The sequence below is a fragment of the Propioniciclava tarda genome (genome assembly GCF_900182665.1).
Taxonomy (GTDB): Bacteria; Actinomycetota; Actinomycetes; order Propionibacteriales; family Propionibacteriaceae; genus Propioniciclava; species Propioniciclava tarda.
Window position 1 is genome coordinate 56723 of record NZ_FXTL01000003.1, and the last position, 56694, is coordinate 113416.

General features: G+C 69.7%; 57 protein-coding genes (2 of these 57 only partly in view). 39 read left to right on the forward strand and 18 right to left on the reverse strand.

Features of this window, described 5'->3' with window-relative positions:
• Window positions 1-576, forward strand: partial view of an alpha-mannosidase gene (locus FN821_RS03965; protein ID WP_131171350.1) — the 3' end only. 2424 nt of this gene lie to the left of the window's left edge; only the last 576 of its 3000 coding nucleotides appear in the window; its start codon lies beyond the left edge, outside the window; it ends in the stop codon at window positions 574-576.
• A gap of 25 nt (window positions 577-601) precedes the next feature.
• Here the strand turns inward: FN821_RS03965 and FN821_RS03970 are convergent, their stop codons facing one another.
• Both FN821_RS03970 and FN821_RS03975 read right to left on the reverse strand, forming a co-directional pair.
• Window positions 602-1939, reverse strand: a complete 1338-nt coding sequence (locus FN821_RS03970; RefSeq protein WP_131171349.1) for an MFS transporter — start codon at window positions 1937-1939, stop codon at window positions 602-604.
• 13 nt (window positions 1940-1952) lie between these two features.
• On the reverse strand, window positions 1953-3689 hold the full coding sequence (locus FN821_RS03975) for an AMP-binding protein (protein WP_131171348.1): 1737 nt from the start codon (window positions 3687-3689) through the stop codon (window positions 1953-1955).
• 164 nt (window positions 3690-3853) lie between these two features.
• Between FN821_RS03975 and FN821_RS03980 the strand changes: the two genes are divergently transcribed.
• Window positions 3854-4057: a hypothetical protein gene (locus FN821_RS03980; RefSeq protein WP_131171347.1), complete on the forward strand. Its 204-nt coding sequence runs from the start codon at window positions 3854-3856 to the stop codon at window positions 4055-4057.
• 103 nt (window positions 4058-4160) lie between these two features.
• On the opposite strand, the gene FN821_RS03985 is transcribed toward FN821_RS03980, so the two are convergent.
• Together FN821_RS03985 and FN821_RS03990 are read right to left on the reverse strand one after the other, a co-directional pair.
• Window positions 4161-4430 (reverse strand): hypothetical protein, encoded by a 270-nt coding sequence (locus FN821_RS03985; protein WP_131171346.1) that lies wholly within the window; start codon window positions 4428-4430, stop codon window positions 4161-4163.
• 275 nt (window positions 4431-4705) lie between these two features.
• Window positions 4706-5695 (reverse strand): malate dehydrogenase, encoded by a 990-nt coding sequence (locus FN821_RS03990; protein ID WP_131171345.1) that lies wholly within the window; start codon window positions 5693-5695, stop codon window positions 4706-4708.
• Between the two features lie 114 nt (window positions 5696-5809).
• Here FN821_RS03990 and FN821_RS03995 point away from each other — a divergent pair, with 114 nt between their 5' ends.
• On the forward strand, window positions 5810-6436 hold the full coding sequence (locus FN821_RS03995; RefSeq protein WP_131171344.1) for a histidine phosphatase family protein: 627 nt from the start codon (window positions 5810-5812) through the stop codon (window positions 6434-6436).
• Window positions 6433-7146: a Type 1 glutamine amidotransferase-like domain-containing protein gene (locus tag FN821_RS04000; RefSeq protein WP_131171343.1), complete on the forward strand. Its 714-nt coding sequence runs from the start codon at window positions 6433-6435 to the stop codon at window positions 7144-7146. The genes FN821_RS03995 and FN821_RS04000 overlap by 4 nt, the downstream gene beginning before the upstream one ends.
• A gap of 94 nt (window positions 7147-7240) precedes the next feature.
• Here the strand turns inward: FN821_RS04000 and FN821_RS04005 are convergent, their stop codons facing one another.
• From FN821_RS04005 to FN821_RS04020, 4 genes are all read right to left on the reverse strand, one after another.
• Window positions 7241-8884: a solute symporter family protein gene (locus FN821_RS04005; RefSeq protein ID WP_241660091.1), complete on the reverse strand. Its 1644-nt coding sequence runs from the start codon at window positions 8882-8884 to the stop codon at window positions 7241-7243.
• Entirely contained in the window at window positions 8881-9345 is a 465-nt protein-coding gene (locus FN821_RS04010) for a DUF485 domain-containing protein (RefSeq protein WP_131171342.1), read from the reverse strand. Before FN821_RS04010 ends, FN821_RS04005 begins: the two co-directional genes overlap by 4 nt.
• 308 nt (window positions 9346-9653) lie before the next feature.
• Window positions 9654-10502, reverse strand: coding sequence for a formyltetrahydrofolate deformylase (gene purU / locus FN821_RS04015; protein WP_131171410.1), 849 nt, complete (start codon window positions 10500-10502; stop codon window positions 9654-9656).
• A 66-nt stretch (window positions 10503-10568) separates the two neighbouring features.
• On the reverse strand, window positions 10569-10904 hold the full coding sequence (locus FN821_RS04020) for a hypothetical protein (protein WP_131171341.1): 336 nt from the start codon (window positions 10902-10904) through the stop codon (window positions 10569-10571).
• Window positions 10905-10945: 41 nt separating this feature from the next.
• Between FN821_RS04020 and FN821_RS04025 the strand changes: the two genes are divergently transcribed.
• Together FN821_RS04025 and FN821_RS04030 are read left to right on the forward strand one after the other, a co-directional pair.
• The gene (locus FN821_RS04025) at window positions 10946-11983 is read left to right on the forward strand and encodes a glycosyltransferase family 2 protein (RefSeq protein WP_131171340.1); all 1038 of its coding nucleotides are present in this window, start codon (window positions 10946-10948) and stop codon (window positions 11981-11983) included.
• Between the two features lie 32 nt (window positions 11984-12015).
• Window positions 12016-13179, forward strand: coding sequence for an AAA family ATPase (locus FN821_RS04030; protein WP_131171339.1), 1164 nt, complete (start codon window positions 12016-12018; stop codon window positions 13177-13179).
• A 204-nt stretch (window positions 13180-13383) separates the two neighbouring features.
• Here the strand turns inward: FN821_RS04030 and FN821_RS04035 are convergent, their stop codons facing one another.
• Both FN821_RS04035 and FN821_RS04040 read right to left on the reverse strand, forming a co-directional pair.
• Window positions 13384-13884 carry a metallophosphoesterase family protein gene (locus tag FN821_RS04035; RefSeq protein ID WP_131171338.1) on the reverse strand — a complete coding sequence of 167 codons (501 nt, stop codon included), beginning with the start codon at window positions 13882-13884 and terminating at the stop codon, window positions 13384-13386.
• 10 nt (window positions 13885-13894) lie between these two features.
• Complete coding sequence (locus tag FN821_RS04040) at window positions 13895-14848, reverse strand: patatin-like phospholipase family protein (protein ID WP_131171337.1); 954 nt, start codon at window positions 14846-14848, stop codon at window positions 13895-13897.
• A 109-nt stretch (window positions 14849-14957) separates the two neighbouring features.
• On the opposite strand from FN821_RS04040, the gene FN821_RS04045 reads away from it, so the two are divergent.
• The 16 genes from FN821_RS04045 (at window position 14958) to FN821_RS04120 (ending at window position 32955) form a co-directional block, all read left to right on the forward strand.
• On the forward strand, window positions 14958-16286 hold the full coding sequence (locus FN821_RS04045; protein WP_131171336.1) for a hemolysin family protein: 1329 nt from the start codon (window positions 14958-14960) through the stop codon (window positions 16284-16286).
• 43 nt (window positions 16287-16329) lie between these two features.
• Window positions 16330-17550 (forward strand): phosphotransferase, encoded by a 1221-nt coding sequence (locus tag FN821_RS04050; RefSeq protein WP_131171335.1) that lies wholly within the window; start codon window positions 16330-16332, stop codon window positions 17548-17550.
• Between the two features lie 49 nt (window positions 17551-17599).
• A complete protein-coding gene (mutA, locus tag FN821_RS04055; protein ID WP_131171334.1) occupies window positions 17600-19447 on the forward strand; it encodes a methylmalonyl-CoA mutase small subunit in 1848 nt (615 codons plus the stop codon).
• Complete coding sequence (gene scpA / locus FN821_RS04060; RefSeq protein WP_131171333.1) at window positions 19444-21633, forward strand: methylmalonyl-CoA mutase; 2190 nt, start codon at window positions 19444-19446, stop codon at window positions 21631-21633. The genes mutA and scpA overlap by 4 nt, the downstream gene beginning before the upstream one ends.
• The gene (gene meaB, locus FN821_RS04065; RefSeq protein WP_131171332.1) at window positions 21630-22655 is read left to right on the forward strand and encodes a methylmalonyl Co-A mutase-associated GTPase MeaB; all 1026 of its coding nucleotides are present in this window, start codon (window positions 21630-21632) and stop codon (window positions 22653-22655) included. The genes scpA and meaB overlap by 4 nt, the downstream gene beginning before the upstream one ends.
• A gap of 59 nt (window positions 22656-22714) precedes the next feature.
• A complete protein-coding gene (locus FN821_RS04070; RefSeq protein ID WP_131171331.1) occupies window positions 22715-23128 on the forward strand; it encodes a ZIP family metal transporter in 414 nt (137 codons plus the stop codon).
• A gap of 86 nt (window positions 23129-23214) precedes the next feature.
• On the forward strand, window positions 23215-23994 hold the full coding sequence (locus FN821_RS04075) for an S-methyl-5'-thioinosine phosphorylase (protein ID WP_131171330.1): 780 nt from the start codon (window positions 23215-23217) through the stop codon (window positions 23992-23994).
• Window positions 23991-25325 (forward strand): amidohydrolase family protein, encoded by a 1335-nt coding sequence (locus FN821_RS04080; protein ID WP_131171329.1) that lies wholly within the window; start codon window positions 23991-23993, stop codon window positions 25323-25325. The genes FN821_RS04075 and FN821_RS04080 overlap by 4 nt, the downstream gene beginning before the upstream one ends.
• Window positions 25322-25774, forward strand: a complete 453-nt coding sequence (locus tag FN821_RS04085) for a cupin domain-containing protein (protein WP_165489236.1) — start codon at window positions 25322-25324, stop codon at window positions 25772-25774. Before FN821_RS04080 ends, FN821_RS04085 begins: the two co-directional genes overlap by 4 nt.
• Window positions 25771-26526 (forward strand): SDR family NAD(P)-dependent oxidoreductase, encoded by a 756-nt coding sequence (locus FN821_RS04090; protein ID WP_131171327.1) that lies wholly within the window; start codon window positions 25771-25773, stop codon window positions 26524-26526. Before FN821_RS04085 ends, FN821_RS04090 begins: the two co-directional genes overlap by 4 nt.
• Before the next feature lie 200 nt (window positions 26527-26726).
• Entirely contained in the window at window positions 26727-27776 is a 1050-nt protein-coding gene (locus tag FN821_RS04095; RefSeq protein WP_131171326.1) for a BMP family ABC transporter substrate-binding protein, read from the forward strand.
• A gap of 176 nt (window positions 27777-27952) precedes the next feature.
• A complete protein-coding gene (locus FN821_RS04100) occupies window positions 27953-28963 on the forward strand; it encodes an ABC transporter permease (RefSeq protein ID WP_165489235.1) in 1011 nt (336 codons plus the stop codon).
• Window positions 28960-29976, forward strand: a complete 1017-nt coding sequence (locus FN821_RS04105; RefSeq protein WP_131171324.1) for an ABC transporter permease — start codon at window positions 28960-28962, stop codon at window positions 29974-29976. The genes FN821_RS04100 and FN821_RS04105 overlap by 4 nt, the downstream gene beginning before the upstream one ends.
• Window positions 29976-31484, forward strand: a complete 1509-nt coding sequence (locus tag FN821_RS04110; protein ID WP_131171323.1) for an ABC transporter ATP-binding protein — start codon at window positions 29976-29978, stop codon at window positions 31482-31484. Before FN821_RS04105 ends, FN821_RS04110 begins: the two co-directional genes overlap by 1 nt.
• Window positions 31480-31878 (forward strand): cytidine deaminase, encoded by a 399-nt coding sequence (locus FN821_RS04115; RefSeq protein WP_131171322.1) that lies wholly within the window; start codon window positions 31480-31482, stop codon window positions 31876-31878. Before FN821_RS04110 ends, FN821_RS04115 begins: the two co-directional genes overlap by 5 nt.
• Entirely contained in the window at window positions 31879-32955 is a 1077-nt protein-coding gene (locus FN821_RS04120; protein WP_131171321.1) for an adenosine deaminase, read from the forward strand. It abuts the gene before it with no gap.
• Here FN821_RS04120 and FN821_RS04125 read toward each other — a convergent pair.
• Window positions 32942-33238 (reverse strand): hypothetical protein, encoded by a 297-nt coding sequence (locus FN821_RS04125; protein WP_131171320.1) that lies wholly within the window; start codon window positions 33236-33238, stop codon window positions 32942-32944. The genes FN821_RS04120 and FN821_RS04125 overlap by 14 nt on opposite strands.
• Window positions 33238-34449 carry an inorganic phosphate transporter gene (locus tag FN821_RS04130; RefSeq protein ID WP_131171319.1) on the reverse strand — a complete coding sequence of 404 codons (1212 nt, stop codon included), beginning with the start codon at window positions 34447-34449 and terminating at the stop codon, window positions 33238-33240. Before FN821_RS04130 ends, FN821_RS04125 begins: the two co-directional genes overlap by 1 nt.
• A 249-nt stretch (window positions 34450-34698) precedes the next feature.
• On the opposite strand from FN821_RS04130, the gene metG reads away from it, so the two are divergent.
• Window positions 34699-36492 (forward strand): methionine--tRNA ligase, encoded by a 1794-nt coding sequence (metG, locus tag FN821_RS04135; RefSeq protein ID WP_131171318.1) that lies wholly within the window; start codon window positions 34699-34701, stop codon window positions 36490-36492.
• Window position 36493: 1 nt separating this feature from the next.
• On the opposite strand, the gene FN821_RS14860 is transcribed toward metG, so the two are convergent.
• Both FN821_RS14860 and FN821_RS04145 read right to left on the reverse strand, forming a co-directional pair.
• Window positions 36494-36583, reverse strand: coding sequence for a type II toxin-antitoxin system VapC family toxin (locus FN821_RS14860; protein ID WP_142640438.1), 90 nt, complete (start codon window positions 36581-36583; stop codon window positions 36494-36496).
• Between the two features lie 160 nt (window positions 36584-36743).
• The gene (locus FN821_RS04145) at window positions 36744-37715 is read right to left on the reverse strand and encodes a bile acid:sodium symporter family protein (protein WP_131171317.1); all 972 of its coding nucleotides are present in this window, start codon (window positions 37713-37715) and stop codon (window positions 36744-36746) included.
• Window positions 37716-37734: 19 nt separating this feature from the next.
• Between FN821_RS04145 and FN821_RS04150 the strand changes: the two genes are divergently transcribed.
• Window positions 37735-38535, forward strand: coding sequence for a TrmH family RNA methyltransferase (locus tag FN821_RS04150; RefSeq protein ID WP_241660089.1), 801 nt, complete (start codon window positions 37735-37737; stop codon window positions 38533-38535).
• 61 nt (window positions 38536-38596) lie between these two features.
• Window positions 38597-39037 (forward strand): globin domain-containing protein, encoded by a 441-nt coding sequence (locus FN821_RS04155; protein ID WP_131171315.1) that lies wholly within the window; start codon window positions 38597-38599, stop codon window positions 39035-39037.
• A gap of 266 nt (window positions 39038-39303) precedes the next feature.
• Here the strand turns inward: FN821_RS04155 and def are convergent, their stop codons facing one another.
• A complete protein-coding gene (gene def / locus FN821_RS04160) occupies window positions 39304-39924 on the reverse strand; it encodes a peptide deformylase (protein ID WP_241660088.1) in 621 nt (206 codons plus the stop codon).
• 96 nt (window positions 39925-40020) lie between these two features.
• Here def and FN821_RS04165 point away from each other — a divergent pair, with 96 nt between their 5' ends.
• Entirely contained in the window at window positions 40021-40983 is a 963-nt protein-coding gene (locus FN821_RS04165; RefSeq protein WP_206661987.1) for a tyrosine recombinase XerC, read from the forward strand.
• Between the two features lie 48 nt (window positions 40984-41031).
• Here the strand turns inward: FN821_RS04165 and FN821_RS04170 are convergent, their stop codons facing one another.
• Window positions 41032-41523, reverse strand: coding sequence for a peptidoglycan DD-metalloendopeptidase family protein (locus tag FN821_RS04170; RefSeq protein ID WP_206661986.1), 492 nt, complete (start codon window positions 41521-41523; stop codon window positions 41032-41034).
• A gap of 360 nt (window positions 41524-41883) precedes the next feature.
• Between FN821_RS04170 and rpsB the strand changes: the two genes are divergently transcribed.
• The 6 genes from rpsB to rlmN all read left to right on the forward strand — a co-directional run bounded on the left by rpsB (window position 41884) and on the right by rlmN (window position 47218).
• Window positions 41884-42843, forward strand: a complete 960-nt coding sequence (gene rpsB / locus FN821_RS04175) for a 30S ribosomal protein S2 (RefSeq protein WP_131171312.1) — start codon at window positions 41884-41886, stop codon at window positions 42841-42843.
• A 37-nt stretch (window positions 42844-42880) separates the two neighbouring features.
• Entirely contained in the window at window positions 42881-43693 is an 813-nt protein-coding gene (gene tsf, locus FN821_RS04180) for a translation elongation factor Ts (RefSeq protein WP_131171311.1), read from the forward strand.
• Between the two features lie 157 nt (window positions 43694-43850).
• The gene (pyrH, locus tag FN821_RS04185) at window positions 43851-44564 is read left to right on the forward strand and encodes a UMP kinase (RefSeq protein ID WP_131171310.1); all 714 of its coding nucleotides are present in this window, start codon (window positions 43851-43853) and stop codon (window positions 44562-44564) included.
• A gap of 28 nt (window positions 44565-44592) precedes the next feature.
• Window positions 44593-45147 (forward strand): ribosome recycling factor, encoded by a 555-nt coding sequence (gene frr, locus FN821_RS04190; protein WP_180319735.1) that lies wholly within the window; start codon window positions 44593-44595, stop codon window positions 45145-45147.
• Window positions 45147-46022 (forward strand): phosphatidate cytidylyltransferase, encoded by an 876-nt coding sequence (locus FN821_RS04195; protein WP_131171308.1) that lies wholly within the window; start codon window positions 45147-45149, stop codon window positions 46020-46022. The genes frr and FN821_RS04195 overlap by 1 nt, the downstream gene beginning before the upstream one ends.
• Window positions 46023-46126: 104 nt before the next feature.
• Window positions 46127-47218: a dual-specificity RNA methyltransferase RlmN gene (rlmN, locus tag FN821_RS04200; RefSeq protein ID WP_241660096.1), complete on the forward strand. Its 1092-nt coding sequence runs from the start codon at window positions 46127-46129 to the stop codon at window positions 47216-47218.
• Here rlmN and FN821_RS04205 read toward each other — a convergent pair whose 3' ends face one another.
• Together FN821_RS04205 and FN821_RS04210 are read right to left on the reverse strand one after the other, a co-directional pair.
• Window positions 47219-48010, reverse strand: a complete 792-nt coding sequence (locus tag FN821_RS04205) for a YhfC family intramembrane metalloprotease (RefSeq protein ID WP_131171306.1) — start codon at window positions 48008-48010, stop codon at window positions 47219-47221.
• A 39-nt stretch (window positions 48011-48049) separates the two neighbouring features.
• Entirely contained in the window at window positions 48050-49126 is a 1077-nt protein-coding gene (locus FN821_RS04210; RefSeq protein ID WP_131171305.1) for an LOG family protein, read from the reverse strand.
• Window positions 49127-49143: 17 nt separating this feature from the next.
• On the opposite strand from FN821_RS04210, the gene dxr reads away from it, so the two are divergent.
• The 7 genes from dxr to FN821_RS04245 form a co-directional block, all read left to right on the forward strand.
• Window positions 49144-50346: a 1-deoxy-D-xylulose-5-phosphate reductoisomerase gene (gene dxr / locus FN821_RS04215; protein WP_131171304.1), complete on the forward strand. Its 1203-nt coding sequence runs from the start codon at window positions 49144-49146 to the stop codon at window positions 50344-50346.
• The gene (locus FN821_RS04220) at window positions 50343-51626 is read left to right on the forward strand and encodes a M50 family metallopeptidase (RefSeq protein WP_131171303.1); all 1284 of its coding nucleotides are present in this window, start codon (window positions 50343-50345) and stop codon (window positions 51624-51626) included. The genes dxr and FN821_RS04220 overlap by 4 nt, the downstream gene beginning before the upstream one ends.
• A 13-nt stretch (window positions 51627-51639) precedes the next feature.
• Entirely contained in the window at window positions 51640-52788 is a 1149-nt protein-coding gene (ispG, locus tag FN821_RS04225) for a flavodoxin-dependent (E)-4-hydroxy-3-methylbut-2-enyl-diphosphate synthase (RefSeq protein ID WP_131171302.1), read from the forward strand.
• Window positions 52785-53612, forward strand: a complete 828-nt coding sequence (locus FN821_RS04230) for a GNAT family N-acetyltransferase (protein ID WP_131171301.1) — start codon at window positions 52785-52787, stop codon at window positions 53610-53612. Before ispG ends, FN821_RS04230 begins: the two co-directional genes overlap by 4 nt.
• A gap of 37 nt (window positions 53613-53649) precedes the next feature.
• A complete protein-coding gene (locus FN821_RS04235; protein WP_131171300.1) occupies window positions 53650-54147 on the forward strand; it encodes an SRPBCC family protein in 498 nt (165 codons plus the stop codon).
• Window positions 54148-54190: 43 nt separating this feature from the next.
• Window positions 54191-55951, forward strand: a complete 1761-nt coding sequence (locus FN821_RS04240; RefSeq protein ID WP_131171299.1) for a proline--tRNA ligase — start codon at window positions 54191-54193, stop codon at window positions 55949-55951.
• A 132-nt stretch (window positions 55952-56083) separates the two neighbouring features.
• Window positions 56084-56694, forward strand: partial view of a sulfite exporter TauE/SafE family protein gene (locus FN821_RS04245; RefSeq protein WP_131171298.1) — the 5' portion only. 181 nt of this gene lie beyond the right edge of the window; the window shows 611 of its 792 coding nt (coding positions 1-611); it begins with the start codon at window positions 56084-56086; its stop codon lies off the right edge, out of view.

The following is a 56694-nucleotide window of genomic DNA, read 5'->3' on the forward strand; positions in this document are numbered from 1 at the left end:
CAGTTCGTCGACATGTCGGACGCCGACGGCGGGCTTGCGCTGCTGAACGACGGCAAGTACGGCCACCGGGTCAAGGAGGGCGTCATCAGCCTCGCCCTGCTGCGCTCGCCGATGTACCCCGACCGGACCGCCGACCGGGGCGTCCACGAGTTCACGTACGCGCTCTATCCGCACGCGGGAAGCATGGTCGACTCGGACGTCCAGGCGCTCGCCGCCGACCTGAACGCTCCCGTGCTGGTTGGTCGCGGGACGCCCCGACCGCCGGCGTTCGAGGTTCTCGGCCAGGGCGTGTGGTTGGACGTCGTGAAGGCCCCCGAGGACTCCGACGGGCTGGTGCTACGGCTGCACGAGGTCCGTGGCCAGGCGGCGACGGTGAGCGTCCGGACGCCCCTCGCCAAGTGCGGGGAGCGTGCGGGGTCCCTGGCTGCGAGGGTGCCTGAGCCTGAGGACCGGTTCCGGGTGATCGAGACTGATCTGTTGGAGCGCCCCGTCGAGGGCGGGGCGACGAGCCTGCAGGACCTGACGTTCGGTCCGTTCGAGATCAGGACCTTCGTGCTCACGCCGACTCGGGCCTGACGCCGTCGCCACGGCTGCGTCGCGTCTAGGACGCCGCTGAGCCGGCGCGCCGCTCGGCCAACATGCGTGGTAGGTCGGCTTCGGGGACGCGATAGACGGCCAGTGGCAGCAGGCTGACCAGGCAGGACGCCGCCGGCACCAGCGTGCACACCGCCCAAATGCCGTCGCGCATCGCGGGGGTGACGTCGACGCCCTTGTGGTAACCGACGGCCGCGACGACGGAGCCGAACAGGACGATCGCCAGGGCGGTGCCCAGCTTCGAGATGAAGGTCAGCCCCGCGAAGCAGACGCCGTCGTGCCGGACGCCGGTGAGCACCTCGCCGTAGTCGGCGACGTCACCCACCATGGCGGTCTGGGTGACCATGAAGACGCCGATCGCGAACCCGTTCGCGAGGAACAAGGCCACCACCAGCCCGAGGTTGCCGTAGCCGACCGCCCACAGCGCGATGAACAGCAGGCCGCTGGCCAGGGTGGAGATGATCGTCAGCCGCTTGCGCGTCGTGAACCGCAGCAGGACCGGCGTCAGCATGATCGCGACCACCATGCCGCCGATCAACGCGGCTCCGAGCGGGGTGAACAGCTTCTCGTCCCCGAAGATCACCAGCGCCATCAGCGCGCCGCCGACGGCCAGGATGTTGCGTCCGAAGGCGGCGGTGCCCGAGGCCAGCATGACGAACAGCATCTTGTCCGCGACGAAGAACCGCAGGCTCTCGCGCAGCGGCGTGGGCGGTGTGGGGTCGAGGCGCTCCTTCGTGCTGACGAAGGCCAGGGTGAACAGCCCCATGCCGGTGACCGCGGCGATGATCGCGAGCCGCTGCCAACCGGCCGCGTTGGTGTGCCCCTCGCCACCGAGGGCGGTGGCGAGGGGCGTCCCGACGATCGTCACGATCGCGAGCGCGACCGTCCCGGCCGTGCGCGCCCACGCGATGGTGAGCGTGCGGTCGCGATCGTCCGTGGCCGTCGCCGCGGTCAGCGCCCAGTAGGGCACGTCGGCCAGGGTGTAGAGGGTGACGTAGAGGGCGAAGACGACGCCGAAGTAGACCAGCCGGACGCCTTCGCTGGCGTCCGGGGCGGAGAAGAGGGCGATGCCCAGGACGCCGATCGGCAGCGCGAGCCCCAGGACGTAGGGGCGGAGGCGTCCCCAGCGGGTCCGCGTCCGGTCGACGAGGACGCCGGCGCCCAGGTTGGCCACCGCGTCCCAGACCTTGATCGCCGTGACGATCGCTGTCGCCACGCCGATGCCGGCCGCCGAGAGCCCCAGGCCTTGGACGAGGTAGACGAGCAGGTAGAGGTTGACCGTGTTGTGCAGCAGGTTCTGGCCGAAGCCCGCCATCGCGAAGCCGAGGCGCTGGCGTCCGTTCACGCCGGAACTTTAGTCAGCGGAAGTCGCGGTAGAAGAACTGGCCTTCGGCCACCCCGGACGCCGCACGCGCGGCTTCGGCGTTCCGTAGCTCCACGCGGCGGATCTTCGCCGACACGGTCTTCGGCAGCGCCTCGGAGAACTCGAGGATCCGGACGAGCTGGTAGCCGTTCAGGTTCTCGCGGGCGTGGGCGAAGATCGCGCGGGCGGCGTCCGGGCCGGGCACCTGGCCGGCGGCCAGCACCACGTACGCCTTCGGCACGTTGCCGCGCACCTCGTCCGGGGACGCCACGACCGCGCACTCGGCGACGGCGGGGTGCGTGATCAGAGCCGACTCGAGCTCGAACGGGCTGATCTTGTAGTCGGACGCCTTGAAGACGTCGTCCGCGCGGCCGACGTAGGTGATGTAGCCGTCGGCGTCCCGGGAGCCGATGTCGCCGGTGTGGTAGTAGCCGTGCCTGCAGGCCTCCGCCGTCATGGCCTCGTCGCCGTAGTAGCCCTTCATCAGCGCGATGTTGGTGACCGACAGGTCGAGGCAGATCTCACCCTCGCCGGGGCCGTCGAGGGGGGCGTCCGTGACGGTGTCGAGCAGCGCGACGGTGTAGCCGGGCGTGGGGCGTCCCATGGCGCCCACCCGGATGGGCTGGCCGGGGCCGTTGCCCACGCAGCAGGTCATCTCGGTCTGGCCGTAGCCGTCGCGGATGGTGTTGCCCCACGCCTCACGGACCTTGTTGATGACCTCCGGGTTGAGCGCCTCGCCGGCCCCGACGAGCTCGCGCGGCGGCCGATGCAGGCGCGTCAGGTCGGCCTGAATGAGCATCCGCCACACCGTCGGGGGAGCGCAGAAGGACGACACCTCGTGGGTGTCCATGATCTGCATGAGCGTGTCGGCGTGGAAGCGCCCGTAGTTGAAGATGAAGACCGTCGCCTGCGCCAGGAACGGGCTGTAGAAGTTGCTCCACGCGTGCTTGCCCCAGCCGGGCGAGCTGATGTTCAGGTGCACGTCGCCGGGGCGGACGCCCAGCCAGTACATGGTGCTCAGGTGCCCCACCGGGTAGCTCACGTGGGTGTGCTCGACGAGCTTCGGCCGGGACGTCGTGCCCGAGGTGAAGTAGAGCAGGCACGTCTCGTCGGCGCGCGTGGGGGCGTCCGGCGTGAAGACATCGGACGCCGTGGCGGCCTCGTCGTAGTGGACCCAGCCCTCCGGCAGCCCGTTGGTCGACCCGTGCGCCGAGATGCCGATGTTGACGACGTCGCCGGCGACGCGTCCGAACTTGGCGACCAGATCGTGCGGGGCGATGGTGAACCGGGCCTTCGCGGTGTCGATGCGCCAGGCGAGATCGGTGTCGCTCAGCAGCGTCGACGTCGGGATCGCGACGCCGCCCATCTTGGTGAGGCCGAGCAGGATCTCCCAGAGTTCGATGGTGTTGTGCAACATCACGATCATCGTGTCGCCGCGACGCATGCCGAGGCTGACCAGCCAGTTCGCGACCTGATCGGAGCGTCTGGCCAACTCGCCGTAGCTGACCTGCGTCTCGGTCAGGTCGTCCTCGACGATCTTCACGGCGACGCGATCGGGGTGCTCGCCGGCCACCACGTCGAACCACTCCAGACCGAAGTTGAAGGCGTCCAATTCGGGCCAGGCGAAGCCGTCCCTCAACGCGTCGTAGTCGTAGGCGTGGGTGAGGACGAAGTCTCGGGCGCGACGGACGGCGTCCGTGGCAGCGGTCGCGGGGCGTCCGGTATAGCTCATGCGCGCGAGATTAGCTTACGGTTACGGAACCGTAGGCAGCGTCCCCCTTGATCTCAGGATCCGGCCTTCCTCAGCAGGGAGGGAGGGACGGGAAGCTCACCGTCGCCGTCGTCGACAGAGTCTGACCCTGGTAGGTAGAGGTGTAGGTCAACGATGCAGTGCCGTTGGCGAAGCAGGTCGCGGGCATCGAGTCCGCGGTGATGGTCACGGTGCCGCCGGCCGTCACGGTGGCGCAGCCGGACGCGGGGCTGTACGACGAGGTGTTGATCGAGACGCTCGCGCAGCCGCTGGGGCTCATGGTGCCGCTCGAGATGCAAACGGTGGAACTCGTTCCCGACGTGTTCGAGAAGACGAACGAGAACTGGTAGACCTTTTTGCCACCGTTGCCGGTGAGCTTGCAGACCGCGCTCGCCGTTGTCGGCTGGACCGGCACCCCGGATGCGGCGACAGATGGCGCCAGCGCGGCGATCGTCACCGCAGGAAACGTCCAGGCCAAGCCCTTCGCCAACGATCGGCGCGAGGCTTGGGCGTGCGAGAGCGATTGCAGCATGGGGTCTCCTGGTCCTGGAAGGAGAACCAGGCTTTCGAAGTCGTCTTTTCTAGGGCAGCCCCGGGCAGGTCCAGAAAACCATCAGCCGTGGCCTCGCGGATCGCGTCCGAAATGTTGCCGACGGTGCGTCCCCGCTCGCGGTAACGCTCCACCGCGCGGTTGATGTACGTGATGACGGTCGACGTGGACACCGGCGGATCCCTCCGGCCGCCTACCCGGCGAGGCGTGCTCAGTTTGGTGGACACGGCACGGCCCGGACGCCCCGACTTCGGCCACCTGCCCGGTCAGCGTGCAAGCCGAACGCGCCCTGACCCGCCGAGCCCACCAAGGCCTTGCTGGGCGCGCCCCGCGCTGCGGGTCGCGCGTCGGCGTCCCACCGGGTGAAGACCAGCCCTGCACGGAGGCGACCCGGAAACACACCAGGGCGGCACCGGCCACGCCGATGCCGCCCTGGTTGGCGGTGTGCTCAGATCAGGCCGAGTTCCTTGACCGCGTCGCGCTCTTCCTCGAGCTCGGCGACGGACGCCGCGATGCGGGCCTGGCTGAAGTCGTCGAGATCCAGGCCCTGGACGATCGAGTACTCGCCGCCCGCCGTGGTGCACGGGAAGGACGAGATGATGCCCTCGGTGACTCCGTAGGAGCCATCGGACGGGACCGCCATCGAGACCCAGTCGCCTTCGGGCGAGCCGAGGACCCAGTCGCGCATGTGCTCGATGGTCGCGTTGGCCGCGGAGGCCGCCGACGACGAACCGCGCGCCGCGATGATGGCCGCGCCGCGCTTGGCGACGGTCGGGATGAAGTCGTTCTCGATCCAAGCCTGGTCGTTGACCTTGGCCGCAGCGTTCTCGCCGTTGACCTCGCAGTGGAAGAGGTCCGGGTACTGGGTCGAGGAGTGGTTGCCCCAGATCGTCATCTTCTTGATCTCGCTGACGGTCACGCCCAGCTTCGCGGCCAGCTGCGCGATGGCGCGGTTGTGGTCGAGGCGGGTCAGGGCGTTGAACCGCTCCTTGGGGATGTCGGGGGCGTTCGTCATGGCGATCAGGGCGTTGGTGTTGGCCGGGTTGCCGGTCACCAGGACCTTGACGTCGGACGCCGCCACTTTGTTCAGGGCCTTGCCCTGAGCGGTGAAGATCGCGCCGTTCGCGCTGAGCAGGTCGCCGCGTTCCATGCCCGCGGTGCGGGGACGGGCACCGACCAGCATGGCCAGGTTCACGCCGTCGAAGACCTTCTCGGGATCGTCGCCGATCTGGACGCCGGCCAGCGTCGGGAAGGCGCAGTCGTCCAGCTCCATCACGACGCCCTCGAGCGCCTTGAGGGCCGGGGTGATCTCCAGCAGACGCAGTTCGACCGGCTGATCGGGGCCGAGCAGCGCGCCGGACGCGATGCGGAACAGCAGGCTGTAGCAGATCTGGCCGGCGGCGCCGGTGACGGCGACCTTGACGGGGGCAGCGCTCACGTTCTTCTCCTCTTCGAGCAGACTTGTTCGTGGGGCTGACGCTAGCAGTCCCGAGGGTGCAACCCAGGCTGTTCCAGGCTAATCCCAGCCCCTGAGTTGGGTAACCTCCAAGGCATGCTCCTCTACCTCGTGCGACACGGTCGTACGTCGTCCAACGTCGCTGGCTTGCTGGACACCGCGCACCCCGGTGCCCCCCTGGACGAGGTCGGCCTCGCCCAGGCCGAGGCGCTCGTGGGACGCCTCAACGGCGTCCGCTTGGACGCCGTCTACACCTCGGACATCGTCCGGGCCGTCCAGACCGGGACGCCCCTGGCGTCCGCGCGCGACCTGCCGCTGGCCACGCTGGCCGGCCTCCGCGAGATCCCGGCGGGGGACCAGGAGATGCTCGCCGAGTGGACGCACTACATCGACGTCCTCAGGGCCTGGGGGCTGGGGGAGCCGGAGCGTCGGCGTCCGGGCGGCGAAGACGCCCACGAGTTCTTCGGACGCTTCGACGGAGCGGTCCAGACCATCGCGGACGCCGGCCACGAGGCGGTGGCCCTGGTCAGCCACGGAGCCGCCCTGCGCACCTGGCTGTCGGGGCGCGTCGAAGGCCTCACCCCGATCGACGTGGCCCATCGGCATCTGGGCAACACGGCCATCGTGACGTTGTGCGGTGAGCCGGGAGCCTGGTTCCTCGACAGCTGGGACGAGGGCGTCCATCACGACACCCCGCACGTGACCCCGAAGCGCGCGGAATGATCCACCTGCACGGCGGCGGCTGGGCGCCCGACGAGTCGGCCTGGACGGGGCTCTTCGTCACCGAGGCCGCCGAGCGGACCGGTCGGCGTCCGCTCATCGTGGTCGTGCTGTGGGGCGAGACGTACGAGGAAGGCGCGGCCTACCACGACGACTACCGCGGTGACCTCATCGCGCTGGGGGCCGGCGAGGTGCGCATCGTGCAGTTGGTGGGTGCCGAGACGCTGGCCGTGGCTGACTTCGCCGACGCCGACGGGCTCTTCATCGGCGGCGGGCTGACGCCCGGCTATCACGCCGCGGTCATGGGTGTCGCGGAGCAGATCCGGGCTGCGGTCGCGGCCGGCCTGCCCTACCTCGGCATGTCGGCCGGCGCCATGATCGCCTCGGACATGGCCCTGATCGGGGGCTGGCGGCTCGGCGGCGTCCAGATCGCACCCGATCTGGCCAGCGAAGGCTTCGACGAGGTCGTCCTGGCCCCTGGGCTCGGTCTGATCCGGCCCACGGTGGACGCCCACGCCGGGCTCGGCCTCGTGGGGCGAACCGCCGCGCTCGTCGCGGAAGGTCGAATCGCCGAGGCCATCGCCGTCGACGAGAACACCTGCGCGGTCATCGGGACGGACGGAGGCGTCCGCGCTGCCGGCCAGGGCGCCGTCTGGCGGCTCATGGCTGACGCCGGCAAAGTGACGGTCCTCCGACTGCTCGACCGCAACTGATTCCAGGGCCGGTCCCGACGTCCAGCCGGAAACGCAGCGGTGCCCCCCGGACGAATCCGGCGGGCACCGTGCATGTTGGGCCGAAGCCCGGGACTCAGTGCGCGATCGCGCCTTCGGCCCCGGCGCCGGTCATGGAGCGGACCTCCATCTCGGCCTGCTTGAGCGGGTAATCCGAGTCCTTCTTGCCGGTCGACACGGTGCCGAGGTAGGCGAGGAGGAAGGACAGCGGCACCGAGATCAGAGCCGGGTTGTCCCAGGGGAACCACGCGAAGGAGGCATCCGGGAACATCGCGCTCGCCAGCTTGGTCTTCGACCCGATCGGGGTCGAGACGGCGGGGGAGAAGATGATCAGCACGAGCGAGATGATCAGGCCGCCGTAGATGGACCAGATCGAGCCGCGGGTGTTGAACCGCTTCCAGTAGAGCGAGAACAGGATCGAGGGCAGGTTCGCGGACGCCGCGACGGCGAACGCGAGCGCGACCAGGAACGCGATGTTCATGCTCTTGGCGAAGATGCCGCCGAAGATGGCCAGCGCGCCGATGACCAGCACGGTCATGCGGGCCACGCGGACCTCGTCCGCCGGGTCCGCCTTGCCGTTGCGCATGACGGAGTTGTAGATGTCATGGCTGAAGGACGCCGAGGCGGCGATCGTCAGGCCCGCGACCACCGCGAGGATCGTGGCGAAGGCCACGCCCGAGATGACGGCGAGGAAGATCGAGCCGGGCGTGCCCTGGCCGGGCAGGAAGAACGCCAGCGCCGGGGCGGCCGCATTGGCCTTGCCGGGCAGGCCGTTGATCGTCTTGTTGCCCACGAGGGCGGCCGCGCCGTAGCCCAGCACCAGCGTGAACAGGTAGAACGAGCCGATCAGGCCGATGGCCCAGGACACCGACTTGCGGGCCTCCTTGGCCGTGGGCACCGTGTAGAAGCGCATCAGCACGTGGGGCAGTCCCGCGGTGCCGAGGACGATGGCGGTGGCCAGCGACAGGAACGCGAGCGGATCCTTGTACTTGGCGCCCTGCGCGAACGACGGGACGAGGCCTGCGCCGGCGTCCTTGTTCTTGACGAGGGCTGCGTCCATGACGTTCGACAGGTTGAAGCCGAACTGGGCCAAGACCCAGACGGTCATGATGCCGGCGCCCGCGACGAGCAGGACGGCCTTGATCATCTGGACCCACGTCGTGCCCTTCATGCCACCGACGAGGACGTAGGCGACCATCAGGGCGCCCACGATCACGATGACGATGTTCTGGGGCAGGTCACCGTTCAGGCCGAGCAGCAGTGACACGAGGCCACCGGCGCCGGCCATCTGGGCGAGCAGGTAGAAGAACGAGATGACCAGGGTCGAGATGGCCGCAGCGAGGCGGACCGGCTTGTTCTCCATGCGGAAGGACAGCACGTCGGCCATCGTGTACTTGCCCGTGTTGCGCAGCGGCTCGGCGACGAGCAGCAGAGCGACGAGCCAGGCGACGAGGAAGCCGATCGAGTACAGCAGGCCGTCGTAGCCCGTGAACGCGATGGCACCCGTGATGCCGAGGAAGGACGCCGCAGACAGGTAGTCGCCGGCGATGGCGAAGCCGTTCTGGGTTCCGGAGAACTGGGCGCCGCCGGTGTAGAACGCGGACGCCGACTTCTTGTTGCTGCCCGAGGTGACCTTGACGATGATCGTCATGGTCGCGATCACGAAGACCGCGAAGACGGCGATGTTGAGGGCGGGGACGCCGATTTCGAGGAAGTTCACTTGCCTGCCCCCTCCAGCTTGGCCCGCAGCTTCGCGGACAGCGGATCGATGTTCTTGCTCATGTGGCGCATGTAGAGCCACGTGATCAGGAACGTGGTGACGAACTGGAGGAGACCCAGCAGGGTGCCCATGTTGACGTGGCCGAGGCCGATTTCTTGGGCCATGAACGGCTTGGCGTACACGGACAGCAGCACGTAGCCGAAGTACCAGATGAGGAACGCGGCGGTCATCGGGAAGGCGAAGCCGCGGAAGCGCTTGGTCAACTCGGCGAACTCGGCAGAGCCCTGGACCTCGACGAAGGCTTCTTCGGCGATCGGGTCCTTCGCGGAGCCCACGGTGTTCAGGGCGGGGAGCGGGTTATGGGACGCCGGCAGGTGACGCTCGGTGTCATAGGTGCGCAGATCAGCTTGCTCGTGCGAGGACGCGCCACTGCCTGGCGTGCGCTCGTCGGGTGTCGTCATTCGACCTCCATTGGTCGGGCCTGGTGGTTGTCACGAAATGGTGGCCAACCACATCGGTTTCGGGGCCGTCGCCCGGTGGATGTTGCGGCACCTCCGTAGAGGCTCGGCATAGGGAATCACGACGTGGTGATATGTGTAAAGCACTCAAACCCAGTTTTTTCCCAACCGAATCCAGGACGTGATCAAACGTTGACGCGGCCAGCCGCCGACCGACGCTAGTGGCTCGGCGTCCGTGGTGGGGCTGAACCACGGGAAACTGGCGCGACGGCGTCCGAACGAAGGACGAATGACCTTGTCGGACGCGCCTTCTAGCTGAAGACGACCGTGCGGGCGCCATCCAGGAGGACGCGGTGCTCGGCGTACAAACGGACGGCGGTCGCCAGAGTCCGGGACTCGAGTTCGTGGCCCATCGCGGTCATGTCGGCGACGGTGTCGGCGTGGTCGACGCGCTGGACGTTCTGCTCGATGATCGGGCCTTCGTCGAGGTCTCCGGTCACGAAGTGGGCGGTCGCACCGATCAGCTTCACCCCGCGGGCGTGCGCCTGCCGGTACGGGTTCGCGCCCTTGAACCCGGGCAGGAACGAATGGTGGATGTTGATGGCCCGCCCGGCCAACGCCTCGCACAGCCGCGGCGACAGGATCTGCATGTAGCGAGCCAGCACGACCAGTTCGATGTCGTGCTCGGCGACCGCGTTCAGCACCTGCTGCTCGAAGTCTGCCTTCGTCTCGGGCAGGACGACGTGGGACTCGAACGGGACGCCGTAGAAGGACGCCAGGTCGCCGAGGTCCGGATGGTTGGCCATGATCTTGGCGACCGTGATCGGGAGGTCACCGATCCGCTGCCGATAGAGCAGGTCGTTGAGGCAGTGTCCGGCCCTGGACGCCAGGATCAGGGTGCGGCGACGGCGTCCGACGTAGTCCAGTGCCCAATCAGCGGCGAGCTCCGAGACCACGGGCGCCACCGCGTGCTCGAACACCGACCGATCGAAGCCGGATTGCACCTGGACGCGCATGAAGAAGCGTCCGGACTCGTCGGAGGTGAACTGCTGCAGCTCGGTGATGTTGCCTTGGGCCTGCGCGATCGCCCCCGTCACCGAGTGGACGATGCCCTGGCGGTCGTCGCAGGCGAAGCTCAGCACCCAGTGGCCGGAGTCCACACCGGACGCCGCGGGCGGAACGGTGGTCCTGCTGCTGGGGTTCGTCACGGTCGTGCAGCCTAGCGATCAGCGGCCTGGCCTATTCACCGGTCTGCGGACGCGGGACCAGCGGCCCCCGATCCGACGAAACGGCTCGGCCAGCCCGCTCACCGCGACCTCGTGGACGGCCCGATGGATCGCCTCGGCCACCTCCCAGGCTTCGGTGTCCTCCTCGTCGAGGCTCGAGTCGGCCACCGAGTAGCGAACCCAGATGCGCGCGCGTCCGGCGATGACGTCAACATCGAATGCCTCCACCTTGTGGCCGGACGCCTGGCAGGCCGCGACCGCAACGTCGAGAACCTCGTCCGGGGCATGTCCCGGACGCACGTCGCTGATCTCCTGGACGGCCCGAAACGATGGCATGGCTCAGGCTAACCCGGGAGGCTCGCTGTTAGTCTCGACCGATGCAGGAGCAGGCGGCGGTGACCTACGTGATGCCGGTCCTCAACGAGGCCGATCACCTGGAAGAGGCCGTCAGGGCCATCCTCGATCAGCGCTACAGCGGGGCGTCCGAGCTCGTCCTCGCGCTCGGGCCCAGCACCGACGATACGGACGCCGTCGCGGACCGTCTGGCCGCCGAGGACGCCCGCGTCCGGCTCGTGAGGGTGCCCGAGGCGAACATTCCGCTCGGCCTCAACCTGGCGATCGCGGCTGCCCGACACGACGTCATCGTGCGTGTCGATGCCCACTCCACTCTTCCGCCGGACTACACGGCCACCATGGTGGCCGCCCTGGAGCGCACGAGCGCGGCCGTGGTCGGCGGCCTGATGGACGCCCAAGGCAAGACCCCGTTCGGTGAGGCCGTGGCGCGTGCTTACAAGAGCCCCTTCGGGCTCGGCGGCGGGGCGCATCACGACTCCGACGTCGAGGGACCGGCCGAGTCGGCGTACCTCGGCGTCTTCCGGCGGGGCGTCCTGGAGGAGTTCGGGGGCTACGACGAGACCCTGCGGCGGTGTGAAGACTGGGAGTTGGCGTCTCGTCTGCGCACGTCCGGACGCCTCGTCTGGCTGGTGCCGAGCGTCAAGGTCGTCTACTACCCGCGCGAAACAGTCGACAAGCTGTGGAGCCAGATGTTCGCCACGGGCGTCTGGCGGGGTGAGCTGGTCAGGCGCCAGGGGACGACCCCGCTGCGCTACCTCGCCCCGCCGATCCTGGTGTGCGCGCTGGCGCTCAGCCCCGTCGCGGCCCTGGGCCTGGCGAGGCGTCCGGCAGGTGTGGTCCGGGCGGGGCTCGCGTGCGTGGCGTCCGCCCCGGTGGTCTACGCGGTGGGCCTCGCGGCGGCGTCCTCGCGGCTGGGTGGGGCGTCCTGGGGGGACCACGCTCGCAACGTCGTCGCGATGGCCGTGACCCACGTCTCGTGGGGCGCCGGCTTCGTCCGCGGCTTCGTCCGGGGGGCAGAGGGCATCCTCGACCGCTCGCGCGTGACCCAGCCGTCGCGCTGAGAACTGTCGGCGGGGCCTCGTAGCGTGGGGCCATGCTCAAAGTCCTGGCCGTCCACGGCTACCGGTCACTGCGCGACGTCGTCTTCGAGCTCGGCCCGCTGACGGTCGTCACGGGCGCCAACGGGGTCGGCAAGTCGAGCCTGTACCGGGCGTTCGGGCTCTTGTCGGACGCCGCCCGCGGCCAGTTGATCGCCTCGCTGGCTCGGGCCGGCGGGCTGAGCTCGGTGCTGTGGGCCGGGCCCGAGTTCGTGAGCGGCGCGATGATCCGCGGCGAGGCGCCGGTTCAGGGCACCGGACGCCGCAAGGCGCCGATCAGCCTGACGCTGGGCTTCGCGACCGAGCACCTCGGCTACCTCATCGACCTCGGCCTGCCGCAGGCCGGCGACCGGACGATGTTCTTCCGCGACCCCGAGATCAAGCGGGAGGCGGTGTTCGCCGCTCCCGAGCTACGGCCTTCCAGCGTCCTGGTCGAGCGCAATCGCAGCACGGTCAAGGTGCGCTCGACGACGGCCCTGGCCGATCTGGGCTGGCGTCTGCCGCCGCACGCGGGGCTGCTGGACGAGCTGTCCGATCCCGTGGCGTATCCGGACGTCGCGGCCGTCCGCGACGAGGTGCTGTCGTGGCGCTTCTACGACACCTTTCGGGTGGACGCCGACGCGCCGGCCCGCCGCGCGGTGGTCGGCACGCGCACCCAGGTGCTCGCGGCCGACGGCTCGGACCTGCCTGCCGCCGTCCGGACGATCATCGAGTCGGCCTGGGCGAGGCCCTTCGCGGACGCCGTGGCCGACGCGTTCGATGGTGCGACCGTGCAGGTCGAGGAGGCGTCCGGGCGCTTCGAGCTGACGATGCGCCAGCCGGGGATGCTGCGCGAGCTCGCGGCGTCCGAATGGTCGGACGGCACCCTGCGTTACGTGCTGATGGCGACCGCCCTGCACAGCCCGCGGCCGCCGTCGCTGCTGGTGTTGAACGAGCCCGAGACCTCCCTGCACCCGCAGGTGCTGCCCGCGCTGGGACGCCTCATCAAGGACGCCGCGACGCGCACCCAGGTCGTGGTCATCACCCACAGCGCCGCGCTGGTGGCCGAGCTGAAGGGTCGGCGGACCGCCTCGGTTGAGTTGACCAAGCGGCTCGGCGAGACCCTGGTCGCGGACCAGGGGCTGCTCACCCGTCCGCGGTGGAACTGGGGCAGTCGCTAGGTGCGGAGCCCTTCGACAGGCTCAGGGATCGAAGCCTGAGCGTCCCCGGTCGTCGGCTGAGCTGGTCGAAGCCCGGGTCGCGGACCGTTGGCTGAGCTTGTCGAAGCCGAGCGCCTCTGTCGTTGGCTGAGCCTGTCGAGGTCGTTGGCCGAGCCTGTCGAGTCCGGGTCGCGGACCGTTGGCTGAGCTTGTCGAAGCCCTCGCTCAGTCCGCCCGGACGATCTCGGACGCCACGAGGCGTCCGTCCTCGATGGTCAGCCACCCGAACGTGCCGAACGGCTGGCGGCGCGGGTCGGTGGGGGAGCCGGGGTTGAACAGGTGCAGGCCGGTGGGCTCGTCGTAGGCGTCCCACGGGATGTGCGAGTGGCCGTAGATGACGAGCGAGGCGTCCGGGAAGCGTCGCCGCATGCGCCCGGCGCGGCCGGTGCGATCCCCGGAGTCGTGGATCATCGCGACTGCCAACCCGTCGAGCGTCTCCTCGAACCAGGGCGTAGCGCCCCAGCGGCGCAGCTCCGGTCCGTCGTTGTTACCGAGCACCGCGCGCACCGGGGCCCACTGCGACAGCCCGTTGAGCACCTCGGGACGGCAGACGTCGCCGGCATGCAGGATCAAGTCGGGTCCGGACGCCAGCGCGTCCGCCAAACCCGCCGGCGTTCCCCGCCAGCGCGACGGCGCGTGGGTGTCGGAGACGACGAGCACCCTCATCGGGCCACCATCAGTAGCCCGCTCGGTCGAGCGCCTCGAGGGCGCGCTCGCGGCCCAGGGCGATCATCTCGGTCGCGCGGAGGAAGTCGAGAGTGCCGCACGAGTCCACCGGGACGTGGACCCAGACATCGGGTGGATTGGCGGCGGTCCGGAACCGCGTCACCAGCGCCTGGCTGGCGTTCAGCGACATCGTCAGCACGTCCAGCGTCTTCAGGTCCCGCGGGAGGTCCTCGAAACCGAGATCGGACGCCGACGCGCCGTCGTCCTCGCGGCGTCCGAGGTGCGTCAGGGGCGACAGCTGAGCCGCCGCCACCTCGGCCGCGTGCACCGCGCTGCGCCGCAGGCCACCGAGCCAGCTGGCCGCGGCCGACTCGGACTCGTCGGACGACTCGGCGACCGGCTGGCCGCCGGTGCCGCGGGCGCCCGGGGCGTTCAGGTCAACCGCGAGGGTGAAGTCGGCGGACCAGGCCGTCACGGCGTCCATCGGGACGGGATTCATCAGCCCACCGTCCACCAGAACGCGTCCGTGGAGCTTGACCGGCGTGATCGCGGTCGGGATCGCGATGGACGCCCTGATCGCCGCGGCGACGGGGCCGTGCTCGAACCAGACCTCGCGCTGGGCGACGAGGTCCGTGGCGACCGCGACGTAGGGGATCGGCAGCTCTTCGATGCGCGCGCCGTCCAGCATGTCGCTGATCTTGTCCAGCACCCGCTGCGCCCGGACGACGCCCGGCATCCCGATCGCCGGATCCAGCAGCATTAACAGCTCGCGCTGGTTCAGCGCCGTGATCCACTCGGTGAACGCGTCCAGTGCGCCGGCCGCCTGGAGCCCGCCGATGAGCGCACCCACGGACGTGCCCGCGATCGCGGAGACCTCGTGCCCCCGCTCATGCAGCACCTGGAGCACACCGATGTGCGCCCAGCCGCGAGCACCGCCGGATCCCAACGCGAGAGCTACCTTCATGCCGAAAGCCTAGGACTCCTCACCGCGTCGTCTGTCCCTGCTGGCGTCAGCGAGCCCGTGGTAGCGTCGATGCGCCCGGGCGACCGACACCGGGCGCCAGGAGTATTCGTTGAATCCGATCGTCGCCAACGTGCTGCTGATCCTCGCCTTCATCCTGGTTGGCGGAGTGTTCGCAGCAGCGGAGATGGCGCTGGTGTCCCTGCGCGAGTCCCAGGTCAAGGGGCTGGCTGGCCGGGGCAAGCGCGGGGCCACGGTTGCGGCGCTCGCTGCCAGTCCCAACCGCTTCTTGTCAGCGGTCCAAATCGGCGTGACATTGTCGGGCTTCCTGTCGGCCGCGTTCGGTGGCGCGACCTTGGCTGAGGACTTGACCCCGGTCCTGGTTGCCTTGGGCCTGCCAGCCGACGTCGCTTCTCCGGTGTCCCTGGTTTTGATCACATTGGCGATCTCGTATTTCTCCATCGTGCTGGGCGAACTAGCTTCCAAACGGCTCGCGATGCAGCGGGCCGAGTCGTTCGCCATGGCACTGGCTCCCATGGTCAGCGTCATCGCCAGGGTGGCCCGTCCGGTGATCTGGTTTCTGGGTGTTTCGACGGACGTGGTGGTGCGCATCCTGGGGGGTGACCCGAAAGCCTCCCGCGAGGAGGTGACCGACGCGGAACTGCGCCAGTTGGTCAGCACGTCCGCGACCCTGGGTGCCGAAGAGCGGCAGATCGTCGACGAGGTCTTCTCCGCGGGCGACAAGAGCCTCCGCGAGGTCATGCTGCCGCGCACCGAGGTCGACTTCCTGGACGCCGACCTGCCGGCGTACCGCGCGATCCGCGACCTGGCGGGCAAGTCGCACAGCCGCTACCCGGTGGTCGGGCGCGACGTCGACGATGTGGTGGGCTTTCTGCACATCCGCGACCTGTTCGACCTGGATCCGGCCGAGCGTCAGGCGCCCATCGGCCAGCTGGTGCGTCCGATCGACTCGCTGCCGCAGACGGTGCGCCTCCTGCGAGCCATGACGCTGATGCGCTCGACGAACTCGCACATGGTGATCGTGACCGACGAGTACGGCGGTACGGCCGGCATCGTCACGCTCGAGGACCTGGTCGAGGAGCTGGTCGGCGACATCACCGACGAATTCGACGCTGTCGACGAGGAGCGCCCCACGACGTCCGCGGTGAGCGGCGAGATCGACGGGCTCACCACCCTCGAAGAGTTCGCCGAGGAGTTCGGCGCCCTGCTGCCGGAAGGCCCCTACGACACCGTCGCGGGCTTCGTCATGGCCCAGCTCGGACGCCTCCCGTCCGTCGGCGACAGCATCTCCGAAGACCTGCCGGACGCCGCCGCGAGCGACGGCGTCCAGGCGTTCAAGCTCACCGTCACCGAGTTGGACGGGCGCCGGGCCGCGCGCATCACGGTCGCGCGCGGAACTGCCGCGGAGGCGTCCGGCTAGTAAGGTGACGTCGCATTCCGCGAACGGGCCTTGAGGAGCCACCATCACCAGCATTGTCGACGACGGATCGAACCTGCTGGCGTCGGACGCCGTGGGCGCGGTCTTGGCCGCTGCCGTCGACCACGCCGGGGGCGCGCTTGTCTCGTGGGCACTTGACCACATCGACACGAACCCTGGTCATTCGACGACGGCCACGTACGCCGCTGAGGTCGACTGGCCCTATGGACGCCGTGAGGAATTCCTCGGTGTCTCGGCACGCGCCGCTGGCGTGACGGCGTCCGACGAGCGGGCGCAGATCTTCGGCGACGGCGACCGCGAGGTGGCCGTGTGGATCTACCCCGACGACCCGGACCTGCCCGGCCTGCGCCGCGCGGCGTATCCGGAATCCGTGGCCCGGCTGCTCAACGAGTACTCGGTCACCGCCCAGCGGGCGCACGCGTCCGAGCTGGACCTGGAGATGATCGGCTACCGGCCACGGCGGCGGGCGGTGCTGCGGGTTTCCGTCGGCCATCCGCCCGAGACGTTCTTCATCAAGGTGCTGCGGGAGCAGCTGTTCCGCGCCGTCAGCGCCCGCCACCGGCTGCTGTTGGACGCCCGCGTGCCAGCCCCCGAGATCGCGGCGGCCACCCCGGATCACCTGCTGGTCCTGCGGCAGCTGCCGGGGCGTCCGCTGGCGAACGCCGTCTTCGACGACGTGGCCCCCTGCACCGCCGAGCAGCTGGTCGGCCTGCTGGACTCCTTCCCGGCGTCGGTCGCCAAACTCGAGCGACGGGCCCCGTGGGCGGACGCCGTGGGTCACTACGCCGAGATGGTGGCTGCCTCGCTCCCTGCCCTCGCCCCGAGGATGACATGGCTGACGCGCGAGATCGGCGACGGGCTGGCGTCCTATCCGCCCGGGGACGAGCCGACGCACGGTGACTTCCACGAGGGGCAGATCCACGTGGCCCGAGGACGGATCTGTGGCGTCCTCGACATCGACACGATCGGTCCCGGGCGGCGCGCCGACGACCTCGCGTGCCTGATCGCGCACCTGTCGACCATCCAGCACATGACGGCCAGCCAGGCCGAGCGGGTGCACACGCTCATCCGCGAGTGGGTGCCGGTCTTCGATCGCCGCGTGGACCCCATCGAGCTGCGGCTCCGAGCCGCCGCGGTCGTGATCTCGCTGGCCACCGGCCCCTACCGCGGCCAGGAGCCGGGCTGGGAGGGCGAGACCCGGCGCATGATCGACTCGGCCGAAGCGCTGGTCCGCCAAGTTCGCTGATTTGGTACGCGTCGGGCCGGCACGGTCGCCCGGCGATAGGGTGAGACGCATGACGGAACAAGCGCTGAAGCTTGCCGGCGACTTCGCGGCACCCACCCAGGAGCAGTGGGAGAAAGAGGTCCTGAAGGTCCTCAACCGCAGGCGTCCGGAAGGCACCGAACTCACCATCGATCAGGCGCTGGGGCGCCTGCGCTCGACCTCGGTCGACGGTTTGACGATCGAGCCCCTGTACACCGCGTCCGACGCCCCCGCGCCGCTCGGCTACCCGGGCGTGATGCCCTTCACCCGCGGCACCAAGGCGCGGCTGGGTTCCGGCTGGCTGGTCCGGGCGCTGCACGAGGACGGCGACGTCCGGGCGACGAACGCCGCCGTGCTGGACGACTTGTCCAACGGGGCCGGCTCGGTCTGGCTGCGGGTCGGGTCGGACGCCGTGGCGCCCGCCGATCTCGCGGCGGCCCTCGCCGGCGTGAAGCCCGAGATGTGCTGCATCGCGGTCTCGGGTGTGGAGGATCAGCAGGCCGGGGCGGACGCCCTCGCCGCGTTCTTCCGCGCGTCCGGGAAAGCGTCCGAGTGCTCAGGCAACCTGGGCATCGACCCGCTCGCGGTGGCCGCGCTGACCGGAACCCCGGCGAACCTGGGCGGCCTGGTCAAGGCCGTCACGACCGCCAAGGAGTTCGGCGACGTTCGCGGCCTCACGGTCGACGTGCTCGTCTACGACAACGCGGGGGCCGGCGACGTCGAGGTCCTGGCGTACGCGATCGCGTCCGGTCTGGAGTACGTGCGGGCGTTGGACGCCGGCGGCGTCAGCCCGTCGGTGGCCTTCTCGCAGATCACCTTCCGGGTCCCGGCAAACGCCGACCAGTTCACGACCATCGCCCGCCTGCGCGCGCTGCGCCGGCTGTGGGCACGCGTGGGCGAGGTGCTCGGGGTGCCCGACGCCGAGCGCGGCGGGGTCCAGCACGCCGTCACCTCGTGGCGCATGGTCACCCGCGACGACGCCTACGTGAACCTGCTGCGCGGCACGATCGCCACGTTCGCGGCGGCCGTCGGCGGCGCCGAGATCATCACGACGCTGCCGTTCGACACGGCCCACGGCCTGCCGAGCGAGCTCGGCCGTCGCATGGCGCGCAACACGCAGCTCGTGGCCATGGAGGAGTCCAACGTCGGTCGCGTGGCTGATCCGGCGGGTGGCTCCTGGTTTGTGGAGTCGCTGACCGATCAGCTGGCCACGAAGGCGTGGGCGCTCTTCCAGCAGCTCGAGGCCGCGGGCGGCATGGCCAAGGCGCTCGCCGACGGCCTGGTGGCGTCCCAGATCGCCGCGGTGAACGACGCCCGGGCCAAGGCCCTGGCGACCCGCAAGCAGCCCATCACGGGGGTGTCGATGTTCCCCCAGGCCGTCGAGCCGACGGTGGACGCCAAGCCGCGTCCGGCCGCCGTGGTCCGCGGTGGCCTGCAACCCAAGCGCGACGCCGAGGTGTTCGAGTCCCTCCGGGATCGCTCCGCGGCCGCGGGGCGTCCGCCGGTCTTCCTGGCGTGCCTCGGAGCCCGACGCGACTTCGGCGGACGCGAGCAGTTCGCGTCCAACCTGCTGCTGGTCGGCGGCTTCTCGCATCCGTCCAGCGAGGGCGGGACGCCGGCCGAGATCGCCGCGCAGGCCGCGGCGTCCGGCGCGAAGGTCGCGATCCTCTGCAGCTCCGCCAAGGTGTACGCCGACCAAGCCATCGCCGTCGCGACGGCGTTGAAGGAAGCCGGTGTCGACACGGTGTACCTCGCCGGACGCCTCAAGGAGGTCGGTGACGAGGCCGCGTCCGCCGTGATCGACGGCGAGATCTTCGACGGCATGGACGTGGTGGCCTTCACCGAGGCGACCCTGGACCGAGTGGAGGCCCACAAGTGAGCACTTTCCCGAGCTTCGAAACCGTCGAGCTGGGCGCGGCGGAGGTTCCCGCGGACGCGTCGTCCCGCTTCGAGCAGGTCCGCGACAGCCTGCCCACGGTCAGCGCCGGGTGGCAGACGCCGGAGCACATCCTGGTGCCGCCGCTGTACGACGACTCCGCGTACGAGGGCCTCGACTTCCTGGCCACCTACCCGGGTCTGCCGCCGTTCCTGCGCGGGCCGTACTCGACGATGTACGTGAACCAGCCCTGGACGGTCAGGCAGTACGCCGGCTTCTCCACGGCCGAGGAGTCGAACGCCTTCTACCGCCGCAACCTGGCGGCGGGCCAGAAGGGCCTGTCGGTCGCCTTCGACCTCGCGACCCACCGCGGCTACGACTCCGACCACCCGCGCGTCGTCGGCGACGTCGGCATGGCAGGCGTGGCCATCGACTCCATCCTCGACATGCGGCAGCTCTTCGACGGCATCCCGCTCGACCAGATGTCGGTCTCGATGACGATGAACGGCGCCGTGCTGCCGATCCTGGCGCTCTACGTGGTGGCCGCGGAGGAGCAGGGCGTCACGCCCGATCAGCTGGCCGGAACGATTCAGAACGACATTCTGAAGGAGTTCATGGTCCGCAACACCTACATCTATCCGCCGACCCCGAGCATGCGGATCATCTCCGACATCTTCGCGTTCACGTCCGCGAACATGCCGAAGTTCAACTCGATCTCGATCTCCGGCTACCACATGCAGGAGGCCGGGGCGACGGCCGACATCGAGATGGCGTACACGCTGGCCGACGGGGTGGAGTACATCCGCGCCGGTCAGAAGGTCGGACTCGACGTGGACGCCTTCGCGCCGCGCCTGAGCTTCTTCTGGGCCATCGGCATGAACTTCTTCATGGAGGTCGCCAAGATGCGCGCCGCCCGCATGCTGTGGGCGAAGCTCGTGAAGGACTCGGGCGCCAAGAACGCCAAGTCGATGTCGCTGCGCACGCACTCGCAGACGTCCGGGTGGTCGCTGACCGCCCAGGACGTCTACAACAACGTGATGCGAACCTGCCTGGAGGCCATGGCGTCCACGCAGGGCCACACGCAGTCGCTGCACACCAACGCGCTCGACGAGGCCATCGCGCTGCCGACCGACTTCTCGGCCCGCATCGCCCGCAACACTCAGCTGTTCATCCAGCAGGAGTCGGGCACGTGCGCTTCCGTCGACCCGTGGGCCGGCTCCGCGTACGTCGAGAAGCTGACGAACGACCTGGCCAACGCGGCCTGGAAGCTCATCGAGGAGGTCGAAGCCGCCGGCGGCATGGCCAAGGCGATCGAGGCCGGCATCCCCAAGATGCGCATCGAGGAGGCCGCCGCCCGGACCCAAGCCCGCATCGACTCCGGACGCCAGCCGCTCGTCGGCGTCAACTGCTACCTCGTGGAGAACGACGTCAAGCCTGAGGTGCTCAAGGTCGACAACAACTCCGTCCGCGACACCCAGATCGCCAAGTTGGCGCGGCTGCGCGCCGAGCGCGATCCGGACGCCGTGGCGGCCGCGCTGGCGAAGCTCACGTGGGCGGCCGAGAACGCCGATCCGACCGATCCCGAGCGGAACCTGCTCAAGCTGAGCATCGACGCTGCCCGCGCCAAGGCGACGGTCGGCGAGATCAGCGACGCGCTGGAGAAGGTGTTTGGGCGCTACACCGCGCAGATCCGTACGATCTCCGGCGTGTACAGCGCAGAGGCGGGGGAGACCTCGGCCGTGGCCAAGGCCCGGTCCCTGGTCGCCGACTTCGAGAAGGCCGAGGGACGCCGTCCGCGCATCTTGGTCGCCAAGATGGGCCAGGACGGCCACGACCGCGGTCAGAAGGTCATCGCGACGGCGTACGCCGACCTCGGCATGGACGTGGATGTCGGCCCGCTGTTCAGCACGCCCGAGGAGGTCGCCCGCCAGGCGATCGAGGCCGACGTGCACGTGGTCGGCGTCTCGTCGCTGGCGGCCGGACACCTCACCCTGGTGCCTGCGCTCCGTAAGGAGCTGGACGCCCAGGGCGCGAACGACATGATGATCGTGGTCGGCGGCGTCATCCCCGAGCAGGATTTCGACGAGCTCCGCGCCGCCGGGGCCGACGCGATCTACCCGCCCGGCACGGTGATCCCCGAGGCTGCGATCGACATGCTCACCAAGTTGGTGGCGAAGGCGACCGCGTGAGGAAGTCCCCGACGGTCGAGGAGTTGGCGGCGGGAGTCCTCGCCAACTCCCGGCCGCTGGTCGCAAAGGCCATCACCCTGGTCGAGTCGTCGCGTCCGGTCGATCGTGATCGCGCTCGCCAGCTCTTGACGGCCCTGAGTGACCACACCGGACGCGCCGTGCGGGTCGGCATCTCGGGGGTGCCCGGCGCTGGCAAGTCGACGTTCATCGACGCGATGGGACGCCGCCTCGTCGACCGCGGCCACAAGGTCGCGGTGCTGGCGGTCGACCCGTCGTCGACGCGCACGGGTGGCTCGATTCTGGGCGATCGCACCCGGATGGGCGAGCTAGCCTCCGAGCAGAACGTGTTCATCCGTCCGTCGCCGTCGGCGGGTCACCTGGGCGGCGTGGCGCGGGCGACCCGCGAGTCGATGCTCGTGCTGGAGGCGGCCGGCTACGACGTCGTGCTGGTCGAGACGGTGGGCGTGGGCCAGTCCGAGGTCGCGGTAGCCGACATGGTCGACACGTTCCTGCTGATCACGCTCGCTCGGGCCGGCGATCAACTGCAGGGCATCAAACGCGGGATTCTGGAGCTGGCCGACGTCATCACGGTCAACAAGGCCGACGGCGATCACGAGGCCGAGGCTCGCGTGGCGGCGCGCGACCTGGCGTCCGCGATGCGGCTGATGATCTCGGACCCCGCCGCGCGGCGTCCGCCGGTGTTGACGTCTTCGTCATACACGGGCATGGGGCTCGACGACGTCTGGGCCGCCATCCTGGAGCATCGGGTCTACGTCGAGGATCACGGGGGCCTGGCCGCCCGCCGCAACGCCCAGCAGCTCGAGTGGCTGTGGTCGCTCGTGGAGGACGGCGTGCTGGACGGCGTCCGACGCTCGGAGCGGGTCATGGCGATCCGGGGCGAGCTGGAGGCCAAGGTGGGGCACGGCGAACTCAGCGCGCTGGAGGCGTCCGAGGAACTGCTACAGGCGTTCGTCCAGGACGTTCCCCAGCTCTGGCCAATGGGGCGCTCAGACGAGGCCTGAGCCTCATGGCCGAGTCCTGATCTGACCGCCATGGTTCGGGCTTCGACGCTTGTCAGGACGTGGTTCAGGTGCTGCTCGCCGGTTGGTGGGGGCTCGTCGCCGGGCTCGCCCTCCTGCTCGGGGCGGTGCTGGGGCTGTACGCCCGGGCCAGCGTCCGGACCATCGGGCTCGTCATGGGCTTCGGCGCCGGCGTCCTGATGAGCGCGGTGGCGTTCGAGCTGACGTTGGAGTCGTTCGAGGGCGCTGGCCATCTCGCGACGATCACGGGCCTCGCGGCCGGTGCGCTGACGTTCTTCGTCGGCGACTGGCTGATCGACGCCTGGGGCGGTCATCGCCGCAAGAGCCCCACGATGCAGACGCACGCGTCCGCCGGGGGAGCGTCGGCGCTCGTGCTGGGCGCGATGCTCGACGGCATCCCGGAGTCGGCGGCGGCCTCATGCTCGTGGCCGGCTTCACCGCGGCCTTCGTGCTGAGCCACGCTACCGCCCACCAACCTCGCGTTGGCTAGGCTGGGACTTTCACCGCGTCCCGATCGTGGACGCCCCGGAAAGGACCGGCGATGCTCTCGGACGCCCCCGTGGTCACGGCTGATCCCTCAGCCCCCATCGCGATCATCGCGGGAACGGGGTTCTACAACCTGGCCCAGCTGACCGATCCGACGATGCGCGACGTCGAGACCGCGTACGGGCCCGCCCGCTACGTCGAGGGCACCTGGCACGGCGTCCGGGTGCTGTTCTTGACCCGGCACGGAGCGGGGCATTCCGTGCCGCCCCATCTGGTGAACTACCGGGCGAACATCGCCGCCCTCGCCGACGCCGGCGTCCGGGACGTCTTCGCCATCAACGCCGTCGGCTCGATCGACACCTCGCTCGCCAACGGCGCACTGGTCTGCCTGGACGACTTCCTCGACTTCACCAAGTCGCGGGTGCTGACGTTCTTCGACGGGTCTGGTCCGCGCGGCGTCGTCCACGTCGACGTCGCCGACGCCTACCATCCGGCGCTGCGTCGCGAGCTCTTGGACGCCGCCGCCGCGGTCGGCGTCCAGCTGCGGGACGGGGGCGTCTACGCCTGCTTCGAGGGGCCGCGGTTCGAGTCGCCCGCGGAGGTGCGCATGGCCGCGCTGCTCGGCGCGCACGTGGCCGGGATGACGGGGGTGCCCGAGGTGACGCTCGCCGTCGAGGCCGGGCTGCGCTACGCCGCGGTCTCGTTGGTCTGCAATCCCTGCGCCGGGTTGTCAGACGTCCCGATCACGATTGAGGACGTGAACGCCGTGCTCGCGGCGTCCGGCGAGCGTGTGCTGGCCGTGTTGGACGAGGTGCTCGCGCGGAGGGCCGCATGACCACGTTGCTGAAGAACTGCGCCTACGTCGTCACCCTGGACGCCGACGCGTCCGTGCTGCGCGACGTCGACGTGCTCATCGACGCCGGACGGATCGCCCGGATCATCGACGCACGCGACCCGCTGGCCGAGCCCATCGAAACCCTTGACGAGACCATCGACTGCTCGCGGCGCGTGGTCATGCCGGGGCTGGTCAACCTGCACACCCACCTGGCGATGACGCTCCTGCGCGGCCTCGCCGAGGACGTCGATCTCGACGGCTTCCTCACTAGGGTCTGGGCCGCCGAGGGCGCCATCATGGACGCCGCCACCGTCCGGCTCGGCACGTCGCTGGGCGCCTTGGAGTCGCTGCGCGCCGGCACCACGATGGCCGCAGACATGTACTTTCATCCGGACGCGGGCCGCGCGGGTGCCGCCGAGGTGGGGCTGCGCCTGGCCACGGGACCCGTCCTGTTCGACGGCCCCGGCCCGGACGGCCTCGCCTGGGAGCGCCGCCTCGCCGACGTCGAAGCCTGGCCCGCCCTCGCCCGGACGCTCGGCGGTCCGGACGCTCCCGATCTCGCTTGCCCGCACAGCACCTATCTCGTCTCGCCCGGACACCTCGCCGACCTGGGCCAGGTGGTCCGCGTCTGGCGGCGTCCGCTGATTCACACCCACGTCAGCGAGACCGCCGCCGAGAACGCCCAGGTCATCGCCCAGACCGGACGCCGCCCCGTCCAGGTGCTGGCCGACGCCGGATTGCTGGACGGGACGATCGGCCTGGTGTTCGGCCACGGCGTCCATCTGGACCTCGCGTCCGATCCGGCGCTGATCGGCGGCCACGCCACCATCGCGCACTGCCCGGCGTCCAACCTGAAGCTGGCCTCGGGCGCGCTGCACTGGGCGGCGTCCGTCTCTGCCGGCCTGGCGCTCGGCATCGGCACGGACGGCACGAGCTCCTCCAACGATCTCGACCTATGGGTCGCGATGCGGCTCGCCGCGATGCTCGCCCGGCTCACCTCGGGGCGTCCGGACGCCGTGACTTCCGTCGACATCCTGCGGGCGGCGACGCAGGTCGGCGCCCGCGCGCTCGGCATGGGCGACCGGCTGGGCAGCGTCGAGGTCGGCAAGGACGCGGACCTGCTCCTGATCGACTTGGACGCCGAGCACCTGACCCCGGTCCACGACGTGCACGCGCTGCTGGTCTTCGCGGCCGGCCGCTCGGACGTCTCCGACGTGTTCGTCGCGGGGGAGCGGGTCATCGCCGACCGGGTGTCCACGACGGTCGACGCCGAAGCCCTGCGGGCGCAGTCGCGCGAGCGTGCCGCCGCCGCTGTCGAGGCATGGCCATGAGCTGGCCGGACGCGTCCGCGACGCCCCAAGAAGTCATCGACCGCTTCGGCCTCGAGCCGCTGGCGATCGAGGGCGGCTGGTGGGGCACGATCGAGCGGACCGCGGCTGGCAACGGCATCTGGTTCCTGATGACCCCGGACGGCGCCGGCTTCTCCGCGCTGCACCGCCTGTCGGTCACCGAGACCTGGACCTGGCTCGCCGGAGCCCCGGCGTCCATGCTCCTCTTGAGTGACGCGTCCCGCGACGTGACGTTGGACGCCGCCCGGCCGGGTGTCGTCGTCGAACCCGGCACCTGGCAGGGGGCCTCCACCCTGGGCGAGTGGACGCTCGTCGCCTGCTGGTGCGTCCCGGCTTTCACCGACGACTGCTTCGAGCTGGGTGCCCGGGCCGATCTGGCCGCCCGCCACCGCGAGCTGGCCGGACGCATCACAGAGCTGACCCGATCATGAGCCGCCACGCCCTGGTCACGGGCGCCACCGGCGGGCTCGGACGGGCCCTCTGCCGAGCCCTCGCCGAGACCGGCTGCGACGTCACGGTCCACCATCGATCGGACGCCGCCGGCGCGGCCCTCCTGGCCGACGACTTGCGTCGACTCGGCCGCCGGGCGGCGGTCGTTGCCCAGGACCTGGCGGTCGACGACGTGGACGCCGCGTGCGCCGCCCTGCTGGACGCCGCCGAGCGCGAGCTCGGACCGGTCGACGTGGTCGTCGCCAACGCGTCCAGCCAGGAGCTGACCCCCTGGGCCGACCTGGACGCCGTCGCCTGGGACCGCCTCTACTCCGGGACGCTGCGCCATACCGCCTCGCTCATCCACGCCGCCGCGCGCAGGATGACGCCGGAGCGGCGTCCGGCCATCGTCGTGGTCGGCAGCATCGAGGGGTTCCGCCCGGCGCCGGGCCACGCGGCGTACGCAGTCTTCAAGGCGGCCGCCAACGCGCTCGTCGCCGCGGCAGCTCAAGAACTCGGACGCCGCGGCGTCCGCGTCGTCGGGGTAGCGCCCGGACTCATCGAGCGGCCGGGGCTCGCCGAGGAGTGGCCGGACGGACACGGGCGGTGGTCGCAGACCGTGCCCCTGGGGCGTCCGGTGACGCCGGACGAAGTGGCGGCCGCGGTGGCGTTCCTGGCATCGCCGGCGGCGTCCGGAGTCACGGGGACGACTCTGGTCGTGGACGCCGGTTGGTCCGCTGCGCCGGGTTGGTGACGACTTTGCCGAAGATTCACAATTTTCGGGTGAAGATGGGACTCGCGGAGCCCCGCTTCGATCGTTAGGGTTCATGCTCGGGGTTGCGCGCTCTACAATCAACGAGCCGGTTGTCATACAACTGCTCGAGACCAGAGCCGTGAGCACCCGGTACCCATGGAAACATCCTCGGCAGTCGAGGGAACGAAGGAGTATCCCGAATGAAAGCAATTCGCGCCCTGGCGCTGGCGGCAGCCGCCGCACTGGCCCTGTCCGGTTGCGCCGGAGGCACAGCGGCCGCCCCGGCAGCTGAGTGCGGAACCGCCGACGCCTTCTGCATCGGTCTCGTGACCGACAGCGGCAAGGTGGACGACAAGTCCTTCAACCAGTCCGCCTGGGAAGGCGTCCAGGCTGCCGTGAAGGCCATCCCCGGCTCCCAGTCGAAGTACGTCGAGACCACCGACACCAAGGACTACGCGGCGAACATCAAGCAGTTCACCGACAAGAAGTACAACGTCGTCGTGACTGTCGGCTTTCTGATGACCGAGGCCACCCAGGCCGCGGCCAAGGCCAACCCGAACGTCAAGTTCATCGGCATCGACCAGTTCCAGGACACCGCCAAGGTCGGGGAGATCGCCAACCTGGCCGGTCTGACGTTCCCCGAGGACCAGGCTGGCTACGCAGCCGGCGTCCTCGCCGCCAAGCTGAGCAAGACCAAGGTGCTCGGCCAGGTGCTCGGCATGCAGATCGCCCCCGTCGAGAAGTTCGCCAAGGGCTTCGAGGCTGGCGCCAAGTCGGTCGCCTCTGACATCAAGGTCATCACGGTCTACCACCCCGCTGGCGACAACGCGTTCACCGATCCGGCGTGGGGCGCCGCCGAGGCGCAGAAGCAGCTGGACCAGAAGGCCGACGTGATCTTCGGCGCCGGCGGCAAGACCGGCAACGGTGCGCTGGGCCAGGTCGCCAAGGCGTCCGGTGCGGGCGAGTCGATCTTCTGCATCGGCGTCGACACCGACCAGTGGAACACGGTTCCCGAGGCGCAGAAGTGCCTCGTGACCTCCGCGATGAAGCTCATTTCCGAGGGCACCGCCGATCAGATCAAGGCCATCAAGGGCGCCACCTTCAAGGGCGGCAACGTGACGGGCAAGGCCGGCCTCGCCGAGTACCACGCGTTCGACAGCAAGGTCCCGGCTGACGTCAAGGACGCCGTGTCCAAGGTCGTCGCCGACCTCAAGTCCGGCGCGCTGCAGACCGGTGTCAAGCTCGGCTGAGCCTGACTGAACACCATGGTTGACGGCGGGTACCGCAGGTGCCCGCCGTCAACCCGTTTTGAACCAACCCCTCCACCTACGTTTCGCGCACCCTGGGGAGCCCCATGAGCCAACAGCGGCCAACGTCGACGCTAGCTAGGTTCCAGTCATTCCTGGTCCCGGTCCTGGCACTCGTCGTGGCATTCACCATCGGTGGGATCCTGATTTCGCTGCAAGGCGTGAATCCGTTCCTCGCCTACAAGTCGCTCTTCTCGTCCGCCTGGTTCACCAGCGACGGCCTGCTGCGCACCCTGCAGAAGACGACGCCGTTGATCCTGACCGGCCTCGCGGTGGCGATCCCCCTCAAGATCGGCCTGTTCAACATCGGCGCGCAGGGTCAGCTGATCCTGGGCGGCCTGATGACGGCCTGGATCGGCTACTCGCTGAACCTGCCGGGCATCCTCCTGATCCCGCTGTCGATCCTGGGTGGCATCTTCTTCGGCGCGCTGTGGGCCTGGGTGGCCGGCATCCTCAAGGCGAAGCGCAACGTCCACGAGGTCATCAGCACGATCATGCTGAACTCGATCGCGGCTGGCCTCGTCGACTTCTTCATCAGCGGGCCCATGAAGGAGCCCGATCAGTCCATCCCCAGGACTCCCCAGATTCACTCGGGCGCCATGCTGCCCAACCTCGGCTTCATCCCGATCGGCTTCCCGGTGGCCATCGCGCTGGCGATCGCCGTCTGGTGGATGCTCAAGCGGACGGTCCTCGGCTTCCAGTTCATCACCGTGGGTGAGAACTCCCACGCCGCCCGGTACGCCGGCATCGACATCGCCAAGACGATCATGCTGGGCATGGTCTTGGCCGGTGGCCTGGCGGGCCTCGGCGGCGCCATCGAGACGATGGGCGTCACCCACCGCTACGAGTCGGGCTTCAACGCGGGCCTCGGCTTCGACGGCATCACGATCGCGCTGCTGGCCCGGGGCAACCCGCTCGGCACCATCCCGGCGGCCATCCTGGTAGCGACCCTGCGCGCTGGCGCAGCCAGCCTGCAGTTCGACACCGGCATCCAGCCGGAGGTGGTCGACATGCTCCTGGCCATCACGCTGCTGCTCGTGTCCATCCCGATCCTGTCGGGCCTGCTGGGCAAGAAGAGCTCCGAGCCGCCCGCAGTGACCCCCGTCAGCAAGGAGGAGGTGCCGGCATGACCGACTTCATCCGCAACAACCGCGTCGCCGTCATCGGCGCCGCCGTCGTCCTGCTCGCTTGCATCGTGCTGACGCTCGTAGCCGGCACCGACTCCGACATCGTGCGCAAGACCACGTCGATCCTGCGCTTCGCGTGGACGTTCGCGATCCCGCTCGTCTTGGCGGCCCTGGTCGGCGTGATCGGCGAGCGCTCCGGCGTCGTCAACATCGGCATCGAGGGCCAGATCCTCGCCTCCGCCTTCGCGGGTTTCTTCGTCGCCGCGGCGTCCGGCAGCGTCTGGATCGGCATCCTCGCCGGCCTGCTGACCGGCATGGTGATGGGCGCCTTCCTCGCGTGGCTGTGCGTCCGTCTCCGGATGGACCAGATCATCGCCGGCGTCGTGTTGAACATCGTCGCGACGGGCATCACGTCGTTCTACTACGTCCAGGGCAAGTCGCTGCCGTCCGGGGTTCCGGTCTGGGAGGTCCCCCTGCTCAGCAAGATCCCGATCATCGGACCGGTCTTCTTCCGGGGCGGCCCCATCGCGTTGGGCACCCTGGTGGTCGTCGTCGGACTGGTATTCGCCCTGTTCCACACCCGCTGGGGCCTGCGGACGCGCGCCATCGGCGAGTACCCGACGGCCGCCGACACCGCCGGCATCAACGTCAACCTGATGCGCTTCGTCAACGTCACGATGGCCGGCCTGCTCGCCGGAGCGGCCGGTGCGGTCCTGTCGATGGAGCAGAGCTCGACCTTCGAGCGCGGCATGAGCGCCGGCAAGGGCTTCTTGGCCTTGGCGATCATGATCTTCGGTGCCTGGTTCCCGGGCCGCGCCTTCTTCGCCGCGCTCTTCTTCGGCCTGATGTCGGGTCTCGCGTCGCAGTTGCAGGCGGACAAGGTCGTCAACATCCCGCAGCAGTTCATCAACCTGCTGCCGTTCGTGCTGACGCTGATCATCTTGTCCGTCGCGGCCGGTCGGGTTCGCCCGCCTGCGGCGTCCGGCCAACCGTTCGTCAAGGGAGAGGGGTCGTGATGGCCGAGCGCATTCTCGACATCGAGGGCCTGGTCAAGGTCTACGGCACGGTTCGGGCCAACGACGGCATCACGTTGCACGTCAACCGGGGCGAGATCGTCGCCCTGCTCGGCGAGAACGGCGCCGGCAAGTCGACCCTGGTCAAGCAGATCTTCGGCCTCGTCATCCCCGACTCGGGCACGATCTCCATCAACGGCAGCGTGGCGAAGATCAAGGACCCGACGGACGCCATCGCGCGCGGCGTCGGCATGGTGCATCAGCACTTCCAGCTCGTCCCGGTCATGACCGTCGCCGAGAACGTCGTCCTGGGCAACGAGCCCCTCAAGGGCCTGCGCCTGGACCTCAGCTCGGCACGGGAGCTGGTGCGCACGATCTCCGAGCGCCACGGCCTCGAGGTCGACCCGGACGCCATCATCGAAGACCTCCCGGTCGGGACGCAGCAGCGCGTCGAGATCATCAAGGCGCTGTCCAGGAAGGTTGAGCTGCTGATCCTGGACGAGCCGACCGCCGTTCTGACGCCGCAGGAGACCGACGAGCTCCTCGCCGTCATGAAGGAGCTGGCCGCCGCCGGCACCGCGATCGTCTTCATCACGCACAAGCTCCGCGAGGTGCTCGCTGTGGCCGATCGCGTCTACGTCCTGCGTCGCGGCAAGACCGTAGGCGAGGTCAAGGCGTCCGAGACGGACGCCGCGGGCCTCGCTCAGTTGATGGTCGGCCGCACGGTGGTCCTCCAGGTGGACAAGGAGGACCCGAAGGTCGGCGCCGAGGTGCTCAAGGTCACCGACCTCGAGGTCATGGACGACCGCCACCTGAAGGCCGTCAACGGCTTCAACCTCACGGTGAACGCCGGCGAGATCGTGGGCGTGGCCGGAGTCGAGGGCAACGGCCAGCGCGAGCTGGTGGAGGCCATCGCGGGCATGCGGCGTCCGGTCAAGGGAGCGATCGCGCTCGGCGGCGTCGACATCACGCTCGCGAATCCGTACCAGACGCACGCCGCCGGCCTCGGCCACATCCCCGAGGACCGCGAGAAGCACGGCCTGGTCTCGGACTACTCCATCGCCGACAACCTCGTGCTGAACCGCTTCGACGAGCCCGAGTTCCGCAATGGACCCGTCCGCGACACCGCGGCCATCAACGCGAACGCCGACAACTGGATCAAGACCTTCGACATCCGGACGCCGTCGGGCGACCTGCCGGCGTCCAGCCTGTCGGGTGGCAACAAGCAGAAGGTGGTCGTCGCCCGCGAGATGAGCATCGAACCGCGGCTGCTGCTCGCTGCGCAGCCGACCCGTGGCGTGGACGTGGGCTCGATCGAGTTCATCCACCGCCGCATCGTCGAGGCGCGCGACCGGGGTGCCGCCGTGCTCCTGGTCTCGGCCGAACTGGACGAGATCCTCGGCCTCGCCGACCGCATTGCGGTGATCCACTCCGGCAAGGTCGTCAAGGAAATGCCGGCCGAGGGCGCCGACCGGACCTACATCGGCGAGCTGATGGCGGGCGGCCATTAGCCGCGACGTCGACTGGGACGCCCTCCGGGCCACGGCACGGAGGGCGTCCGAGTGCGCGTACGCGCCCTACTCCAAGTTCCACGTCGGCGCGGCCGCGCTGGTCGACGACGGTCGCGTCGTCAGCGGCTGCAACGTCGAGAACGCGGGCTACGGAGTCACGCTGTGCGCGGAGTGCGGCCTGATCAGCGAACTGGTCCTGGGCGGGGGTGGACGCCTCGTCGCGTTCACCTGCGTTAACGGCGCGGGCGACGTCATCATGCCGTGCGGCCGCTGCCGCCAGCTGCTGTGGGAGCACGGGGGAGCCGCGCTGCTCATCGAAACGCCGCGCGGCGTCCAGACGATGGACGCCGTGCTGCCGCAGGCGTTCGGCCCCGACGACCTCGGGATCCGCTGAATGGGGCTCGATCAGCAGCTGATCCGCGCTCTGCCCAAGGTCGCTCTGCACGAGCATCTGGACGGTGCCCTGCGCCCCGCGACCGTCGTCGAGCTCGCTGCCGAGGACGGGCATCAACTTCCTACGACCGACCCGGACGCCCTGGGCCGCTGGTTCTTCGACGCCGCCGATTCCGGCTCGCTCGTCCGCTACCTCGAGACCTTCGAACACACGCTGGCCTGCATGCAGACGCGTGAGCACCTCGTCCGGGTCACCCGAGAGTTCGTCGAGGACTCGGCATCCGACGGCATCGTCTACGTCGAGGCCCGGTGGGCTCCCGAACAGCATCTGCGCGGCGGATTGAGCCTCGCGGACGCCGTCGAAGCCGTCCGCGACGGTCTGGTCGAGGGCATGGACGCCGCCGCGAGCGCGGGGCGTCCGCTCGTCGCGCAGCAGATCGTGTCGTCCATGCGGCACCTGCCGCCGCGCCGCGACGTCGCCGAACTCGCCGTCATCTACCGCGACGACACGGTGTGCGGCTTCGATATCGCGGGGCCTGAGGCGGGGTTCCCGCCCAGCCTGCAGGCGTCCACGTTCGACTTCTTGCGGCGCAGCAACGTGCCGTACACGATCCACGCGGGGGAGGCCGCCGGCGTCGAGTCCATCTGGGAGGCCGTGCATCTGTGCGGGGCGAACCGGCTGGGGCACGGCGTCCGTCTTCTCGAGGACGCCGACGGCGGCCGGCTCGGACGGGTGGCCCAGTATGTGCTGGACCGGCAGCTCCCGTTGGAGGTCTGCCCGACCTCCAACCTCCAGACGGGCGTCTGTTCGTCCGTCGCGGATCACCCGATCGGACGCCTCGCAGCGCTCGGCTTCAACGTCACGGTGAGCTGCGATAACAGGCTGATGAGCTCGACGACGCTCTCGCGGGAGCTCGCGCTCGCCTCGGACGCGTTTGGCTGGGGGCTGGACGACTTACGACGGCTCACGCTCAACGCGGCGCGTTCGGCCTTCTACCGCTACGACAAGCGGGAACGGCTCATCGCCGACGTGATCCTTCCCGGCTTCGAGCGGGCGGGCGTCGCTACTTCTTCGTGAAGGTCGGCACGATCCCGTTGAAGCCGATGGACCAGCCGAAGCCGTGGGCGATGATGTACGACAGGCCCAGCAAGATCGCCAGGACGACGATCGCGAACAGCGCATAGGCGATCGCGCGGTGCAGCCCCCGGCGACCTCCACTGACCTGGTCGTTCAACGCACCATCGGCAAAGGCCAGGTTCCGGAGCCCGATCGTGTACAGAGACGGCAGGCCGGCGCCCAGCAACAGGCAGGTCAGCAGGACACGCCAGGCGCCGTCGACGGCGGCAAGAAACTGATCCATCAGACGCTCGCCTTCTCGGGTGCCGGGGTGGTGGGCTCCCACTCGTCGTTGACGTTGTGGGGGTCGACGATGTCGCGACGGCTGTGCAGGAACATCCACAGCGCAAGCCCGACCATGATGCCGAAGATGACGATCGGTCCCCAGATGGGCCCGAGCAGCGGGTCGAGCAGGTACATCAGGGCGCCGACCGCGCCTGCGCACGGCAGGGTGATCAGCCAGGCGATGACCATGCGTCCGGCCACGCGCCAGCGCACCTTGCCGCCGGGCGCGCCCAGCCCGGTGCCCATGATGGATCCGGTGGCGACGTGCGTCGTCGACAGGGCGAAGCCCAACTGGCTCGACGCGAGGATGACGCAGGCGGAGGACGACTCAGCGGCCACGCCCTGCGGCGGGGAGATCTCGACGAGGCCCTTGCCCATCGTGCGGATGATGCGCCAGCCGCCGAGGAAGGTGCCGAGCGCGATGGCGATGGCGCAAGCGACCTTGACCTCCCAGGGAATCGCGTGGGTGTCGTGCCACATCCCCGCCCCGATGAGGGCCAGCGTGATGACGCCCATCGTCTTCTGGGCGTCGTTCGTGCCGTGCGACAGCGACACCAGGGACGCCGTGCCGATCTGTCCCCACTTGAAGCCCGCGTTGGCGTAGCGCTGCGAGATCGTGCGGCTCAGTCGCATGACGAGCCAGGTGCCCGTCGCGGCGACGATCCCGGCGATGACGGGAGCAAAGAGGGCGGGCAGGACGACCTTGCCGATCACGCCGTCCAGCTTCGCGCCGGTGCCGATCCACTTGACCGCGTTCGGGCCGACGGCCGCGAGCGTCGAGCCGATGAGGCCGCCGAACAGGGCGTGCGAGGAGCTCGACGGCAGGCCGAACAGCCAGGTGAGGAGGTTCCACGTGATCGCGCCCGCCAGGCCAGCCAGCAGGATCACCAGCAGCAGGTGGCCACCGCCGGCGAGGAACTCGCCCTTGGGCGAGCCATCCGCGTTCTGGATCTTGATCACCGAGTTGGTGACCGTGAGGGCCACCTCGACGGACAGAAAAGCGCCGACCAAGTTGAGGACGGCGCTCAGGGTGACCGCTGCCTTGGGGGTCAGCGCTCGGGTGGCGATCGACGTCGCCATGGCGTTCGCGGTGTCGTGGAAGCCGTTGGTGAAATCGAAGGCGAGTGCGGTGAGCACGACCAGTCCCAGCAGGATCAACTCGGGGGTCACGTTGCTCATCGTAAGGGCATCCGAGCGCCCGTCTGCAACCGTCCGGACGCCTCCCGTTGCCGCCCCGTTCATGCCGGACGCCTCCGGGGGAACGTTTGCCCTACTGGGAGCACTAGTTCTCCTTGCCGATACGGAAAGGGCTTGTCAGACGGGGATTTCGTGCCGTGTCGGTTCGATCCGTCCCAACATCGACGCCGCCGACCGTCGCGGTGGGAGAGGCGCCGATCCTGCGGCGATAGTCTTGCGCGCATGACCTCTTCGATCCTGACGCTCGCGGCGTGGCCGTACGCCAACGGCCCGCGGCACATCGGCCACGTCTCCGGGTTCGCGGTGCCGTCCGACGTGTTCGCGCGCTACCAGCGGATGGCCGGTAACGACGTGCTGTTCGTGTCGGGCACTGACGAGCACGGCACGGCGATCCAGGTCAAAGCCGACTCCGAGGGGCTGACGGCCCGCCAGACGGCCGACAAGTACCACCAGGTCATTGTCGAGGACCTCGCCGGGCTCGGCCTGTCCTACGACCTCTACACGCGCACCACGACGCTGAACCACCGCGCCGTCGTGCAGGAGCTGTTCCGGTCGCTGCACCGCAACGGCTACGTGGTGGCGAAAAAGCAGCTGGGCGCCATCTCGCCGTCCACCGGACGCACCCTGGCCGACCGCTACATCGAGGGCACCTGCCCGTTCTGTGGCGATCCCGGGGCCCGCGGCGACCAGTGCGACAACTGCGGACGCCAGCTCGACCCGTCCGATCTGAAGAACCCGCACAGCCGCATCGACGGCGAGGTGCCGGAGTTCCGCGAGACCGAGCACTTCTTCCTCGACCTGCCCGCGTTGGCCGAGCAGCTGCAGGCCTGGCTGGCGACGCGCCAGGACTGGCGTCCGAACGTCATCCGGTTCTCGACGCAGTTCGCCAAGGAACTCCAGCCGCGCGCGATCACGCGTGACCTGGACTGGGGCATCCCGATCCCCGTCGAGGGCTGGGAAGACGACGCGATGAAGCGCATCTACGTGTGGTTCGACGCGGTCATCGGCTACCTCTCGGCGTCCGTCGAGTGGGCGCGGCGCCAGGGGCGTCCGGACGCCTGGAAGAAGTGGTGGCACGACGCCGGCGCCGAGTCCTACTACTTCATGGGCAAGGACAACATCACCTTTCACACGGTGATCTGGCCGGGCATCCTGCTGGGCGCGAATGGCCAAGGCTCCCTGGGTGGGACGCCGTCGGAGGTCCTCGGGACGCTCGATCTGCCCACCGAGATCGTCAGCTCTGAGTTCCTGACGATGTCGGGCTCGAAGTTCAGCTCCTCGCGCAACAAGGTCATCTACGTCACCGACTTCCTGCGCGACTTCGGTCCGGACGCCCTGCGGTACTTCATCGCCGTCGCGGGCCCCGAGAACCAGGACACGGACTTCACCTGGGACGAGTTCATTCGCCGCGTGAACTTCGAGCTCGCCAACGAGTGGGGCAACCTCGTCAACCGGTCGATCTCGATGGCGCACAAGAACAACGGCGCGATTCCGGCCGCCCACGAGCTGACGGACGCCGACCGCGCGCTGCTCGAGGCGTCCAAGCTGGCCTTTGAGACGGTGGGGGAGCTCCTGAAGCGCGCCCGGCTCAAGCAGGCCATCGGTGAGGCGATGCGGGTGGTCGGGCTGGCGAACAAGTACCTCTCGGATTCGGAGCCCTGGAAGCTCAAGGACGACACCGAGCGGCGCGACACCGTGCTGCACGTCGCGCTGCAGGTCGTGAGCGACTGCAACACGCTGCTGACGCCGTTCCTGCCGCACGCGTCCCAGAAGGTCTTCGAGGCGCTCGGCGGCGAGGGGGTCTGGGCGGCGCTGCCGGTCATCACCATGGTCGACGAGGACGGCGGGCCGTCCTACCCGGTGTTGACGGGCGACTACGCGTCCGAACAGGCGGTGTGGGCGTCGCGTCCGATCGTCGCCGGGACGCCGTTGGCCAAGCCGTCGCCGATCTTCGCCAAGCTGGACGAGAAGCTGGGCCAGACCGGTCCGGAGTGGGCGCCGGTCGAGCCGAGCTGACCTACCAGGTCAGGATCCGGGGGACCTCAAGGGCGGAGATCGCCCGGTTGACCGTGACCAGCGTGGCGTTCTCGATGATCGCCTGTGCCACCAGGAGCCGGTCGAAAGGTCCTGATGGGACCAGGACATTGAGCCCGCGGGAAGGGCATGGCGGGAGGTGAACGGCCAGGCCATCAGGCCTAGCTCATCCGTCTCTGCATCCCTGGTCCAAACCGGGTTAGTCAACCTGGTGGTGAGGCAAGGTCACGCGTCTAGGTGGCGTCCGTCTGGCGCGCATACCGGGACGCCAGCGCCGAGCAGGCCATGAGTTGCGCCTGGTGGAAGACCATCAACGGCAGCATGATCAGGCCGATGGGATGCCCCGCGAACAGGACCGTCGCCATCGGCAGCCCGGTCGCGAGCGACTTCTTGGTCCCACACATCTGGATCGCGATGGCGTCCGCGCGGTTGAAGCCGAGCCGGCGCGCGGTCACCCAGGTCAGCCCCAGCATGAGCGCCAGCACGACGAGGCACACGGCCACGAGCACGACGATGTCCGCGACGCCCACCATGCCCCAGATGCCCTCGCGCATGCCGGCGCTGAACGCCGAGTAGACCACCAGGACGATCGAGCCCTGATCGAACAGCTTGAGCTTCTTGTGGCGGGCGACGAATGCGCCGGTCCAGCGGCGCGACGCCTGACCCAGGACGAACGGCAGCAGGATCTGGACGCAGATGTCCACGATCGACCCAAACCCCACCGACGCGTTCCCCGTCGTGTTCATCAGGGCGATCGCCAGAAGGGGCGTCACGAACACCCCCAAGAGATTGGACGCCGACGCGCTGACGATCGCGCCCGCCACGTTGCCCTTCGCGATGGACGTGAAGTTGATCGAGCTCTGAACGGTCGACGGGCACAGCGTCACGTACAGCAGGCCCGGGTAGAGCGCGGCCGACAGTGGCGCCGGCGAGAGGGCGCCCAGCGCCAGGCCGAGAAGCGGGAACACGACGAACGTGAACCCCAGGATCGTCAGGTGCAGGCGCCAGTGCTTGAGGCCCTTGATGGCCTCCTCGGGGTGCATCCGGGCGCCGTAGAGGAAGAACAGGCAGAAGATCGCGACCTTCGTCGCCCACGCGACGACGTCAACCATGGCGCCGCGCGCGGGGAGGAATGACGCGATGACGGCCGCCGCCAGGATCGCCAGCAGGAAGGGGTCGATCCTCAGTTTGCCCGGCGCAGCCACGAGGGCCACCCTAGTCGCCGTGCCCCTCGTGCCGATCGACGACCCGTCCGACCCGCGGCTGGCCGACTACGTGTCGCTGCGGGACGTGTCCCTGCGCCGCTCGCTGGAGTCGGAGCGGGGACTGTTCATCGCCGAGGGCGAGAAGGTCATCCGGCGCGCGGTCTCGGCCGGGCATCGACCGCGGTCGTTCCTGCTGGCCGAGCGCTGGTTGCCCGGTCTCGCCGACATTCTGGACGCCGACGCGTCCGTCCCCGTCTACGTCGTCTCCGAGGCCCTGGCGGAGGCCGTCACCGGCTTCCACGTCCACCGGGGCGCTCTGGCGTCCCTGCATCGGGCGGAACCGGCGCCCATGGCGTCCCTGCTCGGGCTGAGTCGGCTGATGCTGGCCGAGGACATCGTCGACCACACCAACGTGGGCGCGATCATCCGCAACGCCGCGGGCCTGGGCTGGGACGGCGTCTTGCTGTCGCCGCGGGCCGCAGACCCGCTGTACCGCCGCTCGGTGAAGGTGTCGATGGGGACGGTCTTCTCCCTGCCCTGGGCGCGCGTGGACGACTGGGCGACGGCGATCCCGGCGCTGCAGTCGTCCGGGTTCGTGGTCGTCGCGTTGGCGCTGACGCCGGACGCCGTCGCGCTCGACGAGTTCGCGGCGCGTTCGCGCCCGGAGAAGCTCTGCCTGGTCGTCGGCACCGAGGGCGAGGGCCTGTCGCGACGCTGGATCGAGCAGGCGGACGCCCGCGTGCAGATCCCGATGTCGCACGGCGTCGACTCGCTGAACGTCGCTGCGGCAACGGCGATCGCCTGCTACGCGCTGCGCTGACTGCGGTTCGGCGCCCGCGCACCCGCTGGCCAGCGGCATCGCCCCGTGTGAGGATGCGCCCATGATGACGATCTTCGAGGCCGCCGGCGGGATGGCCGGACTGCTCGGGCTCGCCCACGCGTGGCACCGGCGCGCGTACGCCGACGAGGTGGTGGGCCACGCGTTCGCCCACGGGGACCTGCTCGACCCGGACGGCGCCAAGGTCGCGGCCTACTGGGCTGAGGCGCTCGGCGGGCCAGCGGAGTACTCGCGCCTGATGGGCGGCGAGTCGTACGCGCTGCGTCGTCACGCCGGCAACGGCGTGCATCCGGACTTCGACGCCCGGGGCGAAGCGGTCTTCGACGCGGCTGTCGACGACTGCTTCGAGGGGGAGTTGGCGGTGACGCTCAAGGCGTACTTCCGCTGGGCGAACCGCCACATGACGGCTTACCCGCACGCCGTCGAGGACGTTCCGGACGGCCTGACCGTGCCGCACTGGGATTGGGGCGGGCCCGTCGGCTAGTCCTGTGATTGCGCGCCTGCGGTGCGGGCCAGGGCAGGTTCGAGCGGGGAAGCGTGGGCTGTCACGGCCGGGCTCCGCGCCGCTCACGGTGAGCCCGTGCGGGTGAGGGACGCCCTGACATCGCCGGCTGGAGCCTGTCGACACCGCAATGTGCCCGGGGCTTCGACAGGCTCAGCCAACGGCTTCCCGCATGGGCAAGGGGCTTCGACCAGCTCAGCCAACGTCCGACCCCGTTGAACCAGGGCCTCCCCCCAGTGATCGGGGCCTTAGGCCTCGGGGTCCTCGTCGCCCTCGGACGCCGACGTGCGGCGCGGCGTGATGGGCCAGTCCTCGGGGTAGAGGTGATTGGTCGCGGACTGGCTTTCGTCCAGTTTCCGGCGCGCGCGCGACGACAGTCGATCGCCGAAGACCAGGCCGTTGAGGTGGTCGGTCTCGTGCTGGAGGCAACGGGCGAGCAGTCCGTCGCCGACCACGACCACGTCGCGCCCCCAGGGGTCCTGCCCGCGGCAGACGCACGTGTCGGGCCTGGCCAGCGACTCGTAGGCGCCGGGGAAGGACAGACAGCCCTCCTCCTCGGCATCCAGGTGGCGTGCCCTGCCGGTCGGCAACTCGACCACCGGATTGCAGATGGCCCCGACCTGGCGCTTGGAGTCGGCGTCCGGGCAGTCGTAGATGAACAGCGACACCCCGCGGCCGACCTGCGTGGCGGCCAGTCCGACCCCTTCTGCGGCCTTCATGGTGGCGAACATGTCGCGCACCAGCGCGCGCAGGTCGTCGTCGAAGTCGACGACGGGCTCCGTCTTGGCGTGCATCACGGGTTCCGACCAGCGGGTGATCCGCAACACGGAACCTCCCGAGCGCAGGTCGGCGATGGTCTCGTCAGGCACGCGGTCCTCCTTCGTCAGCGCGCAGCGCCGACATTCTCTCATCCCGGACGCCGTGGGTCGGACTCCTCACGCTCAGCCTCTGGCACGCTGGCGTCCATGGCGACGGACCAGCAGCGCGGGGCGACGGACCCCACGGCCGACTGGCCGGCGCCCATGCGCGCGGACCTTGCCGCCTACCGCAGTCACCTGGCCGACACCCGCAACCTGTCGGCGCACACGGTCCGCGCGTACCTGGGCGACCTCGTCGATCTCGGAGATCACCTGCTGGCTCACGCTCGCGCCGACTTTGCCGAGGCGGACCTCGCCGCGCTCCGGGCGTGGCTGGCCGCGCAGCACGCGAGGGGTTCCGAGCGCACGACGCTGGCCCGGCGGGCCACGGCGGTCCGGGTCTTCTACGCCTGGCTGCACGACCACGGACGCGTGCCGCGGGACCCTGCGGCCGCCCTGCGCTCGCCCAAACCGGCCCGGACGCTCCCGCCGACGCTGGACCGCGGCCCCACTTCGGCCCTGTTCGAGCACCTCGCCCGACGTGTGGACGAGGCGTCCACCGATCACGCGCGCGCCATCGCGCTGCGCGACGCGGCCATCATCGAGCTGCTCTACTCCAGCGGCCTGCGCGTGTCCGAGCTGTGCGGCTTGGACGACCGCGACCTGGATTGGGATCGCGGCCTCGTCCGCGTGCTGGGTAAGGGCGGCAAGGAGCGGACCGTACCGCTGGGGCGTCCGGCGGCGAACGCCCTCGTGGCCTGGCAGCGGGAACGCCGGCACCTCGCGGAGTCCGGGTCGCCGCTCTTCGTCGGGGCGCGCGGTGACCGCATTGATCCGCGGGTGGTCCGGCGCGTGGTCCACGAGGCCCTGGACGCCGTGCCGGACGCCCCTGCTCTGGGTCCGCACGGCCTTCGGCACGCGATGGCGACGCACCTGCTCGAAGGGGGCGCGGATCTCCGCAGCGTCCAGGAGATGCTCGGGCACGCGTCGTTGGCCACCACGCAGATCTACACCCATGTCTCCAACGAGCGTCTGCGGGCGGCCTTCGAGCAGGCGCATCCGCGGGCCTGATCCCTCCTAGCACCGTGACGGTCTGAGTCAGCCCCCTCATCACGTCGCTCACCCGCCCCTGATCGCCGCGGCGTCGGCGTCCGACAGCAGGATCACCTCGCCGCCGAGCAGGCTCAGCGGGTTCAGATACGTCTCGCCCCGCCGTAGTCCCCAGTGCAGACAGACCGGGGCGGCGCACGAGTGCCCCGCTTCGAGCACGCCCATGACCTGACCCCGCGACACCCGCGTGCCCACGTCGACGGACGCGACCACAGGCTCGTAGGTCGACCGCGTGTCGCCGTGCGCCAGCACCAGCACCGGGCGCCCCGCCAGGTCCTGGGCGAAGGTCACGACACCGTCGACGGGAGCCACCACCGCCACGCCTGCGGATGCCGCTAGGTCGACCCCGCGGTGACCGGATCCCCACCGCACGTCGGGCGGCGCGAACGCGCCGACCACGCGACCTGGCACCGGCAGGACGCCCCGGGCGGCGGCGTCCGCGGGGGCCGCGGCACCGATGACGAGGCAGAGGGCGGTCACCAGGGCAATCAGTGTGCGCATGAGGGTCCTTTCCCTGATCGAGCGCACACACATTAGGCGGGTCGTTCCACCCCTTGTCAGCTCACAATTGCCCCCCGGCGCTCGGTCCCGACGGCGTCCGCACCTGCCAACAAGCGAGGCGGCGCCGGCAGCGGTTTGGCCGAGCCCAGAAGGCGGTCGTAGGATGAGCGCTGCGATCCGGCAGATCCGGGTCGACATCGCATGAGCCGAACCGTCGCCAGACGGCTGGTCCCCCGAGGTCCCCGCGAGGGGTGGGGCGTCCAGGGCCCATCAGGCGGACCGAACAGCTCGGTCCGGACAACTCAGCTGCGGCAATTCCCGCAGGCCGACCGGCCTGCCTGCCGCGAGAAAGGAACGGCCATGGCCGTCGTTACCACGCGCCAGCTGCTGGAGGCCGGCGTCCACTTCGGACACCAGACCCGCCGCTGGAACCCCAAGATGAAGCGCTTCATCTTCAACGAGCGCAACGGCATCTACATCATCGACCTGCAGCAGTCGCTGAAGTACATCGACAACGCCTACGCCTTCGTGAAGGCGACCGTCGCCCGCGGCGGCCAGATCATGTTCGTCGGCACCAAGAAGCAGGCCCAGGAGGCCATTGCCGAGCAGGCGACCCGCGTCGGGATGCCCTATGTGAACCAGCGTTGGCTGGGCGGCATGCTCACCAACTACGGCACGATCAGCAAGCGCATCGGCAAGATGAAGGAGCTCGACGCTCTCGACTTCTCCAACGTCGCGGCGTCCGGCCTGACCAAGAAGGAACTGCTCCAGCAGAAGCGTAAGAAGGAGAAGCTGGAGAAGACCCTCGGTGGCATCAAGGACATGGGCAAGCTGCCCCAGGCCATTTGGATCGTCGACACCAAGAAGGAGCACCTCGCGATCGACGAGGCGCGCAAGCTGAAGATCCCGATCATCGGCATCCTGGACACCAACTGCGATCCCGACGAGGTCGACTTCGCGATCCCGGGCAACGACGACGCGATCCGTTCCGTCGCGCTGCTGACCCGCATCATCGCGGACGCCGCCGCCGAGGGTCTGCTGGCCCGCAGCTCCGGCGGCATGACCACCGGTGAGGTCGCCCAGCCGATGGCCGATTGGGAGCGCGAGCTGCTGGGCGCCGTCGAGCAGCCCACCTCCGAGGCTGAGGCCCTCGAGGGCAGCGACGCCGAGGGCGCCGCACTGGCCGATGAGGTCACCGCGGGCGTCGAGTCCGCCGCGATCGCCGAGCCGGCGGACGCCGTGGCCGCCGTCGAGGCTGCCGAGGCCGCGAACGAGTCGGTGGACCCGGTCGTCGAGGCCGCCGCCGACGACGCCAACTGAACAGATCCAGGACTAGAACGAGAAAAGAGACGCTCACATGGCAATCACCGCCGCTGATGTGAAGAAGCTCCGCGACATGACGGGCGCGGGCATGATGGACGCCAAGAAGGCCCTCGATGAGGCCAACGGTGACTTCGACGGCGCCATCGAGATCCTCCGGGTCGCGGGCCAGGCGAAGACCGCCAAGCGCGCCGACCGCGACGCCAAGAACGGCCTCGTGGCCGGCGCCGGCAAGACGGTCATCCGTCTGGCCGCCGAGACCGACTTCGTCGCCAAGAACGACGAGTTCGTCTCGCTGGCGTCCGAGATCGTCAAGGCCGTCGCTGCGGCCGGTATCGCCGACCTGGACGCCGCCCGGGCCGTGACCCTGGCGTCCGGACAGACCGCCGCCGAGGCCGTCGACGCGCTGGCCGCCAAGATCGGCGAGAAGCTGGAGCTCGCCGAGGTCGCGACCTACGACGGCGACACGGTGACCTACCTGCACCGCCGCAGCCAGGACCTGCCCCCTCAGGTCGGCGTGATGGTCGAGTACACGGGCGGCTCCGAGGAGTTCGTCCGCGGCATCGCCATGCAGATCGCCGCCATGTCCCCGCAGTGGGTCACGGCCGATCAGATCCCGGACAGCGTGATCGCCCAGGAGAAGCACGTCGCCGAGCTCAAGGCCGCCGAGGAGGGCAAGCCCGAGAAGATCATCCCGAACATCGTCGCGGGTGCTCTCAAGAAGTTCGCCCAGGACAACTGTCTGGTCGACCAGGCCTCGGTCTCCGACGACAAGAAGACCGTCGGGCAGCTCCTCAAGGAGAACGGTGTCACCGTGACGCGCTTCGTGCGCTTCAACGCGGGCGCCTGATCGAACCTCGAACGGCCCAGCCACCCCCGGGGTGGCTGGGCCGTTCGTCGTGTGGGCCGGGCCCCGAGAGCGAGCCGTGCTCCGAGGTCCACTAGAGTGATCCACGACCCTCACAGCGTGACCGGCGCCCTCGGCGTCCAACCAGCGAAGGAGCCCTATGGCCAGCCCCTACCGACGCGTCCTGCTCAAGCTCTCGGGCGAAGCCTTCGGCGGCGGCAAGGTCGGCGTCGACCCGGACGTGATCTCCGAGATCGCGGCCGAGATCAAGCAGGTCGTCGAGTCCGGGGTCCAGGTCGCGATCGTGACGGGCGGCGGCAACTTCTTCCGCGGCGTCGAGCTGCAGCAGCGCGGCATGGAGCGGCGTCGCGCCGACTACATGGGCATGCTGGGCACGGTCATGAACTGCCTCGCCCTGCAGGACTTCCTGGAGCAGGCCGGCGTGCCCACCCGCGTCCAGACCGCCATCGCCATGGGCCAGGTGGCCGAGCCCTACATCCCGCTGCGCGCGGTCCGGCACCTCGAGAAGGGACGCGTGGTCCTGTTCGGCGCCGGCTCCGGCATGCCGTTCTTCTCCACCGACACGGTCGCTGCGCAGCGCGCGCTCGAGATCGGCGCCGATGTGCTGCTGATGAGCAAGAACGGCACGGACGGCGTCTACGACTCCGATCCCGCGAAGAACCCGGACGCCAAGCGCTACGACTCGCTGTCCTACAACGACTTCCTCGCCCAGAACCTCAAGGTCGCGGACGCCACGTCCATCAGCCTGGCCCGCGACAACAAGCTCCCCATGATCTTCTTCGACCTCGGCGTCCCCGGAAACATCGTCCGGGTCGTCCAAGGTGAGAAGATCGGCACGACGGTCCACGCCTGAGCGCCGACAACGAAAGGACGCCGACATGATCGACGACATCATCAAGGACGCCGAGCGGAAGATGGGCTACACGGTCGATCACACGCGCGAGGAGTTCGCCGCCATCCGCACCGGACGCGCCCACCCGGCCATGTTCAGCAAGATCATGGTCGACTACTACGGCTCGCCGACGCCGCTGCAGCAGCTCGCCACCTTCCAGGTGCCCGAGGCGCGGACGGTCCTGATCTCCCCGTTCGACCGGGGGTCGATGAAGGCGATCGAGAAGGCCATCCGTGACTCCGACCTCGGCGTCAACCCGGCCGACGACGGCAACGTGATCCGCTTGGTGATGCCGCAGTTGACCGAGGAGCGTCGCCGCGAGTACATCAAGGTCGCCCGCCACAAGGCCGAGGATGGGCGCATCGCCGTCCGCAACGGACGCCGCCACGCCCTCGACGCCATCAAGAAGCTCGAGAAGGACAAGGAGATCGGCGAGGACGACGCCAAGGGCGCCGACAAGAAGCTCGATGTGATCACCAAGAAGTACATCGATCAGATCGACGCCGAACTCAAGGCCAAGGAAGCCGAGCTGCTCGAGGTCTGATGGCAGACGACGTCCCCACCACCGCACCGACGAAGCGCTCGGCGGGTCGCGACCTGCCCGCAGCCATCGGGGTGGGCGTGGGGCTGATCGCCCTTGTCGTCGTCACGTTGGCGTTCTTCCACTGGGGGTTCATCCTGCTGGTCGCGGCCATGTTGAGCCTGGGCGCCTGGGAGCTGTTCCGGGCTTTGGAGCGACTCAAGGCCCGCGCGGCGATCTGGCCGATCATCCTCGGCACGGTCGCGATGATCGCGGGGACGTACGCCTCGGCGCGCGAGCTGGCCTGGCTCGGCATCCCGTGGAACTCGGCGCTGCTGATGTTCCTGGCCGCCACCGTCCTGGCCGCCATGATCGTCCGGATGCCGCGGGGGGCGTCCGGCTTCGTGAAGGACGCCGCCGCGAGCCTGTTCATCATCGGCTACATCGCGCTGCTGGGCTCGTTCACCGCGCTGATCCTGGCGCCGAAGGACGGCGCCGCGCGCATGGTGACGTTCCTGCTCTGCGTCGTCGGGGTCGACACGGGCGGCTACGTGGCGGGGGTCCTGTTCGGCAAGCACCCGCTCGCGCCCACGATCTCGCCGAAGAAGACGTGGGAGGGGTCGGTCGGCTCGGTCATCTTCGCGGTGGGCGTCGGCGTGGCCATGAGCGTGCTCGTCTTGGGTGCCCCCTGGTATGTCGGGGTGGTGCTCGGCATCGTGACGGTGATCTTCGGCACGCTCGGCGACCTGCTGGAGTCCATGATCAAGCGCGACGTCGGCATCAAGGACATGAGTTCGATCCTGCCCGGCCACGGGGGAGTGATGGATCGCCTCGACTCGATGCTGGTCGCCGCCCCGGCCGCCTGGCTGGTGCTCTTCCTGATGGTGCCCGGCGGATGAGCGAGCTGACGGCGTCCGACCGCGAACGGCTGGCCCGCGAGGCGGACGAAGCCGCCGCCGAGCTGGACGCCCACGCGCGTGCCGGACGCGCCCTGCCGGTCGTGATGAAGGCCCCGAAGGCGGCCAAGCCGCCGCGACACTGGGCCGATCTCAAGGCGTCCGAGCGAGTGGACGCCGTCCTGGCCGCGGGCCTGCCGAAGTTCCGCGCAGGCCAGATCGATCGCCACTTCTTCAGGTCCGCGTCGGACGACCCGCACACCTGGACTGACCTACCGACCGCCGTCCGGACGCAGCTCGCCGACACCTACTTCCCGACGCTGATCGCGCCCCTGCGCGTGCAGACCGCCGACGAGGGCACGACGATCAAGACGCTCTGGCGCCTCCACGACGGCAACCTGATCGAGTCGGTGCTGATGCGCTACGGCGTCCCGGGCATCGCCTCCTCCGGCCCCGGACGGCAGCGCTCGACCCTGTGCCTGTCCAGCCAAGCCGGCTGCGGCATGGCCTGCCCGTTCTGCGCGACCGGCCAAGGCGGGCTGCAGCGCAACCTCAGTGCTGGCGAGATCGTGGCGCAAGTCAAGGCGGCCACCAAGGACGGCCCCCTCAACAACGTCGTCTTCATGGGCATGGGCGAGCCCCTGGCCAACTACAAGCAGCTCATCAAGGCGCTGCGGGTCATGACGGGCGACATGGGGCTCTCGGCGCGCGGGATCACGGTCTCGACGTCCGGACTCGTCCCCCGCATGATCGAGCTGGCGTCCGAGGGGCTGCCGGTCACCCTGGCGCTCAGCCTGCACGCCCCGGACGACGAGCTGCGCAACACGCTCGTCCCGATCAACCAGCGCTACCCCGTCTTGGACGCCGTCGGCGCGGCCTTCGCCTACTTCGAGGCCACCGGACGCCGCGTCTCGATCGAGTACGCGCTGATCCGTGACGTCAACGACCAGGCCTGGCGCGCGGACGCCCTGGCCGACCTCCTCAAGGGCCACGGACGCGGCGGCGCGTGGGTCCACGTGAACCTGATCCCGCTGAACCCGACGCCCGGCTCCAGGTGGACGGCGTCTCGTCGGCGCGACGAGCGCGAGTTCGTGGCCCGGCTGGAGAAGCGTTCGATCGCCGTCACCGTCCGGGACACCCGCGGACGCGAGATCGACGGGGCCTGCGGTCAGCTGGCCGCAGGCGAGCGTTCGGACTGATCAGGACGCGTCGACGGCGACCGTCGTCGGAAACGTCGGCCCGAGCCGGCGCACCACCCCGATCAGCAGGATCGCGACGACCGCGATCAAGGCGAACTCGACCACCGCGATCGGGACCTTCGCCTGCACCGCCGAGATGACGCCCAGGTTCACGACCCCGTGCACGACGACGGCCACGACCCAGGCCAGCAGCTTGCGCCCGTGGACGATGCCGGCGAGCACCACCAGCGAGAGCGCGATGTGCAGGCCGATCGCGCCGATGCGTTCGAGCCCGGCCAGTCCGAAGTCCCACCAGGGGGTCTGGGTCATGGCCTTCTCGATCTGGGCGGCCACCTCGGGGGTCAGCGTCTTGGTCACGGCTGGCCACTGGCCGGTGTTCATCATGACCGCGATGACTAGGTTGTTCAGGTTGACCAGCCCGACGAGCAGGATCGCCTCGAGTCCGCCGTGGCCGAGGCCGAACGCGACCCCGTCCGCGAGCCGGTGGAAGGCCTTCATCAGCAGCACCAGGACGACGAGGCGTCCGGTCTCTTCGAACAGCCCGGCGCTGAAGCTGGCCACCGGCGCCGACAGGAGCACCGACTTCGCCGGATCGCCCAGGCTGGGCACGACGATCGTCATCAACGGGATCCGCAGCACGACCTGCGAGACGAAGAACGCCAACATGCCGCACCAGAAGGCGCGTCCGACCTTGCCGAAGCGGCGGAGCAGTAGGACGGCGCCTCCGAACGGCAGCGCGATGCAGACGATGACGGTGAGCGCCATCAACACGATGGCCGCAACGGGCACCATGGCTACCTCCTCGAGCTCGGGTCCAACCTAACGCGCGCCTCAGTCGAGCGCGGCGATGGCGTCCTCGATCGTGTCGACGAGGTGGACGTGGGGCTGCATCAAGCGTCCGGACGCGAGCGCCGCCAGCAACGGGTAGGCGGGAACGGTCTCGGTCCAGTAGTCGAGCCCGACCAGCACGAGCGGACGCAGCTGGTGCAACTCGGCGGCGTAGTAGTTGCGGGTGACGGACTGGAAGATCTCCTGCACGGTGCCAGCGGCGCCCTCGGTGAAGATCAGCCCGCCTCCGCACAGCGACAACAAGACGTCCTCGCGGATGGCGTTGTCGAAGTACTTGGCGATGCCGGTCGCGAAGACGTTGGGCGGCTCGTGCCCGTAGAACCACGTCGGGACGCCGAGGGTCGGTTTCGTGCAGTGATAGCGGTCGCGGACGGCCAGGCCCAGGGACGCCCAGGCCTCGATGCTGTGGTGGAACGTCGGCACGCTTGCCAGTTCGTCGCAGGCGGCGTCCAGGTCGGCCGCCGTGCCCCCGAAGGACGCCCCCAGGTTGGCCGCCTCCATCGCGCCTGGTCCGCCGCCGGTCACGACGAGGCGTCCGGACGCCGCGAGCTGGGCTGCCAGCCGGGCGGTCCGCCGATAGGCCTCTGAGCCCCGGGCGATCGCGTGACCGCCCATGATGCCCACGCCGAGGGCCTGGTCCGGGGCGGCCTCGGCCAGGGCGTCCGAGATGGCGTGGTCGTGCAGGGCACGGGCCAGGGCGGCGTCCAGCAGTGACGACGCTCCCCTCAGCGTCCAGGAGTAGTTGCGGCCGTCCGGGGTGGAGGGGTAGCCGCGATCGAGGCCGCGGTACAGCTCGTCGGCGTTGTAAAGGCTGGCGCGGTAGGCGTTGAACGGCACGTCCGGGAGCCGCGGAAAAACGAGCGCCCCGCGGCGCGCCAGCGAATCGGCCGCCGAGGCCGACAGGTCGCAGCCCAAGAACAGGGCGTTGTGCACGTCGGTGCGCTCGAGGATCGGCTGCCGTGCGGTCAAGTCCAGGCTCTGCACCGCGCAGCCGCGCAGCGTGCCCTCGCCTGCCACGTGGGCGTCGAAGGCGTCCAGAGTCTCGATCTCGCGGCGCACGGTGAGAGACTAGCGCCGTGCGTGACGTCATCATCCTGGGAAGCACCGGCTCCATCGGCACCCAGGCGCTCGACGTCATCTCCCGTAACCCGGACGCCTTCCGCGTCGTCGGGCTGGGCGCCGGCGGCGGCAACGTGGCGTTGCTCGCCGAGCAGATCGCGGCCTTCCGGCCTCGGCTCGTTGCAGTCGCCACCTGGGACGCCGCGAAGGCCCTGGCCCGAGCCCTGCATGAGGCGGGGGTCGGCGTCCACGAGGTCGCGGTGGGGCACGGCGACGCGGCGATGGAGGCGCTCGCGGCGTCCCCGTGCGACGTCGTGCTCAACGGCATCACCGGCGCCGCCGGGTTGAAGCCGACGCTCGCGACGCTGAGGGCCGGCACGACGCTGGCGCTGGCCAACAAGGAGTCCCTGGTGATCGGCGGACGCCTCGTCACCTCGGCCGCCGCCCCCGGCCAGCTGGTCGCCGTCGACTCCGAACACTCGGCGCTCGCCCAAGCACTGCGGGCGGGCGCCCGGGGTGAGGTTCGGCGGCTGATCCTCACGGCGTCCGGCGGCCCCTTCCGCGGACGCACCCGCGACGAGCTCGCCGATGTCACCCCGGACCAGGCCCTCGCGCACCCCACCTGGGCCATGGGCCGCGTCGTGACGATCAACTCCTCGACGCTGATGAACAAGGGCCTGGAACTGCTCGAGGCGGCGCTGCTGTACGACGTCGACGTCGACGACATCACCGTGGTCGTCCACCCCACCTCCGACGTGCACTCGATGGTCGAGTTCTGCGACGGCGCCACCATTGCCCAGGCCAGCCCCCCCGACATGCGCCTACCGATCGCCCTCGGCATCGCCTGGCCCGACCGCGTCCCGGACGCCTCGCCGACCTACGACTGGTCCGTGCCGCGCACGTGGTCGTTCGAGCCGCTGGACGACGAAGCCTTCCCGGCCGTGAACCTCGCCCGCCGCTGCGGCAAGGCCGCCGGCACCGCGCCCGCCGTGTTCAACGCCGCCAACGAGGTCTGCGTGGACGCCTTCTGCGACGGACGCCTGCCCTATTTGGGCATCGTGGCTACCGTGTCGGCCGTGGTTGACGAGCATCTGGCAGGGACCGCCGCGTCGGCGTCCGGACGGCACGTCGGCGACGACGAACTCACCGTGGACGCCGTCTTGGCCGCCGACGCCTGGGCGCGAGAGCGGGCGTCCGAGCTGACCGGGACCCCGACGTGACGATCCTCCTCAACGTCGTCTTCGGGCTCCTGTTCTTCGCCGCCCTGATGGCCTGCGTCGCCCTGCATGAGGTCGGGCACATGCTGCCGGCCAAGCTGTTCGGCGTGAAGGTGCCGAAGTACTTCGTCGGCTTCGGCAAGACCCTCTGGTCGACCAAGCGCGGCGAGACCGAGTACGGCGTGAAGGTGTTCCCGCTCGGTGGATTCGTGCAGTTGCTCGGGATGTACCCGCCGAGGCGTCCGGACGCGCGCGACACCAGGCTGCAGCGCTTCGCCGACGACGCCCGCGAGGCCGAGTGGGAGGACATCGAGCCGGCCGACCAGGCCGCGCATCGCCTCTTCTACCAGCAGAAGACCTGGCAGAAGCTGGTCATGATGGCCGGCGGCATCACGATGAACCTCCTGCTGGCCTTTGTGCTGACTTGGGGCGTCCTGGGCTTCCACGGGGCCGTCCGCCAGCAGACCACGGTGTCCGGCGTCGCTGCGTGCAGCAAACCGTCCAACCCGGACGGCACCTGCGCCGCCACGGACCCCGCCTCACCGGCCGTCCAGGCGGGCCTCACCGCGGGCGACAAGATCGTCGAGTTCAACGGCGTCGCGATCACGTCCTTCGACCAGCTCACGGCCCTGATCCGCGCGAACGCCGACCGGGAGGCGTCCGTCGTCGTCGAACGCGGGGGCGTCCGGACGCCGCTGAAGACGGTCCACACGGTCGTCGACGCGCGCCGCGACAACCTGGACCCGAGCAAGTTCGTGCAGGTCGGCACCCTCGGCTTCGGCGTGACGGCTGTGCTGCAAAAGGGGGGTCCGGTCGAGGCGATCGGCGACCTGAAGACGATGACCGAGCAGTCCGTGGTCGCCCTCGTCCAGCTGCCGGTGAAGGCGTTCAACGTGGTGGCCGATCTGGTCACGGGCAAGCCCCGCGACGTCTACGGACCGATCAGCGTCGTGGGGGCGTCCACGGTGGCCGGCGAGGTGGCGACCGCGGATCTGCCCGTGGGCTACAAGGTCGCCATGTTCGTCAGCCTGCTGGCCTCGGTGAACCTCTTCCTGGCCCTGTTCAACCTGGTGCCGTTGCCGCCGCTCGACGGCGGGCATATCGTCGGGGCTTTGTACGAGGTGGCACGCCGTGGCGTCGCGCGACTTCGGGGCTTGCCCGACCCGGGGCCCGCCGATACCGCCAAGATGTTGCCCGTGGCCTACCTCGTCGGTGGGCTCGTGCTGCTGATGGGCGTCGGACTGATCGTCGCCGACATCGTGTCTCCGGTGAAGATCTTCTAGCGAAGGAGAAGTCATGGCCGTCAACCTGGGCCTGCCCGCCGTTCCGCCGCCCGTGCTGGCCCCGCGTCGTCCGACGCGGCAGATCCGGGTGGGCAGGGTCGGCGTCGGCTCGGACCACCCGGTCTCTGTGCAGTCGATGACCACCACCCCGACCGACAACATCGACGCGACGCTGCAGCAGATCGCTCAGTTGACCGCCGCCGGTTGCGACATCGTGCGGGTCGCCGTCCCGAACCAGTCGGACGCCGACGCGCTGCCGATCATCGCGAAGAAGTCGGCGATCCCCGTGATCGCGGACATCCACTTCCAGCCCAAGTACGTCTTCGCCGCGATCGACGCCGGCTGCGCGGCCGTCCGGGTCAACCCGGGCAACATCAAGGAGTTCGACGACCAGATCGCCGCCATCGCCAAGGCGGCCACGGACGCCGGCGTCAGCTTGCGCATCGGCGTCAACGCCGGCTCGCTCGATCGTCGGCTGATGGCCAAGTACGGCGCGGCTACGCCTGACGCGCTGGTCGAGTCGGCCCTGAACGAGGCCCGCCTGTTCGACGAGGTGGGCTTCCGCGACTACAAGATCTCGGTCAAGCACCACGACCCGGTCGTGATGGTCCAGGCCTACCGCAAGCTGGCCGCGGCCACGGACGTGCCGCTGCACCTCGGCGTCACCGAGGCCGGACCGGCCTTCCAGGGCACGATCAAGTCGTCGGCGGCCTTCGGCATCCTGCTGGGCGAGGGCATCGGCGACACCATTCGCGTCTCGCTGTCAGCCGATCCGGTCGAGGAGGTCAAGGTCGGCCTCAAGCTGCTCGAGGCGCTGAACCTGCGCCAGCGGCAGATGGAGATCGTGTCCTGCCCCGGCTGCGGGCGCGCCCAGGTCGACATCTGGGGGCTCGCCAATGCGGTGACCGACGGGCTCGCCGACCTCAAGGCGCCCTTGCGGGTCGCGGTCATGGGCTGCGTCGTCAACGGTCCGGGCGAGGCCCGCGAGGCCGACCTCGGGGTGGCCGCCGGCAACGGCAAGGGCCAGATCTTCGTGAAGGGCGAGGTCGTCAAGACCGTGCTGGAGTCGGAGATCGTCGCCACCTTGATCGAGGAGGCCAACAAGATGGCCGCCGAGATGGAGGGCGCCGAAGGCTCCGCGGAGGTTGTCGTCGCCCGATGAACGTCCGGGTCCTCGACCGGTCCGACCGCCGGGCGGTCGCCGCGCTGGTCGATGCCGACCCGGTGCTCAACGTCTTCGTCGCGTCCCGGCTGGCCGCCGGCGTCCTGGAGCGGCACGCTCCGGGCGAGCTGTGGGGTTATCCCGGCCGGACGCCTCGCAGCGTCGTCCACGTGGGCGCCAACTTGGTGCCCGTCAACACCGACGAGGCGTCCAGCAGGGCGTTCGCTGACCGGATGGGTCCGGTGCGGCCGTTCTGCGCCATCGTCGGGCTGACCGATGAGGTCACACGCCTGTGGCGCGACCTGTCCGACGTCTGGGGTGACACCTACGCGGGCGCCCGCGCCGTGCGTGAGCGCCAGCCCGTCATGGCGACCGGCCGGCTGTGCCCGATCGCGGAGGACCCCCGGGTGACGCGCGTGACGGCGTCCGACTTCGACGCCTACTTCGCCGCGGCCGTCGCGATGTACACCGAGGAACTGGACGAGAATCCGCTGGAATCGAACCCGTACGGGTATCGCCGCTACGTGAAGACGCTGATCGAGACCGGACGCGCGTTCGGGATCATCGAGGACGGAGAGGTCCTCTTCAAGGCCGATCTCGGGGCGGTCGGCGGGGGAGTGGCCCAAGTCCAGGGCGTCTGGGTGGCGCCGAAGCTTCGTGGCCGCGGGCTCGCCGCGCCCGCGATGGCGACCGTCACCAACACCGTCGTACGCTCGGGGCGGACGGCGTCCCTCTACGTCAACGACTTCAACACCCCGGCCATCGCCACCTACCGGCGCTGCGGCTACACCGACCGCGGCATGTTCACCACAGTTCTCTACTAGTCCGACGCCGCTCGGCACCCGGGCCTACAGTCGGCGTATGAGCGAGCACCTGTCGGCCCACCTCAAGATCCAACGACCCGTCAGCGAGGTGTTCGACTTCGTGCGGCGTCCGGAGCACCACACCGACTTCGACGCATCCGGCATGGTCGGACGCGCCGTCACGCCCGGCCCCATTCGCAACGTCGGGGACGTCTTCACGATGGAGATGACGTACACGGACGCCGCGGGTCGCGAGACCCGCTACCGGACCGACAACCACGTCACGGCGTTCGAGCCCGGACGCCTCGTCGAGTGGGCGGTGGCGCCTGCGGGCGGCGAGCTGCTGGGGTGGCGATGGCGCTACGCGTTCCACGCGGACGGCGACGCGGCCACGGTCGTCACCGAGACGTACGACTGGGCGGGCACGTCCGAGCAGAACCGCCGCGACTACGGCGTCCCGGCGTTCAAGAAGGCCGACCTGGAGGCGTCCCTGGCGCTGCTCCAGTTAGCCCTCGTCGCCGCCCACGGTGACCAGCCGAGGCTCGAGGGCGACTGACGCAGTTCGGCCCGTCCGGGGCCGACGCACTAGGCTGCGGGGCGTGATTGCCCGCCTGTCGAATCTGTTCGTTCGTACCCTTCGCGAGGACCCGGCGGACGCCGAGGTCCCGAGCCACCGCTGGCTCGTCCGCGCCGGCTACATCCGCCGCGCCGCGCCCGGCATCTACACCTGGCTGCCGCTGGGGCTGAAGGTACTGGCGAAGGTCGAGCGGATCGTCCGCGAGGAGATGGACGCCATCGGCGCCCAGGAGGTCCGGTTCCCGGCCCTGCTGCCGCGCGAGCCCTACGAGGCGACGAACCGCTGGACCGAGTACGGCCCCAACCTCTTCCGGTTGAAGGACCGCAAGGGCGTCGACATGCTGCTCGGACCCACCCACGAGGAGATGTTCACCCTGCTCGTCAAGGACCTGTACGGCTCGTACAAGGACCTGCCCTTGAGCCTCTACCAGATCCAGACGAAGTACCGCGACGAGGCGCGTCCGCGGGCCGGACTGCTGCGCGGACGCGAGTTCGTGATGAAGGACTCCTACTCCTTCGACATGGACGCCGAGGGCCTGCAGGCGTCCTACGACGCGCATCGCGCGGCGTACATCAAGATCTTCGACCGGCTCGGCCTGGAGTACGTGATCGTCAAGGCGACCTCCGGCGCCATGGGAGGGTCGGCGTCCGAGGAATTCCTGGTCATCGCGGACAACGGCGAGGACACCTTCGTCCGCTCGCCCGGCGGCTACGCGGCCAACGTCGAGGCCGTGACGACGCTGGCCCCCGCGCCGGTCGACAGCTCGGACGCCCCTGCGCCGTACGCTGTGCCCACGCCCGGGACGCCCGGGTGTGACGAGCTCGTCGAGCTGCTGAACCGCGACTTCCCGCGCGCCGAGGGTGCCTGGACGACGCCCGAGACGCTGAAGAACATCCTGTTCACGCTGCGCTTCCCGGACGGGAAGACCAAGCCCATCTGCGTCGGCCTGCCCGGCGACCGCGAGGTCGACCTCAAGCGCCTGGAGGCGTCGGTCGCGCCCGCCGAGATCATTCCGTTCGGCGACGAGGACTTCGCCAAGTACCCGACGCTGGTCAAGGGCTTCATGGGTCCGGACGCCCTGGGCTCGGCGTCGGCCTCCAAGATCGAGTACCTGGCCGACCCGCGCCTGGTCGCGGGCAGCCGCTGGATCTCGGGCGCCAACCGCGTCGACGAGCACGTCATCGGGCTGGTCGTCGGCCGCGACTTCACCCCCGACGGCTACCTGGACGTCGCCGAGGTCCGCGAGGGCGATCCCGCGCCGGACGGCTCGGGCCCGCTGACCCTGGCCCGCGGCATCGAGATGGGCCACATCTTCCAACTCGGCAAGAAGTACGCCGAGGCGCTCGGCCTCAAGGTGCTCGACGCGAACGGCAAGCTCGTCACCGTGACCATGGGCTCCTACGGCGTCGGCGTCTCGCGGGCGGTCGCGGCCGTCGCCGAGAACACCTGCGACGACAAGGGGCTGGCCTGGCCGCGGGCGCTCGCGCCCTACGACGTGCACCTGATTCCGGCGGGCAAGGACGAGTCGATCTACGCCGCGGCCGAGGCGCTGGCGTCCGAGCTGTCGGCGCGTGGCGTGGAGGTGCTGCTGGACGACCGCAAGGCCTCGCCCGGGGTCAAGTTCACCGACGCGGAGCTGCTCGGCATGCCCACGTCCGTCGTGCTCGGACGCAGCCTCGCCGACGGTCTCGTCGAGGTGCGCGATCGTGCGTCCGGGGAGCGGACTGACGTTCCGCTGGCCGAGGCGGCGGACCGCATCGTCGCCCTCGTCCAGGGTCGCTAGTCCGGACGCCGTGGCGGTCCCGCGGACGGCTCCTGTCCGGCGACCCGCACGGTCGTCCGGGCTGGCCTGCCTGCCGAGGGTTCGCTGGGCGGCCGGCGAGCGGCGAGGACGGCGTCGGGACGGGTCGCTCGAATGACCGGGCTCGAGCTGCCCCTGGCGGCCATCGTTGCCCTGATCGCGGCGGCCTTCGTCGCCGGGTGGATCGACTCGATCGTCGGCGGGGGAGGGCTGATCCAGCTGCCGGCGCTGCTCATCGGCCTGCCGCAGGGGACGCCCGTCCCGACGATCGCGGGCACCAACAAGGTCCCCAGCTCGATGGGGACCGCGGTGGCGGCGTCCACGTACCTGCGGAAGGTCAAGATCGACTGGTGGGGGCTGCTCCCGCTCGTCGCGGGCTCGGCGATCGGGTCGGCGCTGGGGGCCCAGCTGACGCACTTCCTCGACCGGAAGGCGTTCAACCCCTTGGTGCTCGGCGCGATCATCGCGGTCGGCTGGTACACCTACCGGCGTCCCGCCCTCGGCCTGCACGCGAACGTGCGGCACTCGGGCTGGCGCGGCTACGCCTGGCTAGGTGGAATTGGGCTGCTCGTCGGTCTGTGGGACGGCTTCGTCGGGCCGGGCACTGGCACGTTCTTCCTGATCCTGCTGGTGGCGATCATGGGCTTCGACTTCCTGCTCGCCACGACGCTGGCCAAGCTCGCCAATTTGACCACCAACCTGGCCGCGATCGCCGTGTTCGGGGT

Coding starts and splice junctions, on each gene's coding strand:
- FN821_RS04025 (WP_131171340.1), top strand. CDS start 10,946: ATGCAGGAGCAGGCGGCGGTGACCTACGTGATGCCGGTCCTCAACGAG.
- FN821_RS04000 (WP_131171343.1), top strand. CDS start 6,433: ATGATCCACCTGCACGGCGGCGGCTGGGCGCCCGACGAGTCGGCCTGG.
- rlmN (WP_241660096.1), top strand. CDS start 46,127: ATGAAGGCCCCGAAGGCGGCCAAGCCGCCGCGACACTGGGCCGATCTC.
- FN821_RS04195 (WP_131171308.1), top strand. CDS start 45,147: ATGGCAGACGACGTCCCCACCACCGCACCGACGAAGCGCTCGGCGGGT.
- rpsB (WP_131171312.1), top strand. CDS start 41,884: ATGGCCGTCGTTACCACGCGCCAGCTGCTGGAGGCCGGCGTCCACTTC.
- FN821_RS03975 (WP_131171348.1), bottom strand. CDS start 3,689: ATGAGCTATACCGGACGCCCCGCGACCGCTGCCACGGACGCCGTCCGT.
- ispG (WP_131171302.1), top strand. CDS start 51,640: ATGGCCGTCAACCTGGGCCTGCCCGCCGTTCCGCCGCCCGTGCTGGCC.
- metG (WP_131171318.1), top strand. CDS start 34,699: ATGACCTCTTCGATCCTGACGCTCGCGGCGTGGCCGTACGCCAACGGC.
- FN821_RS04095 (WP_131171326.1), top strand. CDS start 26,727: ATGAAAGCAATTCGCGCCCTGGCGCTGGCGGCAGCCGCCGCACTGGCC.
- mutA (WP_131171334.1), top strand. CDS start 17,600: ATGACGGAACAAGCGCTGAAGCTTGCCGGCGACTTCGCGGCACCCACC.
- FN821_RS04110 (WP_131171323.1), top strand. CDS start 29,976: ATGGCCGAGCGCATTCTCGACATCGAGGGCCTGGTCAAGGTCTACGGC.
- FN821_RS04120 (WP_131171321.1), top strand. CDS start 31,879: ATGGGGCTCGATCAGCAGCTGATCCGCGCTCTGCCCAAGGTCGCTCTG.
- FN821_RS04235 (WP_131171300.1), top strand. CDS start 53,650: ATGAGCGAGCACCTGTCGGCCCACCTCAAGATCCAACGACCCGTCAGC.
- FN821_RS04010 (WP_131171342.1), bottom strand. CDS start 9,345: ATGACGACACCCGACGAGCGCACGCCAGGCAGTGGCGCGTCCTCGCAC.
- pyrH (WP_131171310.1), top strand. CDS start 43,851: ATGGCCAGCCCCTACCGACGCGTCCTGCTCAAGCTCTCGGGCGAAGCC.
- FN821_RS04125 (WP_131171320.1), bottom strand. CDS start 33,238: ATGGATCAGTTTCTTGCCGCCGTCGACGGCGCCTGGCGTGTCCTGCTG.
- FN821_RS04075 (WP_131171330.1), top strand. CDS start 23,215: ATGCTCTCGGACGCCCCCGTGGTCACGGCTGATCCCTCAGCCCCCATC.
- FN821_RS04020 (WP_131171341.1), bottom strand. CDS start 10,904: ATGCCATCGTTTCGGGCCGTCCAGGAGATCAGCGACGTGCGTCCGGGA.
- FN821_RS04040 (WP_131171337.1), bottom strand. CDS start 14,848: ATGAAGGTAGCTCTCGCGTTGGGATCCGGCGGTGCTCGCGGCTGGGCG.
- FN821_RS04105 (WP_131171324.1), top strand. CDS start 28,960: ATGACCGACTTCATCCGCAACAACCGCGTCGCCGTCATCGGCGCCGCC.
- FN821_RS04090 (WP_131171327.1), top strand. CDS start 25,771: ATGAGCCGCCACGCCCTGGTCACGGGCGCCACCGGCGGGCTCGGACGG.
- FN821_RS04205 (WP_131171306.1), bottom strand. CDS start 48,010: ATGGTGCCCGTTGCGGCCATCGTGTTGATGGCGCTCACCGTCATCGTC.
- FN821_RS04085 (WP_165489236.1), top strand. CDS start 25,322: ATGAGCTGGCCGGACGCGTCCGCGACGCCCCAAGAAGTCATCGACCGC.
- FN821_RS04080 (WP_131171329.1), top strand. CDS start 23,991: ATGACCACGTTGCTGAAGAACTGCGCCTACGTCGTCACCCTGGACGCC.
- FN821_RS04035 (WP_131171338.1), bottom strand. CDS start 13,884: ATGAGGGTGCTCGTCGTCTCCGACACCCACGCGCCGTCGCGCTGGCGG.
- FN821_RS04030 (WP_131171339.1), top strand. CDS start 12,016: ATGCTCAAAGTCCTGGCCGTCCACGGCTACCGGTCACTGCGCGACGTC.
- FN821_RS04230 (WP_131171301.1), top strand. CDS start 52,785: ATGAACGTCCGGGTCCTCGACCGGTCCGACCGCCGGGCGGTCGCCGCG.
- FN821_RS04165 (WP_206661987.1), top strand. CDS start 40,021: ATGGCGACGGACCAGCAGCGCGGGGCGACGGACCCCACGGCCGACTGG.
- FN821_RS04170 (WP_206661986.1), bottom strand. CDS start 41,523: ATGCGCACACTGATTGCCCTGGTGACCGCCCTCTGCCTCGTCATCGGT.
- FN821_RS04155 (WP_131171315.1), top strand. CDS start 38,597: ATGATGACGATCTTCGAGGCCGCCGGCGGGATGGCCGGACTGCTCGGG.
- FN821_RS03995 (WP_131171344.1), top strand. CDS start 5,810: ATGCTCCTCTACCTCGTGCGACACGGTCGTACGTCGTCCAACGTCGCT.
- tsf (WP_131171311.1), top strand. CDS start 42,881: ATGGCAATCACCGCCGCTGATGTGAAGAAGCTCCGCGACATGACGGGC.